Below are 56,838 nucleotides of genomic sequence, written 5' to 3' on the forward strand. Positions count from 1 at the left end.
GCCCGGTCACATTCCGAACCCGGAAGCTAAGCCTCTCAGCGCCGATGGTACTGCAAGGGGGACCTTGTGGGAGAGTAGGACGCCGCCGGACTCAATTTAGTAAGAAGATGTGGCCATCGGCCCTCCATCGAGAACTCGTAGGGGAGACCCTCGTTCTCGGGAGGCCGGTGGCTACTTCTGTTTCTGCCGCACCTCGCTCGACTCGTGCGCTCGTTCGTGATGGACTGGGTGCACGCGTACGGGCGGGACAGTGCGGCGCCGACACACACAACGACACAGCGGACGATGGCCTGGGCGAGTGCTCGGGCACGCAATGAGGAGCAACGGTGGCGAACGACGACGATCAGCGGCGGAACGACGGCGATCGTGGAGACCGACGAGGTCGCGATGGCGACCGGTCCCCTCGGCGTGACGGTGGGAACCGTTGGTCGTCCGGGCCGCGCGACTTCGAGCGGCGCGAGGGCGACCGGCGCGATGCTCCCCGGCGCGACGGGGATCGTCCTGCTCGGGATGCTGGTTCGTCCCGTGACGGAGCGCGCTCCTACCGGGACGGCGATCGTCCGTTCCGCGATGGTGGCCGGCGGCCCGCCTGGCGTGGTGACCGTGACGACTCGAGTCGTCCTCCTCGTGGTGACGGTCCGCGCAGCTCGGATCGTCCTGCTCGTGACGGGGATCGCCCGTTCCGTGGGGGTTCCGACCGTCCTCGTCGTGATGGCGACCGTCCGTTCCGTTCGGACCGTCCGGCTCGCGATGGGGATCGTCCCCGTCGTGACGGGGACCGTCCCTTCCGTGGTGGCGACGACCGTCCGCGTCGTGACGGTGACCGTCCGTTCCGGTCGGACCGTCCGGCTCGTGATGGCGACCGTCCGTTCCGGTCGGACCGTCCGGCTCGTGATGGCGACCGTCCGTTCCGGTCGGACCGTCCGGCTCGTGATGGCGACCGTCCGTTCCGTGGGGGTGCCGACCGTCCGGCTCGTGATGGCGACCGTCCGTTCCGGTCGGACCGTCCGGCTCGTGATGGCGACCGTCCGTTCCGTGGGGGTTCCGACCGTCCTCGTCGTGATGGCGACCGTCCGTTCCGGTCGGACCGTCCGGCTCGTGATGGCGACCGTCCGTTCCGGTCGGACCGTCCCGCCCGTGACGGCGATCGACCCCGTCGTGACGGTGACCGTCCGTTCCGCTCGGACCGTCCCGCGCGAGACGGCGACCGACCCCGTCGTGACGGGGACCGTCCGTCCCGCGGCGGCCAGGACCGTGACCGCGGTGGTCGCGACGACCGTCAGCGCTTCGGCGACGGCAGCCGTCACGCCGGTGCACGGTTCGGCGAGGCCTCGCGGGACGACTGGGAGGACCGCGACCCGTACGGCACCAAGTCGATCCGCCCCCGCCACGAGGACCCGGAGATCCCCGAGGACATCCAGGCACGCGATCTCGACAAGGTCGCCCGGGCGGAGCTCAAGACGCTCAGCAAGGACAACGCCGACTGGGTCGCCCGCCACCTCGTGGCCGCGGCACTCCTGGTCGACGAGGACCCCGAGACCGCGAACCAGCACGCACTGAGCGCGGCTCGTCGAGCCGGCCGGGTCGGCGTCGTCCGTGAGACAGCGGCCATCACGGCGTACCGCCTCGGTGACTTCGCGACGGCGCTGCGAGAGCTCCGGACCTACCGACGCATCTCCGGCCGGAACGACCAGCTGCCGATGATGGTCGACTGCGAGCGTGGTCTCGGCCGTCCCGAGCGGGCGCTCGAGCTCGGCCGGTCCGTCGACCGCGCGGCGCTGGACACGGCCGTGCAGGTCGAGCTCGCCATCGCCATGTCCGGTGCGCGCCTCGACCTCGGGAATCCCACAGCTGCACTCGGCGAGCTGGAGATTCCACAGCTCGACCCGTCCACTGCCTACAGCTGGTCCCCGGCGCTCTACAGTGCTTACGCGGCCACGCTCGAGGAGCTCGGCCGCCAGGACGAGGCCGACGAGTGGTGGGCCCGTGTCGATCGTGCGGCAGCGGCCCTGGCCGAGGTCGCCGACGAGAACGCTTGGGAGACAGTTGATGTGGTCGAGGAAACGCTCGAAGTCGAAGGACCCGCAGACGAGCTCGCCGGAGCCGTCGACGACGAGCCCCTCGGTGACGAGCCCGACGACGACGAACCGGCCGGAGACGAGCCCGGCGAGATCGACGACGACAACCCCTCCGACGTCGACGGGTCCGCAGCCGACTGACGTGCCGAAGCCGCCGACGGACGGTGTGGACGTCGTCCTCACCGACCTCGACGGCGTCGTGTACCGCGGCCGCAACGCGATCCCGCACGCGGTCGAGGCGCTGACCCGCGCCTCGCTGACCGCCCGCGTCGGCTACATCACGAACAACGCATCGCGCCGCCCAGTCGACGTCGCGGAGCACCTCGAGCGGTACGGGCTCGAGGTGTCCGAGGACGACGTGGTGACTTCGTCGCAGGCGGGCGTCCGGCTGCTCGAGACGCTCGTCCCCGCGGGTGCGACGGTGCTCGTCACGGGTGGTCTGGGGCTGACGAGCATCGTCGAGGCAGCGGGCTTCACCGTGACGTCCAGCGCCGAGGACTCGCCGGCCGCGGTCATCCAGGGGTTCTCCCCGGACCTCGGGTGGACGCACCTCGCCGAGGCGTCCTTCGCCCTGGCCGACCCGGACGTGCCGTGGGTCGCGACGAACATGGACTGGTCGATCCCGGTCGAGCGTGGCATCGCGCCCGGCAACGGCACGCTCGTGTCCGCCGTGCACCAGGCCGTCGGTCGGATGCCCGTGGTCGCCGGCAAGCCCGAGCGGCCGATCTTCGACGCAGCCCTCGCGCGCTTCGGTGGTGAGCACCCGTTGTTCATCGGCGACCGCCTCGACACGGACATCAAGGGCGCGAACGACGCCGGTATCCCCAGCGTCCTCGTCCTCACCGGGATCGACAAGGCCAAGCAGGTGCTCGCGGCCGACCAGCGGTCGCGTCCCACCTACATCCTCGGCGACCTCCGCGGCCTGTCCGAGCCCTACCCGGTGACGATCCGACGGGAAGACCCGGACGGTACCCGCTACGCCACGGTCGGTGCCGTCACGGTGGCGATGCGCGGCCACATCGTGCGGGTGCTCGACGACGGCGACGCGATCGACCTGCTCCGCGCCGGGACCGCCCTCATCTGGGAGTCCGGGCTCGCGATCTACGGACTCGACGTCGACCCGAAGCTGTACGGCGGCGAGTAGCGTGACCGAGGTGTCGAACGACGAGCGGGACCCCGAGCGCGACGCCCGCCCGGGCGATCCGGACCAGGTGCGGACGGACGACCACGCCGTGACGGATGACTTCGGGCGGCGCACCGCCGCGGCCGAATCGCTGCCGCTGGCCGAGCGCGCCGATGCGTTCTCCGCGCTGCACGACGAACTGCGGACCCGTCTCGAGAGCGGCGGCAGCACGAGTGCCTGACGAGCACGGCAACGGCGACGAGACACTGCAGGACGAACGGCCCGTCCGGCTCGATGCCCTCCTCGCTTCCCGCGGGCTCGCGAAGTCCCGCACGGCAGCGTCGAAACTGATCCAGGACGGCCGCGTGACCGTCGCCGGCACCGCGGTCGTCAAGCCGTCGGCGCCGGTGCGGCCATCGGCCCCGATCCACGTCGCCGGTGCGGACGAATGGGTGTCGCGTGCTGCGCTGAAGCTCCTCGGCGCGCTCGACACGTTCGGCGTCGATCCGTCGGACCGTGTCGCGCTCGACGTCGGTGCGAGCACCGGAGGGTTCACCCAGGTGCTCCTGAGCCGCGGTGCACGACGCGTGGTGGCGCTCGACGTCGGGCACGGGCAGCTCGACCCCCTGGTGGCGCTCGACTCCCGTGTCGCCGTCGTCGAGGGCACGAACGCGCGCAACCTCACGGCCGAGGCCTACCTCGCGCTCGACCCCGCCGCGGCCGAGACGAGCCTCGTGGTGGGGGACCTGTCGTTCATCTCGCTCCGGCTCGTCCTGCCGGCGCTGGTCGAGTCCGTCCCCGCCGACGACTTCGTCCTGCTCGTGAAGCCGCAGTTCGAGGTCGGCCGCGGTGGTGTCCGTGAGGGCATCGTCCGTGACCCGGCGCTCCGGAACGACGCGCTCATGAACGTCCTCTGGGCAGCGTGGGACCTCGGTCTGGGCACCTCGGGGCTCGCGGCGTCGCCGATCGTCGGCACGCACGGCAACCACGAGTACCTGGCGCGTTTCCAGCGGGATGTCGGTACCAATCCGACAGAATGGATCGTCCGGGCGACCGAACTGACGGAAGGGACGGCATGAGCGACGACCGGCACATCCTCCTGGTGTCCCACACGGGCCGCCGCGACTCGATCGACGCTGCGGTCGAGGTCTGCGACCTCCTGCACGCCGCTGGTCTCGTCCCGGTCATGCCGTTCGACGAGTACGCCGACATCCGCCGCGCCGAAGCCTCGGTCGGGCAGGTCGACATCCTCGGCGTCGACGTCCAGGCCGACCAGCTCGAGATCGTCATCGTGCTCGGTGGCGACGGCACGATCCTCCGCGCGGCCGAGCTCGTGCGCGGGACGGGCGCCCCGATCGTCGGCGTCAACCTCGGACACGTCGGGTTCCTCGCCGAGAGCGAGCGGGACGGGCTCCGGGCGACGGTCGAACGAGCCCTGTCCGGCGAGTACCACGTCGAGGAACGCGTCACCCTGCAGGTGGACGTCGTCGTCGGCAACGAGGTCGTCTACTCGTCCTGGGCGCTCAACGAGGCGACCATCGAGAAAGCCTCCCGGGAACGCATGCTCGAGGTCGTGACCGAGGTCGACGGCCGCCCGCTGTCGTCGTTCGGCTGCGACGGTGTGGTCGTGTCGACCCCGACCGGCTCCACGGCCTACTCGTTCTCCGGGGGCGGGCCGATCGTCTGGCCCGACGTCGACGCACTCCTCATGGTGCCGCTGAGCGCCCACGCCCTCTTCGCGCGGCCGATCGTGGTCGGCCCGGACTGCACCCTCGCGATCGAGGTGCTGCGTCGCACGAGCGGTGTCGGCGTCCTGTGGTGCGACGGTCGACGCACGCACGACCTCCCTCCGGGTGCCCGTGTCGAGGTCCGGCGCTCGCCGGACCCGGTACGTGTCGCCCGCCTCAAGGACGCCCCGTTCACCGATCGGCTCGTGGCCAAGTTCCAGCTCCCCGTCGCCGGGTGGCGCGGCCCGCAGCAGGACGACGAGGACACCCTGTGATCGAGGAGATCTCCATCTCCGACCTCGGGGTCATCGGCGAGACCACCCTCGAGCTCGGCCCCGGCTTCACCGTGGTGACCGGTGAGACCGGTGCGGGCAAGACGATGATCGTGACCGCGCTGGGCCTGCTCCTCGGTGCTCGCGCCGACGCGGGCTCGGTGCGTCGCGGCGCGTCGACGGCCGTGGTCGAGGGACGCTGGCACGTGCCCGAGCACGACGCCGTCGCCGAACGCGTCGAGGACGCCGGCGGCACGGTCGAGGACGGCGAGCTCATCCTGACGCGCACGGTCTCCGCCGAAGGCCGCAGCCGCGCGACCGTCGGTGGGCGCAGCGCCCCGGTCGCGGTGCTCGGCGAGCTCGCGGACCAGCTGGTCACCGTGCACGGACAGTCGGACCAGATCCGGCTGACCTCGGCGTCCGCGCAGCGTGCCGCACTCGACGGCTTCGGCGGTCCGGCGCTCGAGAAGGTCCTCGCGGCGTACGTGCGGGCCTACGACACCTGGCAGCAGCACACGGGCGAGCTCGAGACCCTCACCCGTGACCGTGACGACCGGGTGGCCGAGGCCGAACGCATCCGCGCGGCGTCCGACGAGATCGAAGCGGCGGATCCGCAGCCCGGCGAAGACGTCGAGCTGGCCGACCGTGCCGAGCGCTTGGGGAACCTCGAAGAACTCCGGCTGTCCGCGGGCCTCGCGCACGAAGCCCTCTCGAGCGAGTCGCTCGACGGCGTGCAGGACGTCGTGGGCCTCGTCGAGTCCGCTCGCCGGGCGATCGAGCGGGTCGCGGCGTCCGACGCCGAACTGCAGCCCGTGCTCGAGCAACTCACGGAGCTCGGCATCCAGGCGTCCGAGGCCTCCGCGAGCCTGTCGAGCTACCTCGGCTCGCTCGAACCCGACGCCGGCCACGACCTCGAACTCATCAACGAGCGGCGGGCCCTGCTCGCCGGCCTCACGCGCAAGTACGGCGAGACCGTCGACGACGTGATCGCCTACGGGCAGCGCGCGAGTGATCGGCTGCTCGAACTGGACGGCGACGACGACCGCATCGTGGCGCTGCAGCAGGCGGTCGAGCAGGACGAGCAGACGCTCGCCGGTGCCGCCGCGGCCCTGACGACGGCACGGACCAAGGCGGCGAAGGACCTCGCCGAGCGCGTCACCGCCGAGCTGAAGTCCCTCGCGATGGCCGGGGCGACCCTCGTGGTCGAGGTCTCGGACGCCAGCGACTACCGGCGCCACGGCCGCGACCAGGTGTCGATCCTGCTGCAGCCGCACTCCGGTACCGACCCGCGGCCGATCGGCAAGGGTGCGTCGGGTGGTGAGCTCTCCCGGGTCATGCTGGCCATCGAGGTGGTCATGGCGGGGAGCACGACGGTGCCGACGTTCGTCTTCGACGAGGTCGACGCCGGCGTCGGCGGTGCGGCGGCGATCGAGATCGGTCGTCGTCTGGCGAAGCTCGCGGAGCGCACGCAGGTCATCGTCGTGACGCACCTGGCGCAGGTGGCGGCGTTCGCGAACAACCACCTCAACGTCGTGAAGGACGCCAGCGGGGCGGTCACGTCGTCGAGCGTCCGTCGCCTCGAGGGCGAGGACCGCCTGCAGGAGATGGCGCGGCTGCTGTCCGGCCTCGGTGACAGTGCCAGCGGCATCGAGCACGCGCGCGAGCTGCTCGACGTCGCCGGCCAGAAGGCCTGATCGCGTCCCCGCCTGCCGGTCCAGGAGGCGCGGCTCGCGCCCGCCTCGCACCGTGCGTCGGGTGTCGGTCGGTGCGAGGCTCCCGACTCGGTGCGGGGTCGTAGCCGGGCACCGTGCGTGCAACCTCGCACCGGGCGAGAGAACGCGCACGGTGCGAACGCGGCGGCTCCCGGCCGCCGCCCCGACCGTCCGCCGGAGCGCCCGGAGACCCGGCCACACGCCCGACGCAACGCCCACGGCGAACCGAGGTCGCGCCTCCTGGCAGTTCTGACGTACGATGGAATCCCGTGGCGGACACTCTCAGCGGCGGAACCAATTCTTCGAACGCGACCCCGAAGGTGACGAAGCAGATCTTCGTGACCGGCGGGGTCGTCTCGTCCCTCGGCAAGGGCCTGACGGCGGCCAGCCTCGGCAACCTCCTCACGGCTCGTGGCCTCAAGGTCGTCATGCAGAAGCTCGACCCGTACCTCAACGTGGACCCGGGCACCATGAACCCGTTCCAGCACGGCGAGGTCTTCGTGACCGACGACGGCGCGGAGACGGACCTCGACATCGGGCACTACGAGCGCTTCCTCGACATCAACCTGTCGCAGTCCGCGAACGTCACGACCGGCCAGGTCTACTCGACGGTGATCGCGAAGGAGCGTCGGGGCGAGTACCTCGGCGACACCGTGCAGGTCATCCCGCACATCACCGACGAGATCAAGCGTCGGATGCGCGAGCAGGCGCAGAACGACCCGCAGCCCGACGTCATCATCACCGAGGTCGGCGGCACGGTCGGTGACATCGAGTCCCAGCCCTTCATCGAGTCCGCGCGGCAGGTCCGCCACGAGCTCGGCCGCAACAACGTGTTCTTCGTGCACGTGTCGCTCGTCCCGTTCATGAACGCCTCGGGTGAGCAGAAGACGAAGCCGACGCAGCACTCGGTGGCCGCACTCCGTTCGATCGGCATCCAGCCGGACGCGCTGGTCCTGCGGAGCGACCGTCCGGTGTCGGACTCGAACAAGAAGAAGATCGCGCTCATGTGCGACGTCGACGAGGACGCCGTGGTGAACGCGGTGGACGTGCCGTCGATCTACGACCTCCCGACGCTGCTGAACAACCAGGGCCTCGACCAGGTCATCGTCGACGCGCTCGGGCTCGCGGCGGGTCCGGTCGACTGGACCTCGTGGACCCCGGTCCTGCGTGCCGTGCACGAGCCGAAGAAGGACGTCACGATCGCCCTGGTCGGCAAGTACATCGACCTGCCGGACGCGTACCTGTCGGTCACCGAGGCGCTCCGTGCGGGTGGCTTCGCGCACGACGCGAAGGTCACGCTGAAGTGGGTCGTCTCCGACGACTGCACCACGCCCGAGGGTGCGGCGAAGCAGCTCGGCGACGTCGACGGCATCTGCATCCCCGGCGGGTTCGGCGTGCGCGGCATCGAGGGCAAGCTCGGCGCACTGCGGTTCGCGCGTGAGCAGGGCATCCCGACGCTCGGTCTGTGCCTCGGTCTGCAGTGCATGGTCATCGAGTACGCCCGGCACGAGGTCGGCTTGACCGACGCGTCGAGCACCGAGTTCGACCCGGAGACCTCGACGCCGGTCATCGCGACCATGGCGGAGCAGGTGGACATCATCGCCGGTGGCGACCTGGGTGGCACGATGCGCCTGGGCCTGTACCCGGCGTCGTTCACCGAGGGCTCGCTGGCGGCGGAGCTGTACGGCGCTCCCGAGGCGTCCGAGCGGCACCGTCACCGCTACGAGGTGAACAACAAGTACCGCGAGCAGATCGCGGACGCCGGACTGGTGTTCTCGGGCACGTCGCCCGACGGCACGCTGGTGGAGTACGTCGAGCTGCCGCGCGAGGTGCACCCGTTCTACATCGCGACGCAGGCGCACCCCGAGCTGCGCTCGCGTCCGACGGACGCGCACCCGCTGTTCGCGGGGCTCGTCGGTGCCGCGATCGAGCGGCACGAGGCGTCGAGTCTCTTCGACCCGCAGGAAGAGGAGCAGGTCGCGTAACGCGAGTGGTCTCTGACTGGAGGCGCGGTGCCAGCTGGCACCGTCCTCCCTCGCAGGCTCGGTCGGCGCGCCCCGCGCAACGCTTCGCGTTGCCGCCGAGCGGGGCGCGCCAGTGCCAGGATGGTCGCGTGACTGACGCACCCATCGCTGACGAACCCGCCTCGTTCGAGGTCACCGAGTCCACCGTCGTGTACGAGGGCGCCGTCTGGGACGTGCGCCGCGACAGCATCGCGTACCACGACGAGACGATGGTCCGGGAGTACATCGACCACACCGGTGCCGTCGCGGTCTACGCCGAGGACGACGAGGGCCGCGTGCTCGTCATCCAGCAGTACCGGCACCCGGTGCGGATGCGCGACTGGGAGCTGCCGGCGGGGCTGCTCGACATGGCGGGCGAAGATCACCTGACCGCGGCGCAGCGCGAGCTGGCGGAGGAGGCCGACCTCGAGGCCGACGACTGGGAGCCCCTCGTCACCTACAACACCTCGTCCGGCGGCAGCGACGAGTTCCTGCAGATCTACCGCGCCCGTGGGGTGCGCGCGACCGCGACGGCGTTCGACCGCGAAGCGGAAGAGGCCGACATCGTGAAGCGGTGGGTGCCCCGTGCCGAGCTGGTGGAGGCGATCCTCGACGGTCGGCTGCACAACTCCGGGCTCGTCGTGGCCGTGCTCGCGGTGGACGCGCTCGAGCGGCGCGCGGCGTGAGCCTCGCGGCGCTGCTCGACCAGGGGCGGTGGACGCACGAGCCCGTTGCGGCGACGCTCGACGGCGACGCCCTGCGGGTGACGGCCGTCGAGGGCAGTGACGCCTGGCGCACCACCTCGTACGGGTTCGTGCACGACTCCGAGCACGCGTTGCTCCGCCCGGTCGACGGGGCGTTCTCGGTCGAGGTGTCGTTCGTGCTCGACTACACGGAGCAGTTCGACCAGGCGGGGGTGTTCCTGCGGGTCGACGAGCGGAACTGGATCAAGGCCGGCGTCGAGTTCGCCGACGGGACGCCCCAGGTCGGAGCCGTCGTCACGCGCGATGCGTCGGACTGGTCGGTGGCCCCCGTGCCGGAGTGGACCGGTCGGGTCGTCACGGTCCGGGCCAGCCGCGACGGCGATGCCGTGACGATCCGGGCGTGGGCGGACGACGAGCCGCCGCGGCTCGTGCGGGTGGCGTACCTCGACCCCGACGCCCACGTGTCAGCGGGGCTGCTCTGTGCGGCACCGTCCTGCGCGGGACTGACCGTCGCCTTCACCGGGTTCCGCGTGGGGGAGCCGGACGGGTCGCTGCACTGACGCTCCCCGAGCGACGCTAGCCTCGTGGGGTGATCCCGTTCGAGCGTGCCACGGAGACGTACCTGCGGCACATCGCGATCGAGCGGGGGCTCTCGCAGCACACGCTGTCGGCCTACCGGCGGGACCTGCTGACGTTCGCGGATTGGCTCGCGTCCGCTCCGATCGTGGAGTCGGACGGCGCCGACCGTGCCGGGGGACCGGCCGTGCTCGACGACGTCGGGAGGATCGCGCGCGCGGACCTCGCGGGGTTCGTGGAGCACCTCGCGACCCGACCGTCCGGGCCGCTCGCGCCGAGGTCGGTGGCACGCATGCTCAGCTCGGTGCGGTCGTTCACCGCGTTCGCCGCCGGCGAGGGGTGGCTCCAGCTCGACCCCGGCGCATCCGTGCGGCCGCCGAAGGCCCCGATGCGGCTGCCGAAGGCCATCTCGGTGCACGACATGGAGCGGTTGCTCGGGGCCGCGTCCGACGGGTCGCCCGACGGTGCGGCCGACGACCTCGTGGGGCTGCGGGACCGGGCGTTGCTCGAACTCCTCTACGCCACGGGCGCGCGCATCTCGGAGGCCGTCGGGCTCTCGGTCGACGACGTGACGACGCTGTCGGACGGCTCCGGTGACCTCGACGACGGGCTGTCCGTCGTCAAGGTCACCGGCAAGGGCAACAAGCAGCGGGTGGTGCCGCTCGGCAGTTTCGCGCGGGCGGCGATCGACGCGTACCTCGTGCGGGCTCGCCCGGTGTTCGCGGCACGGGGAGCGTCGACGCCGGCGCTGTTCCTCGGCGCCCGGGGCGCACGGCTGTCACGGCAGAGTGCGTGGCTCGTGATCCAGGCGGCAGCGGAGCGTGCGGAGCTCTCCGAGCACGTGTCGCCGCACACGTTCCGGCACTCGTTCGCGACGCACCTGCTCGAGGGGGGAGCGGACGTGCGGGTCGTGCAGGAGCTGCTCGGGCACGCGAGCGTGGCGACGACGCAGATCTACACGATGGTGACGGCGGACATGCTGCGGGACGTGTACCAGACGGCGCACCCGCGGGCGCGGCGGTAGGGTTCGCACGCCAGCCGGGCGGAACCAGTCAGAACAGGTGGAACTGCGCGGACGCCGCCACGGCAGCCGTCGCCACCGCGAGGACCAGGGCGCTCGCCGAAGCACTCCGCGCCAGCACCCGCCAGCCCCCGGTCGCCCCGGGCCATGCGACGCCGAGCAGCCCCGCCACGATCGCCGCCGCACTGCTCGCTCCCCAGGGGTTCACCACCACGGAGGCCGCCGCGAGCAGCACCGCCAGGGTCGAGAACGCACTGAACCGGTGGACGCCGGAGCCCCCGGACGCCCAGGAGCGCGTCCGGATCGCCGCGGGCTGCACCGAGAACGACGGTCCGACGGGTGCGACGACCACCGGGACGATCGGCTCGGTCCGGCTCGGCAGCGCCCGTGTCGCCGCTCCCCAGGCGCGCCCGTCCCACCAGCGCAGGCGGCTCGCGTCCTGCGGATCGGGGAACCAGCCGGCGGCCGGCAGCGTCACGGGGTGCTCCTCGGGGTGCGGGGGAAGGTGCACGTCGACGCTACGGGAGTGCGGGAAGCGGCCACAGTCCCAGCCCGGGTGTCGGCAGGAAGGGGGACTACGCCGGGACGGGCGCCGCGTCCACCTCGCGCATGACGTCCTTCACCGAGGCGAGCAGCCGGGCGTTGAACTCGACGCCGAGCTGGTTCGGCACCGTGACGAGCACGGTGTCGGCAGCCCGCACGGCCTGGTCCGCCGCGAGTTCGGCCACCAGGTCCTCCGGGGATCCGATGTACGACCGGCCGAACCGTGCGAGCCCGCCGTCGAGGTGCCCGACCTGGTCCTGGCCCTCGACCTGTGCCCGGACACCGAAGTAGTGCCGCGACTCGTCGTCGATGATCGGGATGATGCTGCGGGACACCGAGACCCGAGGGGTCCGCTCCCAGCCGGACTCGGCCCAGACCCGACGGAAGCGTTCGATCTGCTCGGCCTGGAGTTCGTCGAACGGCACACCGGTGTCCTCGGTCAGCAGGGTCGACGACATGAGGTTCATGCCCTGCTCGGCCGTCCACTCCGCGGTGGCCCGGGTGCCGGCGCCCCACCAGATGCGGTCGCCGAGCGAGTCGGAGAGCGGCGAGATCGGCAGGGACCCGACCGAGCCGGTCATCTGCGGGTTCGCGTTCGCCATCGGTTCGCCGGCGATCGCCCGTCGGAACACCGACGTGTGCGCACGGGCCATGTCCCCGCCGTTCTCGTCGGAGGCGTCCGGCACGTAGCCGAACTGCTGGTAACCGGCGAGGGCGGTCTCGGGTGAGCCCCGGGATACGCCGAGCTGCAGCCGACCACCGGAGATGAGGTCGGTCGCAGCCGCCTCCTCCGCCATGTACAGCGGGTTCTCGTAGCGCATGTCGATGACGCCGGTGCCGATCTCGATGCGGCTGGTCTTCGCTGCGATCGCGGAGAGCAACGGGAAGGGCGCCGCCTGCTGGGGCGCGAAGTGGTGGACCCGGAAGTACGCGCCGTCGACGCCCGCCTCCTCGGCGGCGACCGCGAGGTCGATCGCCTGGACCAGGGCCTCACGACCGCTGCGCACCTTCGACCCCGGCACGTCGCGCCAGTGTCCGAACGACAGGAACCCGATCTTCGTCATGTGGATACGAACGCATCCGACAGCACGGTCATTCCGGGCCGACTACGGTGGCCGGCATGGACGATCCTCGCCAGGCACTGGTCGCGGAGCGGGCGCGCAACGAGCGGCTCCTCGCGGACGTCGAGCGGAGCATGCGGGACGTCAGCGACGCCCGGCAGGACGCCAACTCCGACGACGAGCACGACCCCGAGGGCGCGACCCTCGCCTGGGAGCGCGGCTCGCTCGGCGCCGTGCGGGACGACGCCCGCGAGCGGATCCGGTTGGTGGACGCCGCGCTCGCGCGGCTCGACGCCGGGACCTACGGCCGCTGTGCGGTCGGTGGGGAACCGATCCCGGAGGCGCGCCTCGCCGCCGTCCCGTGGGCCGCGACGTGCGTGGCGCACGCGTGACGCGCCTCCTGGCCCGCACCGTCTGACGGGAGGCGCGGGTCGGCCCCGCCACGCGCCTCCCGTCCCGGACGCACCGCACGTCCACCGCGCGCGCCGCGGTTTCCCAGCCGCGCGCCCTACATTGCGGCACATGGAAGGCGACCCGAACGACCGGACCGACGCGGTCGAACGTGCCGAGACGCCGCACCGGCGGTTCCAGTGGTTCCACGACGTCCGCGCCTGGATCCACGCGCGTCCCCACCTGCACCTCTTCTACAAGGTGCTCGTCGGGATCGTCGGCGGGCTCGTCGTCGTGATCGGGTTGATCCTCGTGCCGCTGCCCGGACCGGGGTGGCTGGTGGTCTTCATCGGGCTGACGATCCTCGCGAGCGAGTTCCACTTCTTCCACCGGATCATCACGTGGCTCCGTGCCCAGCTGCACCGCTTCTGGGACTGGGCGAAGGCGCACGGGCCGCAGTGGCTCCGGAACGCCGCCGATCGCGGCAAGGCGGACGTCGACGCGGCGCACACCGGTGCTGCCCGGACGGTCGGCGTGCGCGGGCGCGGCGCGAAGCGGGCGCGGCCCGGGCACTGAGCCGCGCGCCCGTCGCGCCTACTCGGCGGGGGACACCCGGACCGAGCCGGTGCAGGTGCGCTCGAGCACCTCGGCGGCCTGCTCCTCGACCGCGGCGGCGTCCCGCGACACGAGCTGCAGCACGAGGGCGACGACCGCGGCGAGGACGATGAACGCCCCGTACCCGGCGATGACCGGCACGAGCCCCACGGTCGGCTCGAGCAGCCCTCCGACGACGGCCGGCACGCCGAACGCCAGGTAGCTCACGACGTAGATCGTGGAGAGCAGCCCCGCACGGTGCGTCGGTGCCGCGGTGGCGAGCAGCATCCGCAGCGGTGCCTGGAACCCGGCGCCGAAGCCCACGCCCGCGATCGCACTGCCCACGACGAGGCCGGGCAGGGAGTGCGCCATCACGAACGCCACCGTGACGATCGGTCCGAGCACGAGGGCGACCAAGCCGATCAGGACCGCACGACGAGCGTCCATCCGCTGCGTCGCGAGGCCGGTCAGCGCGCCGACCCCGGTGACGACGGCGATCAGGGCACCGGCGGCGAAGTGGTTCGTGATACCGAAGACCGCGCCGAGCGCCGAGGGGACGAGCGACAGGAACATCCCGCCAAGGGCCCAGCTCGCGATGAGCGATCCGGCGACGCTGCGGAACAGTCGCCGCGAGGACCGGGGCACGCTGATCCGTGGGACTAGGGAGCGGAGGGCACCCGGTCGCGGGGTGACCCGCTCGGGGACGACGACGAGTGCGATCACCATGAGGACGAGCAGCGCCCCGAAGAGCAGGTACACGAGCTGCTCCGGCGCGGGACCCCACTGCACGAGGGCGCCGCTCGACATGGCACCGGTCGCGAGGGCGATCGGTGGGATGACGCCGTTCAGCACTCCGGCGAGGGTGGGGAAGCGCTCGAGCGAGTTGTCGATGAGCGCCGCTCCGAGGGCGCCGATGAGCAGTCCGACGGAGACGCCCTGCACGATGCGGTCCACGATCAGTGCGCCGACACCGTCCGCGACCGCGAAGAGCCCGAGGGACAGCGCGACGCCGAGGCCGCCGACGACGAGCACGGGCTTGCGGCCGACGTGGTCGGACAGGCGCCCGGCGACGAGCAGGCTGGCCAGCAGCCCCGCGACGTAGATGGCGAACACGCCGGTGAGCATGAGCGGGGTGAGGTGCCACTCCGCGGCGTACACGGGGTAGATCGGCGAGGGGACCGCCGACGAGGCGACGGACACGAGGAGCATCGCCGCGAGGATCCAGAACCCGGCGACCGAGCGAGCTGACTGCGCCATGTGCGCCACCTTCCGTTGCGAGCGGGACAGTACGAAGAGAGTCGTACAGTATCGAGTCGTGCTGTACGACGCAAGTCGTACTACGAGCGGAACGGTGGTAGCGTCCCGTCCATGCCCGCGACCGTGGATGCTCCCGAACACCTGCCGCAGCCGACCGTGGCCGAGATGGACCTGCCGGTCGTGATGGACGCCCTGAGCGACCCGATCCGGCTCGCGATCCTGCACCGCTACCTCGTCGACGCCGCCGGTGGCATCCGCAGCTGCGGCTGGGTCGGCATCGACCGGCCGAAGTCCACGCTGACCCACCACTTCCGCGTCCTGCGCGAGGCCGGGCTCCTCGAGCAGCACCAGGAGGGGCTCACCCGGTCGAGCCGCGTCCGCATCGAGGACGTCGAGCAGCGGTTCCCCGGGCTCCTCGACCTCGTGTTCGCGTGGGAGGTCCCCGCGGCCCTCATGCGCACGGACCTCGCCGAGGGCGCCGCGTGAACGCCCCCGCCTCCGCCGACTCCGCCGCGTCCGCCCGGACCCCGCACACGCTCCCGACGATCGGCGCCGACGCCGCCGTCACCGACGCACTGCGCCAGGACCTGACCGACGCGGGGTTCACGGTCGAGCGGGTGGACGCCCTGTGGGGCGCCGAGGCCGCCGCGTCGCTCCACCGCGGTTCGCGCGTCGCGGCGCTCCGGGCGCTCGCCGCTCGCGACACGACACCGCTCGGCACCCTCGCGACGCTCTTCGTGCTCGGGCTCCCGGTCCGTCGTGCCGACGCGGACGCCGCGTTCCCGTCCACCGGCGTGCAGTCCGTCGAAGCGAGCGGTCTGGTCCGCGTCGACGCCGACTCCGTCACTCCCGCCGTGGACCTCCGCCCCTACGCCTTCGTCGACGACCTCGGCGCCGGCAGCTGGTGGATCGTCTCGGACCTCGGCGAACTCGCACTCGGCACGGCCCTCGGTGAGGAGCACGTCCTCGGCATCGGCGGTGCCACCACGACGCTCTCCGGCCTGCAGGTCCCCGTGCCCGTCCGTCGCGTGCTCGACCTCGGCACCGGCTGCGGCATCCAGGCGATGCACGCCCGGCGCTTCGCCGACGAGGTCGTCGCCACCGACATCTCGCGCCGGGCCCTCGACATCGCCCGGTTCAACGCGCAGCTCAACGGCATCGACGGCATCGAGTTCCGCTTCGGCTCCCTGTTCGAACCGGTCGCGGGAGAGCGCTTCGACCGCATCGTCTCGAACCCGCCGTTCGTCATCACGCCCCGCAGCGAGGGCGTCCCCGCCTACGAGTACCGCGACGGCGGCATGGTCGGCGACGCCCTCGTCGAGACCGTCCTGACCGGGCTCGGCGACCACCTCGAACCCGGCGGGACCGCGCAGCTGCTCGGCAACTGGGAGTACCACTGGGGCACGGACGGCCTCGACCGCGTGCGGTCCTGGTTCGAGCGCGCAGACACCGACGGACTCGGGCTCGACGCCTGGGTCGTCGAGCGGGAACGGCAGGACCCGACGGCCTACGCCGAGACGTGGATCCGGGACGGCGGGACGAAGCCCGGGACGCCCGAGTTCGACCGGCTGGTCGGCGCGTGGCTCGACGACTTCGCGGACCGTCGGGTGACCGGCGTCGGCTTCGGGTACGTCGTGGTCCGGAAGCCCCGGCCGGGGCCCACGCGGGCCGGTTCCGGCGCGTCGCGGAGCCTGCGGAGCGACGGGGCGGCCGAGCCCGTGGGGAGAGGCGCGGCGCACCTCCGCCGCTTCGAGCGCGTCCCCGAGACGCTCGGCTCCAACCCCGCGGGTCTCGGCGCGACGGTCGCGCGGGTCCTCGACGCGGCCGCGTGGCTCGCCGCGCACGACGACGTCGCGCTCGCCGCCGCCCACCTCGTGGTCGCCGGCGACGTCACCGAGGAGCGCTTCTACTGGCCGGGCAACGACGACCCGACCGTGATGACGCTCGTGCAGGGCGGTGGACTCGGACGCCGCGTGGACGCCGACACCGCGCTCGCCGCGTTCGTCGGGGCCTGCGACGGGGAACTGTCGGTGGCGGCGATCGTCGGCGCCCTCGCGCAGATCACCGGGGTGGACGAGCAGGTGCTCGCCGCCGACCTGCTGCCGGCGGCGCGCGACCTGGTGCTCGACGGCCTGCTCGTCCCAGCCGCCTGACGATCAGGCGCGGTGGTCGCGCCAGCTGTGCTCGGGGGCGTAGCCCAGCAGCTCGCGGGCCTTCTCCGACGAGAGCAGCGAGCTGACGCCGTCGATGTCCGCGCGGCGCTCGATGTCCGGCACGTAGCGCTCGACGAGCTCGATCGTCGGGGTGTCCATGACGGTGTCCGGGCTCGCGATCACGAACGCCTCGAACCCGGTGAGCTCGGCCTCGAGGGCCTTGCGCACGGCCTGGGCGCCGTCGCGGGAGTCGATGTACGACCAGAGGTTGAACGTCTTCGCCTCGGGGGTGGCGTCCCAGGGGAACGCGGGGTAGTCGGTCTCGTCCATCACGTTCGAGAACCGCAGACCGATCATCTTCAGCTCCGGGTCCCAGCGGGTGAAGTGGCGGGCCATCTCCTCCTCCACGGCCTTGCCGAGCGAGTACGACGACTGCGGGCGCACCGCGAACTCCTCGTCGACGGGCAGGTACGGCGGGTGGTGCTCACCCATCGGGATGCCGAGCAGGGTCTCGCTCGACGCCCACACCAGGTTCTTGATCTTCGCGGCGCGTGCGGCGTGGAAGACGTTGATCGACGACGTCACGTTGTTCGTGATGAGCGCGACGTCCGGCACCTGCCCGGGAGCGGGGACCGCGGCGAGGTGCACCACGGCGTCGACGTGGTCGTACCGGTCGTCGACGCCGAGCAGGACGTTCAGCACCTGGCCGTGGTCGGTGAGGTCGGTGCGGACGAACTGCACCCGTTCGGGCTTGTCGGGGAAGGGCACGCGGTCGACCAGGACCACGTCGTACCCGTGCGCATCGAGGTCGCGCACCACCGCTCGCCCGAGCTTGCCACTGCCGCCGGTCACCACTACACGCGTCATCGCGTCACTCCACATCGTCGTCGGGTCGCCCTCGCGGGCAGGCTCCATCCTGCCCGGCGCGACCTGACCCGACCAGGCCCTGTCCGTACCCCGTTGCCCGGGGTCAGGCGGTGGGGGCGACCTGGGCGATCGCGAGCCGTGCGACGAGCTCGACGTGCTGCGCCATGTCGCGCGACGGGTCGAACAGCCACTGGATCTGCATGCCGTCCGAGACCGCGAGCAGCACGCTCGTCAGTTCCTCGACGTCGACGTCGACGCGGAGTCGTCCGTCCTCCTGCATGGCGCGGAAGTCGGAGGACAGGTCGCGGCGGCTGCGCTCGTAGCGCTCGCGGAAGTACTCGTGCGCCGGGTGCTCCGGGTCGGTCGCGGCCGCGGCGGAGAGGTTGACGAACATCTGCACGAGGCCGGGGACCTCGGCGTTGTGCCGCACGATCGCGGCGAGCAGCGCTGCCGGGTCCGGGGCGTGCCAGTCGTGCTGCAGGTCGATCTCGTCGCGGCGCCGCAGGATCTCGACCCAGAGCTCGTCCTTCGAGTCGAAGTAGTGCAGCAACCCGGCCTGCGTCAGCCCGACGGCATCGGCGATGTCCTTGATGCTCGTGCGACGGAAGCCCTGCGACGCGACGAGGTCGAGCGCCGTCGTGAGGATCTCCTCGCGCTTCGCGATGCCCTTCGCGTACGAACCCCGTCGTGCCATGGCAGGACTGTACCGCTCTCGGCGACCGCCCAGAAAACCTAGCCCCGGTTGGTTTTGGTGTTACGGTGGCACGAGCCGCCGACGAAGGCGTGCGAGTCGCCGACGCAGGCGGCGTCCCCGAGAAGAGGTTGCAGTGGCCAACGATGCCCTGACCGTCAACGACACCCCGACCGCCGTCGCGCCCACGCGCGGCCGGGGCAATCCGCTCATGTACACGCTCGGCATGCCGATCGCGATGCTCGGCCTGTACATCGCGCTGCTGCCGCCGGTGCTCGTCGCCATGGCGCTGAAGGTCGCCGAGATCGCGCCGGACGACCAGGCGGGCGTGCTCGGCCTGGCGCTCGGTGTGGGCGCGTTCGCCGCGATGGTCGCCAACCCCCTTGCCGGTCGCTTCAGCGATCGGACTGCCGGGAGGCTCGGCATGCGTCGTCCGTGGATCATCGGTGGCACCGTGGTCGGCTTCGCGGGCCTCGTGGTCGTCGCGACGACCACCTCGACCGTCGTGCTGGTCCTCGCGTGGGGCGTCACGCAGATCGCCTACAACGCCACGATCGCGGCGCTGACCGCCGTCATGCCGGACCACGTCACGCGGTCCCAGCGCGGCCGGGTCGCGGCGCTGCTCGGGCTCTCCCAGAACCTCGCGCTCGTCGGCGGCACGTTCCTCGTGCAGCTCTTCTCGACCTCGGCGACGCAGATGATCATCCCCGGCGCGATCGGGTCGATCGTCGTCGTGCTCTACGCGCTCGTGTTCCGCGACCGCGTGCTCACCAACCGGCCGACGTCGAAGCTCAGCGTCGGGCAGGTCTTCGGGTCGTTCGTGTTCAACCCGGTGAAGCACCCGGACCTCGGCTGGGCCTGGCTGACCCGCTTCCTCATGGTCGCCGCGCAGTACACCGCGGTGAGCTACCTGACCTACTTCCTGCGCGACGACATCGGCGTCGAGTCCGAGCACGTCGCGAACGCGGTGTTCCAGGGCACGCTGTGGAACGTCGTGGGGATCGTCCTCACGTCCCTCGTCGCCGGGTGGCTGTCCGACAGGCTCGGCCGCCGCAAGCTCTTCGTCGCCGTGGCCGGTGTCGTCGGCGTGGTGGGCCTCGTGCTCATCGCGCTCGCGCCGTCGCTCGGCATGGTGCTCGTCGGTGAGTTCGTGATGGGCGCCGGCATGGGTGTCTTCTACGCCGTCGACCTCGCCCTCATCACCGACGTGCTCCCCTCCGACGAGGACAACGCGAAGGACCTCGGCGTGGTGAACATCGCGCAGGCCCTGCCGCAGTCGATCGTCCCCGCCTCCGCCCCCGGTGTGATCGCCCTCACCGGCGGGTACAGCGGCTTCTTCATCACCGGCGCCGTCGTCGGACTGCTCGGCATCGCCTCGGTGTCCCGCATCCGCGGCGTGCGCTGACCACCTGTTCTGGCTCTGAACGAAAGGACCGACCACCGTGACTACCGTGGACGACGTGACCACCGCCTCCAGTACGGCCGAGCGCATCGAGGCGCTCGTCGGCCAGCTGACCACCGACGAGAAGGTGCAGCTCCTGACGGGGCGCGACTTCTGGACCACCTGGCCGATCGAGAAGATCGGGCTGCGCCGCATCCTCATGTCGGACGGCCCGTCCGGCGTCCGCGGTGAGGTCTGGGACGAGCGCGACCCGTCGCTGAACCTGCCGTCCGCGACGGCGCTGAGCGCTTCGTGGGACCGCGCGATCGCGAAGCGCTACGGCGCCGCAGCGGCCGTCGAGGCCCGCCGCAAGGGCGTCGACGTCGTCCTCGGCCCGACCATCAACCTGCACCGCTCGCCCCTCGGCGGCCGGCACTTCGAGGCGTTCAGCGAGGACCCGGTGCTCACCGGCGACCTGGCGGCGTCGTACGTCGAGGGCGTGCAGGAGAACGGCGTCGCCGCGACCCCGAAGCACTACATCGCGAACGACTACGAGACCGACCGCTTCACCGCGTCCACCGAGGTCTCCGACCGTGGCCTGCGGGAGCTCTACCTGCTCGCGTTCGAGAAGGCCGTGACCGAGGCGCACGCCTGGGCGATCATGTCGTCGTACAACTCGATCAACGGCGTGACCGCGTCCGAGAACGAGCTGCTCGAGACGCCGCTGAACTCCGAGTGGGGCTTCGACGGCATCGTCGTCTCCGACTGGACCGGCGTCCGCTCGGTCGACTCGGCGAAGGCGTCCCAGGACGTCGCGATGCCCGGGCCGAACCAGTGGTGGAGCGAGGGGCCGCTGCTCGCCGCCGTGCAGTCCGGCGACGTGCCGATCGAGGCGATCGACCGGAAGGTCCGCCGCATCCTCACCCTCGCCGCCCGCGTCGGCGCACTCGAGGGCTTCGAGCCCGTGGCCGCGCAGCCCGTGCACGTCGAGGACGGCGTCGCGTTCGTCCGCGAGGCCGAGGCCGAGGGCACCGTCCTCGTCCGCAACATGGGCGTGCTGCCGCTCGACGCGCCCGCCGTCTCACGCATCGCCGTGATCGGCCACAACGCCGACCAGGCCCGCACGCAGGGCGGTGGCTCGGCCACGGTCGTGCCGTCGCAGGTCGTCTCGCCGCTCGACGGGATCCGTTCGGCGTTCCCGGGCGCCACGGTGGACTACGCGATCGGTGCCGTCGTGCAGGAGGGCATCGCGGAGTTCCCGCTGTCCACCATCACCAACCCCGGCACCGGCGAGCCCGGCGCCCGCGTCGCGTTCGTCAAGGACGGCGAGGAGCTGTACGTCGAGGACCGCCGTGCCACCGCGCTGTTCTGGTTCGGCGGCGACGCCCCCACGCGCGAGGCCGACCGGCTCGACATCACCACGACCTACACCGCGCCGTCCACCGGCACGGTCCGGATCGGCATCGGCGCAGCGGGTCGCTCGCGCATGTGGATCGACGGCGAGCTCGTGCTCGACGAAGACGTCCCGTTCGAGGGCGACCAGCTCGGCGCAGCGTTCCTCAACCCGCCGGCACGGTCGGTGCCCGTGTCCGTGACGGCCGGCCAGCAGGTCGCGATCCGCATCGAGTACGACGTCGTCCAGGACGAGACCCTCGGCGGCGTGCTCGCGTACCAGTTCGGTACCGAGCCGAGCGACGAGGACCCGTCGGTGCTGATCGACGCGGCCGTGGCTGCCGCGACCGGGGCGGACATCGCCGTCGTCGTGGTCGGGACCAACTCGAAGGTCGAGTCCGAGGGCTACGACCGCTCCTCGCTCGCGCTCCCCGGTCACCAGGACGACCTGGTCCGCGCGGTCGCCGCGGCGAACCCGAACACCGTGGTCGTCGTGAACGCCGGCTCGCCGGTCGAGATGCCGTGGCGGAACGACGTCGCCGCGGTCCTGCTCACGTGGTTCGGCGGACAGGAGTACGGCAACGCGCTCGCCGACGTCCTCACCGGTGCTCGCGAGCCGGGCGGCCGGCTGCCCACCACCTGGCCGGTCGCGATGGCGGACGTGCCCGTGCTCGACGTCACCCCGGTCGACGGGAAGGTGTCCTACGACGAGGGCGTGCACATCGGCTACCGGGCCTGGCTCCGCGCGGGCACCGAGCCGGCGTACCCGTTCGGCCACGGACTCGGCTACACGACCTGGACGATCGACGGCGTCACCGCGACGCCGACCGTCCGCGAGGGCGACGCGGTCATCGTCACCGCGACCGTCGCGAACACGGGCGACCGGGCCGGCAAGCACGTCGTGCAGGTCTACGCCTCGCGGGAGTCCTCGGCGGTCGACCGTCCGGTCCGCTGGCTCGTCGGCTTCGCGCCCGTGCGGCTCGACGCGGGGGAGTCCACCGAGGTCTCGATCGAGGTCCCGGCCCGGGCGTTCGCGCACTGGGACGGTGCATGGGCCCACGAGTCCGGCACCTTCACGCTGCACGTCGGCGCATCGGTGTCGGACGAATCCGGCACCGTGACGGTCCAATCCGCGTGAAGTCGTCCGGTTTCCGCGCTGACGCCGTGATCATTCAGTAACATCGATCTGCGCCAGGCGGCTGGTTACCGTCGGCGTGCGCACCGAGAACGGGGTCGCCATGCGTGCGACACGGTCTCCTGATCCGGCCGATGGAGCCCTGGTGGCCCTGGTGCGTCCAGAATGCGTCCCCGCGTCCGCGCGGGGACGCATTCGTTCGTTCCGGCAGATGCCAACCGGTTGACTTCTTCCCGCCTGGGAGAAGCCAGTGAACGAACGTCACTTTTCCGGTCCACCAACCGCAATCCGGTGTGACAAACCACTCGGTAGGTGGAACGATGGGTGCACCATCCCGTGCGGATCAGGGACGAGATGGTCATCCGGTCGGGCTCCCGGGGGAACTCACCAACCCCCGGCGCGGGCCCGCCGGATGCCCCGCATCAATCCGCTCGGACGATGGGTGCCACGTCCTCGGCGACGATGCGCAGGATCCGCTCGTGCGACGCGGCGTCACCGTTCGCGGGCAGGGTGATCACGAGTTCGTCGGTCGACCGCACGGCCGGGTCGGCGAGCAGCGCGTCGACGATGGCCGACGGCTCGCCGGAGACGACCTTGCTGAAGCGGAACGGCGGGTTCCCCGAGAGCGGGCGCCCCTCGTCGTCCATGCCGCTCGCGTACCCGGTGAGGAACTCCTCGTGCACGGCGCGGTCGTGGTCGTCGAGCAGCGGGACCACGATCCGGCCGACGGCGACCTTCGGGGTGCGGTCGGGGTGCAGCTGGGCGAAGCGCTCGCGGTACGCGGCGATCTGGTCCGCCTGCGCCTCGGCGAACGGCGCACCGGTGTCCTCGGTGTTCAGGGTCGAACAGTGCAGCAGCAGGCCCTTCTCGGCCGTCCGCACCGCGGTGCCCATGCTGCCGCCGCCCCACCACACACGGTCGCGGAGTCCGGGACTGAGGGGCTGCAGCGTCAGCTCGGCACCGGCCGGGATGCTCTCGTAGCCCGTGCCGGCAGTGCCGAGCGGCTCGCCCTGCAGCACCTCGAGCAGGCGGGACGCGCGCGCCTCGGCCTCGTCGCGGAAGCTGCGGTCGGACGCGCCGAACACCGGGTCGAGGATCGGGCCGTAGCCCGCGATGCCGGTCGAGATGCCGAGCTGCACGCGGCCGTCGCTGAGGAGGTCGACGGTGCTGGTGTCCTCGGCGAGGCGGATCGGGTCCTCGTAGCGCATGCCGAGGACCGCGGTGCCGAAGCCGATCGAGCTGGTCCGCTGGGCGGCGGCCGCGAAGAAGGTCATCGGGCTGGTCAGGAATGGCTCGAAGTGGCGCCCGCGGACCCAGCCGGTGCCGTACCCGAGCGACTCAGCGGTCTCGAAGAGCCGCAGGCCGTCCTCGAGGGCAGCGGCGGCGCCGGCCGTGCCGCCGTGGTTCGGGACGAAGGAGAGGAAGCCGAGTTCGCGCACGACGTGAGTCTATGCGCGCGTATCGAGCCGCGCCTCCCGTCGCGTCTGACCGACGGGAGGCGCGGCTCGGCGCCGCCCCGCGCCTCCCGTCCGTCATCACCTACCTGGGAGGATGGTGCCATGACCGACGTCACCACCCAGCCCCCGCTCGTCGCCGCCCTGCCGGCGGCGGTCGACGGTGTCGTCGACCCGGACGCCGTGTACGAGGCGTTCGCGGCCTGGGCGGCCGAGGGCGGGCGCCCGCTGTACCCGGCGCAGGACGAAGCCGTGATCGAGCTCGTCTCCGGCGCCAACGTCGTGCTCTCGACGCCCACCGGCACCGGCAAGTCACTCGTGGCCGCGGGGGCGCACTTCGCCGCGCTCGCCGAGGGGAAGCGGAGCTACTACACGGCGCCGATCAAGGCACTCGTCTCCGAGAAGTTCTTCCAGCTCGTCGAGCTGTTCGGCGCCCAGAACGTCGGCATGGTCACGGGCGACTCGAGCGTCAACGCCGATGCCCCGATCGTGTGCTGCACGGCGGAGATCCTCGCGAACCTCGCGCTCCGGCAGGGACCGGACGCCGACGTCGACGTCGTCGTGATGGACGAGTTCCACTACTACGGCGACCCCGACCGCGGTTGGGCGTGGCAGGTGCCGCTGCTCGTCCTCGAACGGGCGCAGTTCCTGCTCATGTCCGCGACGCTCGGCGACGTCACGACCATCGCGGACGACCTCTCGCGCCGGACCGGACGGCCGACCGCGCGGGTCACCGGAGTCTCGCGTCCGGTGCCGCTCGAGTACGAGTACGTGATGACGCCCGTGCAGGAGACGGTCGAACGGCTGCTCGAGGAGGGCAAGGCGCCGATCTACATCGTCCACTTCGCCCAGGCCGCCGCACTCGAACGGGCGCAGGCGCTCATGTCGGCGCGCGTCGCGTCACGCGAACGCCGAGACCAGATCGCCGAGGCCATCGCCGGGTTCCGCTTCAGCGCCGGGTTCGGGCAGACCCTGTCCCGACTCATCCGGGCGGGCATCGGCGTCCACCACGCCGGCATGCTCCCGAAGTACCGGCGGCTCGTCGAGCAGCTCGCCCAGCGCGGGCTCTTGCCGGTGATCTGCGGCACCGACACCCTCGGCGTCGGCATCAACGTGCCGATCCGCTCGGTGCTGCTCACCGGGCTGACGAAGTTCGACGGCACGAAGATGCGGCAGCTGTCCGCTCGAGAGTTCCACCAGATCGCCGGTCGTGCCGGTCGTGCGGGGTACGACACCGAGGGCGACGTCGTGGCCGAGGCGCCGGAGCACGACATCGAGAACGCCCGGGCGGTCGCGAAGGCCGGCGACGACCCGAAGAAGAAGAACAAGATCAAGCGGAAGAAGGCGCCGGACGGCTTCGTGTCGTGGGGCCAGGCGTCGTTCGAGCGGCTCATGGCGGCCGAGCCCGAGCCGATGGTCTCGCGGATGCGGATCACGCACGCGATGGTGCTCTCCGTCGTCGCGCGCGGCGGTTCGGCGTTCGAGTCCGTCCGGTCGCTGGTCTTCGACAACCACGAACCCCGGTCACGGCAGCTCGCGATGGCCCGGCGGGCACTGACCATCGCGCGGACGCTCATCAACGCGCGGGTGATCGAGAAGGTCGACGGGGAGTACCGGCTGACCGTCGACATCGCGCCGAACTTCGCGCTCAACCAGCCGCTCTCGCCGTTCGCGCTCGCGGCGTTCGAGCTGCTCGATCCTTCGTCTCCCAGTTACGCGCTCGACATGGTCTCGATCGTCGAGGCCACCCTCGACGACCCGCGGGCGATCCTCTCGCAGCAGCAGTTCAAGGAGCGCGGCGAGGCCGTCGCCCGGATGAAGCAGGAGGGCATCGAGTACGACGAGCGGATGGAGCTGCTCGAGGAGGTCACGTGGCCCAAGCCGCTGGACGAGCTGCTGACGGCCGCCTACGAGGCCTACGCCGCCGAGCAGCCGTGGGTCCTCGACTTCGCGCTCTCGCCCAAGGCCGTCGTGCGCGACATGTACGAGCGGGCGATGACCTTCGGCGACTTCGTGCGGTTCTACCAGCTCACCCGCTCCGAGGGGCTCGTGCTCCGGTACCTGTCCGACGCGTACCGGACCATGCGGCAGACGATCGCCGACGAGCAGCGCACCCCGGAGCTCGACGACCTGGTCGAGTGGCTCGGCGAGGTCGTCAAGCAGACCGACTCCTCGCTCGTCGACGAGTGGGAGGCGCTGCTGAACGGTGACGTCCTGCTCGCGTCGGAGGAACACGAGGAGATCGCGCCGCCGCAGCTCTCGCGGCTCACCGGGAACCCGCGGGCGTTCCGGGTGCTCGTGCGCAACGCCCTGTTCCAGCGGGTGCTGCTCGCCGCCGCCGACGACGTCGCCGGACTCGCGGCGCTGGACGGTGCGGCGGGCTTCGGCGAGGACGCGTGGGACGCCGTGCTCGAGGAGTACTACGAGGCGCACGACGAGATCGGGACGGACGCCGACGCCCGGTCCATGCAGTACCTGGTGCTCGACGAGGCCGGGGCCACCGGGGTGTCCGGGGCGGCGGGCTCAGCGCGCGTCTGGCGTGCGCGGCAGATCTTCGCCGACCCCGCCGGCGACAAGGACTTCGGGTTCTCCGCCACGATCGACCTCGACGCCTCGGACGAGGCGGGTGAGGCCGTGGTGCGGGTCACCGAGATCGGTCGCTTCGACGGCTGGTCGGACGTGGACGTCGACTGATGCCCGTGGTGCGCGAGCTCGGAGGCTCCTCGGCCGACGGTGACGTCGCCACGCTGCAGGACCTGCTCGAGTCGGTGCCGGACTACGCGTTGCGGATCACCGGGTACCCGCCGGGGCCGTCCGACGGGCTGAGCGCGCTGCTGTCGGTGCCGGACGGGTTCGATCCGGCGGGGAAGGTCGGGCTCGGGCTGTGGGAGGGGGAGCGGCTCGTGGCGTTCGCGGACGTGCTGCTCGGGTACCCGTCGCCCTCCGTCGCGTACATCGGGCTGCTGGTCGTCCGAGGGGGCGAGCAGGGTCGGGGCCTCGGGCGGGCGATGCACGACGCGGTCGTCGAGCGGGTCCGGGCGGCGTCGGGGCGCTCGGGCATGGAGCGCTCGCGCCTGGAGTGTTTGCGTGTGGAGCGTTTGCGCCTCGGCATCGTCGCGTCGAACGCGGCGGTGGCGGAGCCGTTCTGGCGGGCGCTCGGCTACGAGCCGACGGGGGAGGAGAAGCCGTACCGGTACGACCACCTCGTCAGTACGGTCGCGCTCTGGGAACGGGCGCTCTGACGAACGGGTAGGTTCGACGCCAGTCCCGGGCCGATCGGTCCGCGACCAGGATCGAGAGGACCCCACCGTGCGCATCGGATCGAGCATCGCCCTGATCGTCGTCGGCGCCATCGTGGCGTTCGCCCTGAACATCCAGCTCGCGGGTGTCGACCTGCGCCTGATCGGCTACATCCTCATGGCAGCGGGCGTGGTCCTGCTCGTCATCAGCCTCGCAGTGGCGTTCGGCGGACGTCGTACGACGACCACGACGCGGAGCGGGGTCGACCCGGCGTCCGGGGAGCAGATCACGCGTCAGGATCGTCGCGACGGCACCTACTGAGCGTCGCGCGGCTGCATCAGAACAGGGTCGCGGGCGGGGTCGCCTCGGGCAGCGCGGCCGGCTCGGTGACCTCGACCCCGGGCCACCCCGGGCCGTGCGGCACCTCGGTGCCCTGCTGGTAGGCGGTCGCGGCACCGCGGGCGCGGACGTCCGCCGCCTCGTTCATCTCGTGCCCGACGTGGCCGCGGACCCACTCGAACGTGACCTTGCGGCCCTGCAGCTCGGCGTCGAGCTCCTTGATGATCTCGACGTTCAGCACGGGCTTGCCGTCGGCCTTCCGCCAGCCCTTCCGCTTCCAGCCCGCGAGCCACTCGGTGCACGCCTTGATCGCGTACTGGCTGTCGCAGAGGATGTGCAGCGGCTCGCCGGTGTCCTTCGTGGCGCGGAGCAGCTGGAGGACGGCGGTCAGCTCGCCCTGGTTGTTCGTGGCGTTCGGCCACCCACCGGCGGCCCAGCGGTCGTCATCGACGTACCAGGCCCAGCCGGCCGGGCCGGGGTTGCCGAGGGCTGAGCCGTCTGCTGCGGCGACGATCGTCACGGTGGGACCTCCTGCGTGTGGCGAGTGCTGGTCAACCGTAACGGACCGGACCGCCCCCCGGCGTCAGCGGTTCGCGGGGGAGATGTTGAGGGTGGCGTCCTCGTTGAGCCACTTGTCGCCGCGGAGCTCGAGGTAGGGGTTCATCCACTCGAACTGCGCCGGGGTGACGCCGAAGCGCTTCGACACCGTGGTGAGGTCGTCGCCGTGCGACACCATGTACCAGGTGGGCGTGCCGTCGACGTCCTGCACGTACCCGTACGCACCCGGGCGGGCCTTCCCCACGGTCACGCGCAGGTCCGGGTAGGGGTTCGGGATCTTCCACGTCAGCGTGCCGACCGCGAGCACCGAGCCGACCCACGGGCGGTCCGCGTCGCTGCTGCCGTCGCCGGACGACATCGGCACCAGGACGGCGCTCGCGAGGTAGTCGGGCCGTGCGCCGGCGTCGAGCGTGTACGAGTCGGGCGGCCCGGACGCGCGGTCCCACTGCACGAACCCACGGGCGACCGCGTCGTAGCCGTCCTGGAACCCGGCGACGCGGTGGCGGAACTGGATCGACATCGGCTGCGGGTTCGTCGTCCGGTAGTCCGAGAGGTGCACCGTGAACACGCCGTCGGCATCGGCCGTGACCCGCACGTGGATCGACGTGTCCCCGGTCTTCGACACGACGTCGGTCTCGGCGGCGACCGTCCCGGCAGGGAGGACCTGCTCGGGGGTCGGGGAGGCGGTGGGCGTCGGTCGCTCGGTGGCGTCCGGTCCCTGCACGGCCAACCGGGTCGGACTCGGCACCGGATCGGGTCCGCTGAACACCGAGCAGCCGGTCAGCCCGATGGCTGCGACCGCCGACAGCAGCGCCACCGCAGTCGTCCGTCCCCTCGTCACCGCTCGTCGCATGATCCCCCTCGTCCCCGGCCGGCGTCGGATCTCGCCTGGCTCGCGGCGATCGTAGCGTGGGGTCGAGGCGCGTTCCGGGCTCGTGACCGGATCGGTACCGATGCTGCGGGATCGAGCGGTCGCCCTCGGGCGGACCACCGGTCGGGTGCGTCGATCGGACTGCCGGGGACGTCGCTCGGGCAGCGAGGCCTACGGTCGGCGCCATGAGCGACAGCACCCCCGACGTCCCGGGCCCCGAGCACTCCGACGACCACGCACGCACCGACGCCCTGCGCGAGGCCGCACACCACGAGGGCGCGGACGGCGTCGGGGAGCGTGAGCAGCGCGCGGCCGACACCTCGTACAGCCCGTCGAGCGAGCGGGAGACCGAGGCGTCGCAGACGTCGCAGCGCGATCGTGCCGACCTCGAGGCGGACGGCATCGACCCCTCGCGGATCGTCGCCGCTCCGGGCACGGGTGGCGCCGACGACGCGGGCGACGTCGAGCCGGAGCCCGGCGACCTGCACCTGCCGTGGCAGTCGGAGGAGGACCGCCGGGGCTAGCTCGCCACCCGGTCGAGTTCGCGGACGAGCTCCTCACCGTCGCGGACGTCCCAGAACGCGAACGGCTGCGGGCCGAAGGCGAACGCGTCGAGACCCGTGTTCGCGTAGAGGCGTGCCGCTCCGGAACCACTGACGAACGCTTGGAGCCCGGATGGCTGGCCGGTGTTCCACTCCACCGAGCAGTGCTGCCGGTCCTTGCTCCACGTGATCGTCCGGTCGGTGCGGCCCACCGAGACCTCCCGCGAGCCTCGAGGCGTGATGACGAGCGCTCGGCGAGACGTCACCGCGTACACCGTCGTGCGCTTCCGGTGACCCTTCAGCAGGAACCGGCCGAAGACGAAGAACAGGCCGAGCAGGATGAAGACGCCCCCGAAGACGAGGAAGAACGCCGGTGCGCCGGACGTCGCGGCGGTGACCTCCCAGTACACGGCGAACCCGCACCAGAGCACCGAGAAGGGCACCAGGAACACGTCCTGTCCGGCGAAGAGCTTCGCCGGGTCGCTCGTCCCCGCCCAGTACAGGTGCTCGTCCGGCCGGAGGTGTTCACGCGCGGTCTGTTGAGGATCGTTCACCCCGAAGAACCTACGCGCGTCAGGACACCGAGTCCGGGTGGGACCCCGTGCGCTGCCCCGACTCGAGCGACGCGATCGCCGCCAGGTCGTCGTCGCTGAGCACGAACCCGTCGACGTCGAGGTTCGACCGGATCCGCGACGGCGTCACCGACTTCGGCAGCACCACCACCCCCTGCTGCACGTTCCACCGCACGAGCACCTGCGCCACGCTCACCCCGTGGGCGTCCGCGATGCCGGTGAGCACCGGCTCGTCGATGAGCCGCCCGCGTCCGAGCGGCGACCAGGCCTCGGTCACGATCCCGTGCTGGGCGTGGAATGCCATGAGCTCACGCTGCGGCAGCCATGGGTGCCGCTCGACCTGGTTCACCGCCGGGACCTCGCCCGTCTCGTCGATGAGCCGTTCGAGGTGCGGCACCTGGAAGTTCGACACCCCGACGCTGCGCGCGCGCCCCGACTCGCGCAGCTCGACGAGGGCGCGCCAGGTGTCGACGTAGCGGTCGTTCGCCGCGGCCGGCCAGTGGATCAGGTAGAGGTCGACGGTGTCGAGCCCGAGTCGCTCGAGGCTCGCGTCGAACGCCCGCAGGGTCGCGTCGCGCCCCTGGTGGTCGTTCCACACCTTGGTCGTCACGAAGACGTCGTCACGGTCGAGCCCGGAGGCGCGGATCGCCTTCCCGACGCCGGTCTCGTTGCCGTACATCTCGGCGGTGTCGACGTGCCGGTAGCCGGCGCCGAGCGCGAGACCGACCGCCGTCTCGGCCTCGGTGTCGTCGACCTTGTAGACGCCGAAGCCGATGGCGGGGATCGATGCGCCGTCGCGGAGGGGGACTGAGGTGACCATGCACCCATCCTGCCGATCGTGGCGGGGGTGCGCCGCGCCTCCAGGCTGGGCGTCGCACCACGTGATCGACGTGACACGCGTCGATCGACACGTGGGACGGCGAAACACGCGTGTTTGCGCCCTAGGTGGGGATGTTCACCGGCTCGGTGTCGGGGATGGGGCTCGCGTCGCGACCACGCAGGTCGGGCAGCCAGCGCCTCGTGACGAGCGGGAGGGCGACGCCCGCCGCGGCCATCACGGCACCGACCATCATCCCGCCGGTCGCGCCCTGGCTGTCGATGAGGAACCCGGCGACCGCGGAACCACCCGCTGCACCGATGAGCTGGCCGGTGCCCATCCAGCCGTACGCCTCGGCCGTGTCGGAGAACTTCACCGTCGCCGAGACCGAGCCGAACATGACCGCGAGGGCCGGAGCGATGCCCGCGCCGGCGATGACCAGGGCGAGGCAGAGCCACCAGAAGTCCGTGCCGCCCACGGCGAGGGCGAGTCCGACGAACACGATCGACATGCGCGTCCAGAGGGTGTTGCGCGAGATCGGCAGGTGGCCGAGCGTGAGGCCGCCGATGAGCGAGCCGATGGCGAACACGGCGAGGACGATGCCGGCGTTCGGGCTGCCCTCGCCGAAGACGCTCGTGACGCTCGCTTCGACCGCCGCGCAGGCCCCGATGAGGAGGAGGCCCGTGAGGGTGGCGACGACGACCGACGGCCGCTTCAGCACCACGCCGAACGCTCGCTTCGACCGCGGGATGCGGACCCGGCCGAGCTCGGGGGAGGCGATGAACCACGTGCCGCCGACGACGAGGAACACCATCGCGACGACGATCGCCTGGACCGTGCCGATCTGCGTCGCGACGAAGGTGGTGATGACCGGGCCGGCGACCCAGATGAGCTCCTGCGCGCTCGCGTCGAGGGAGAAGAGGGGCGTGAGCTGCGACGAGGTCACCATCTTGGGGTAGATGGTGCGCACCGCCGGCTGCACGGGCGGGACGGCGAGGCCGCCCAGGAACCCGACGACCACGTAGGCCCACAGCGGCATGACGAAGAACGCGATGACGGCCATGCTCACGAGCGCGACGAGGCTCGTCAGGATGAGCACCGGCCGCATGCCCCAGCTGCCCATCCAGCGGCTGGTGAGCGGACCCGCGATCGCCTGCCCGATGCTCGTCGTCGCGAGCACGAGTCCGGCGGCACCGTACGAGTCGAAGACGTGCTCGACGTGCAGCAGGTAGGCCAGCGACAGCATGCCGAAGGGGAACCGTGCGGTGAGCTGCGCGGCGATGACGCGACCCACGCCGGGAGTCTTGAGGAGGGGGCCGTACGTGCTCACGAGACGAGTGTACGGACCGGACGGACGGCCCTGTCACCCGTCCGGGGGAGGTGTGGACGGCGAGCTGCCCGCGACACGCCGACACGCTGATTCCACACATGTGGATCGACGCTGTCCACGGGTGTGGGGAAGTGTCGGTGGTCCGCTGGAGAATGGCGGAATCACGGGCCTCTCCGAGCTGTTCACACTGTGGAGGAGCTTGTGGAGAACTACACGGCTGTAACACTTCCTCTTGTGGTCGGTGACTCCGCCAGCCACTAGATGTAGTGTGGAGGCATCGCAGCGGCCCCTCCCGGAACCTGCTGCACACAGGCACCAGTACAACCACCACAGCAACAGCAGAACCAGGGGAGATCATGGCCGTCACCGTCTACACCAAGCCGTCCTGCGTCCAGTGCACCGCGACGTACCGGGCGCTCGACAACAAGGGCATCCAGTACGAAGTGCACGACGTCTCCACCGACGAAGCCGCGCTCGAGCACGTCAAGAGCCTCGGCTACCTGCAGGCGCCCGTCGTCGTCACGGACGACGACCACTGGTCGGGCTTCCGTCCCGACAAGATCGCGACGCTCAGCGCCGAACTCGCGTAGTTCGACCCACGTCCGCGGGTGGTGACCCGAGCTCGTTCAGGAGGCTCGGATCACCACCGCAGGACACCCACGGTCCGTCTGTCCGCACCTTCTCATCGGAGGGGCACCATGAGCCGACTGGTCTACTTCTCGAGCGTGTCCGGGTACACCGCACGCTTCGTCGAGAAGCTCGGCCGTGACGCGGACCGGATCCCGCTCTACCCGAACGACCCGTTCCTCCACGTGGACGAGCCGTACGTGTTGGTGCTGCCCACCTACGGTGGCGGCAACGGGCAGGGAGCGGTCCCCAAGCAGGTCATCAAGTTCCTGAACGACGAACGCAACCGCTCGCTCATCCGCGGTGTGATCGTCGGGGGCAACACGAACTTCGGCGAGGCCTACGGTCTCGCGGGGGACGTCATCGCACGCAAGTGCAACGTCCCCGTCCTCTACAGATTCGAACTCTTCGGGACTCCTGACGACGTGTCAGCGGTCAACACAGGATTGGATGCATTTTGGACGCAGCAGTTGCAGACGTCGATCTGACGTCGCCGCAGACGGGGATGGACTACCACTCCCTCAACGCGATGCTCAACCTCTACGACGCGGACGGGAACATCCAGTTCGACAAGGACCGTGAAGCCGCGAAGCAGTTCTTCCTGCAGCACGTCAACCAGAACACCGTCTTCTTCCACAACCTGAAGGAGCGGCTCGACTACCTGGTCGAGAACGAGTACTACGAGCGCGAGACGATCGACATGTACTCGCTGGACTTCATCCAGAAGCTCAACGACCTGGCGTACTCGAAGAAGTTCCGGTTCCAGACGTTCCTCGGTGCGTTCAAGTACTACACGAGCTACACGCTCAAGACGTTCGACGGCAAGCGCTACCTCGAGCGCTTCGAGGACCGCGTCGTGATGACCGCCCTCGGCCTCGCACAGGGCAACGAGCAGCTCGCGATCGACCTCGTGGAAGAGATCATCGCCGGCCGCTTCCAGCCCGCGACCCCGACGTTCCTCAACACCGCGAAGGCCCAGCGCGGCGAGCTCGTCTCCTGCTTCCTCCTCCGCATCGAGGACAACATGGAGTCGATCTCGCGCGGCATCAACTCCTCGCTGCAGCTCTCGAAGCGCGGCGGCGGCGTGGCCCTGCTCCTCTCCAACATCCGCGAGGCCGGCGCCCCGATCAAGCAGATCGAGAACCAGTCCTCGGGCATCATCCCCGTGATGAAGCTGCTGGAAGACTCCTTCTCCTACGCGAACCAGCTCGGTGCGCGTCAGGGTGCCGGCGCGGTCTACCTCAGCGCCCACCACCCGGACATCATGCGGTTCCTCGACACCAAGCGTGAGAACGCCGACGAGAAGATTCGTATCAAGACGCTGTCCCTCGGCGTCGTCGTGCCGGACATCACGTTCGAGCTCGCGAAGAACAACGAGGACATGTACCTCTTCTCGCCGTACGACGTCGAGAAGGTCTACGGCATCCCGTTCGGCGACGTCCCGATCTCCGAGAAGTACCGCGAGATGGTCGACGACTCGCGCATCAAGAAGACGAAGATCAAGGCGCGCGACTTCTTCACCACCATCGCCGAGATCCAGTTCGAGTCGGGCTACCCGTACATCGTGTTCGAGGACACGGTGAACAAGGCCAACCCGATCAAGGGTCGGATCAACATGTCCAACCTGTGCTCGGAGATCCTGCAGGTCAACACCCCGACGACGTTCAACGAGGACCTCTCGTACAACGAGATCGGCAAGGACATCTCCTGCAACCTCGGCTCGCTGAACATCGCGCTGACGATGGACTCGCCGGACTTCGGTCGCACCATCGAGACCGCCATCCGCGGCCTCACGTCGGTGTCGCAGATGTCGCACATCACGTCGGTCCGCTCCGTCGAGGACGGCAACGACAAGTCGCACGCCATCGGCCTCGGCCAGATGAACCTGCACGGCTACCTCGCTCGTGAGCGCGTGTACTACGGCTCCGAAGAGGGCATCGACTTCACGAACATCTACTTCTACACGGTGCTGTTCCACGCCCTTCGCGCGTCGAACAAGATCGCGATCGAGACCGGCGAGACCTTCGACGGGTTCCGCGACTCGAAGTACGCGTCGGGCGAGTTCTTCGACAAGTACACCGACCAGGCGTGGACCCCCGCCACGGCTCGCGTCGCCTCGCTCTTCGACAACGCGAACATCACGATCCCGACGCAGGACGACTGGAAGGCGCTGAAGGCGTCCATCCAGGAGCACGGCATCTACAACCAGAACCTGCAGGCCGTCCCGCCGACCGGTTCGATCTCGTACATCAACCACTCGACGTCGTCGATCCACCCGATCGCGTCGAAGATCGAGATCCGCAAGGAAGGCAAGCTCGGTCGCGTCTACTACCCGGCGCCGTTCATGACGAACGACAACCTGGACTACTACCAGGACGCGTACGAGATCGGCCCGGAGAAGATCATCGACACGTACGCCGCGGCGACGCAGCACGTGGACCAGGGCCTGTCCCTGACGCTGTTCTTCAAGGACACCGCCACCACGCGCGACATCAACAAGGCACAGATCTACGCATGGCGCAAGGGCATCAAGACGATCTACTACATCCGTCTGCGCCAGCTCGCCCTCGAGGGCACCGAGGTCGAGGGCTGCGTCAGCTGCATGCTGTAGAGCCCGCCGCTCTGCATTCTGGAGGCGCGGTGCCAGCCCGCACCGCGCCTCCAGTCCCGTAATCATCACCATCTCTTGAAGGAAACGTGCGTTGGTCGAGAAGCTGAAGCTCATTGATCGGGTCCAGGCCATCAACTGGAACCGCATCCAGGACGACAAGGACGTCGAGGTCTGGAACCGCCTCGTCAACAACTTCTGGCTGCCCGAGAAGGTGCCGCTGTCGAACGACGTGCAGTCGTGGAACACCCTGACGCCGGCCGAGCAGAAGCTGACCATGCGCGTCTTCACCGGCCTGACGCTCCTGGACACCATCCAGGGCACCGTCGGCGCCGTGTCGCTCATCCCCGACGCGATCACCCCGCACGAAGAAGCCGTCTACACGAACATCGCGTTCATGGAGTCGGTGCACGCCAAGAGCTATTCGTCGATCTTCTCGACCCTTGCGTCGACGCCAGAGATCGATGAAGCCTTCCGCTGGTCCGAGGAGAACCCGAACCTGCAGAAGAAGGCCCAGATCGTCATGGACTACTACCAGGGCGACCAGCCGCTGAAGCGCAAGGTCGCTTCGACGCTGCTCGAGTCGTTCCTGTTCTACTCCGGGTTCTACCTGCCGATGCACTGGTCGTCGCGGGCGAAGCTGACGAACACCGCCGACCTCATCCGCCTGATCATTCGTGACGAAGCCGTTCACGGGTACTACATCGGGTACAAGTACCAGAAGGGGCTCGAGCAGCTCACGCAGGCCGAGCGTGACGAGCTGAAGGACTACACGTTCTCGCTCCTGTTCGAGCTGTACGAGAACGAGGTGCAGTACACGCAGGACCTCTACGACGAGGTCGGGCTGACCGAGGACGTCAAGAAGTTCCTGCACTACAACGCCAACAAGGCGCTGATGAACCTGGGCTACGAGCCGATGTTCCCGAAGAACATCACGGACGTGAACCCGGCCATCCTGTCCGCCCTGTCGCCGAACGCCGACGAGAACCACGACTTCTTCTCGGGGTCGGGGTCGTCGTACGTGATCGGCAAGGCTGTGAACACTGAGGACGAGGACTGGGACTTCTGAGTCTGGTCTGATTCGTGGAGGCGCCCCGTTGGCTTTGACCCGACTGCCTCCTACTTGGCCGTTGAGCGTGTGAGTGAGGTTGGCCACTCGGAAGTGAAGTTGGCCATGGTCGCTTGGAGTTGGCCAATTTCTGCTGGTGCGGTGTTTTGCGGTGTGGCTGGGCTGAGTGGGGCTGCAGTCCGACTGTCGAGCGATCTCGGATCCACGTGTCGGGGAAGGTTGGATGTGATGCCTAGGACTACCCGTCCTCGTCCTGTGGATCTCGCGCCGGCTCCTTGGCCGGACCAGGCGAGTGAGGACCCGTTGGGCGAGTTTGCTCGTCGGTGGGTGCTTCGTCTCTTGGATGTGATCGGTGATCGGTCTATTCGGTCGGTCGCGGATGATGCGGGACCCGACCACCGTCGAGGAAGTGCTTCGCGACCTGCCAGGCCAAAGCAACCAGTGCGACGCAGAGGCTCACTAAGGCGACAAGTAGCGCCAGTGTTGCAACGGGGGTGTCGAACAGCTCAGGGGCAGCTGGAGCGGTAGGCATCTTCAGATCTTCCCATTCCGGGCTGCCTTCGGTGTTGCGTCGGTTTCGGCTTTCGCCGGCCGGCCCCGCCTGAGCCGTGGGTTCCGGAAGCAAGGACTACCGCCCGCCGCGGAGAGCCCGAGTCCCCTGGAGCTGGTACTCGTCCTACCAAGTCGCGGCGAGCCGACGATGCACTACCGCGTGGGAGTGCGGCGTACAGGATATGGCTTCGGGGCGGACCGAAGTCCCAGTCGATGCATCATTCGAGGGCTTCTCGGATGCCGTCGGAGAGGCGGCGCCAGAAAGTTCTGTTGGTGTCCACTTTGAGGCGCTCGAGCTCGTCAATGCGCCTCGCTGTCTGGTTCTTGTTGTATGACAGCGAGCTGCCTTCGAACGCGACGAGTGCTCCTCGAAGGGACCATGCCCAGCGTCCTGCCGACGGTTGCTTCGAGGCCCACCGTCTACGGAACCCCACGGGCGACAGGAGTCCGAAGATCAGGAAAGCCAATGTCGCTGGCTCGGCGTTTGGGACGATAGTGAGCAGATTGACAAACCCGAGGAGTAGCAACAGGACGTATAGCACGGTCGCGACAGTGCTGGTCCACCACTTACTGCGTTTGCTCTTGATTACTAGATTGCCGGATGTAATCCCCGCGAACATGATCAACCCGCCTGCGCTGAAGATTGTTGAGATCAGCGTTGCCGGGAGGAAGCCGTCCAGCGCCGGCGCCGGCGCCGTCGTGGTCGCGGTCGCGGTCAGGCCGACGACCAGTCCGATGACCGCCGCGCGAAGGACGATGCTGGTCAGAGCAATTGAGATGTCCGGGAGTGGGAGCCGCTCGAGGCGGTTCGACCCACGTCGGATGGGGGCGTGCCGTCCCAGTGCGGTTATTCGTGCCTCCACGGACTTGAGCTGCGCGCGGGCGTTCTCGAGTTGCTTACCGTGGGCTGATACAACGAAACGGCTCACCTCGATACCGAGCGTCCAGGTTGCCACTGTGGTCGGGACGATGACGACCAGGAGTGGGATCAGCTTGGAGTGGGCGGTTGTGCCAGCGATCGCGAAGATGCACAGCGCCATCGCGGACATGGCGAGCGCTGCGCCCATGACGCCAACACTTCGACGCACGCGAGCTCGTTCAGCGGTGTCCTTGAACGCGCTTTGTCCACCGAGCGAGATGCCGTAGAGGACGAGCGCGAGGGCGACATACGTCAGGAGCGTCTCCGGGGTTGCATCGCGGAGCGTCCATCCCCATGTTGCCATCCAATCGAGTCGTCCCGCCTGGGAGTCCTTTGCGGTCCATGGTCCCGTCGAGAACAATGCGATCTCGACGAACACGCCAAGAACGATGAGTCCGACAAGCGAGTGGGCATACAGCCGACGGATAGGCAGCGGATCGGGGTCGCTCGTTGTCACGACCAAAAAGTCTAATGGTGCGGCGGTCTGTGGGTTGGTACCGCAGGTTTGACGCTGCCACAGTACGAGAGAGCCGTCCGCGTGCCCGCAGCCGCCGCTCTCGTGCAAACAGCCATGGACGGGTTTGAGCACGGACAAGCGCTGACGGCGTGCGGAGATTTCGCCGCTGCGCGAGGTCGGCCGCTGGCCATGGCGAAATCGATCACCGTCGGTTCTCTCAGCGCCGTTCCCGTCGACCGGTTCGACGCCGGCGAAACGCGCGATTGAAGGTCAAGCGCCAAGCTCTCCCGTTCGGTGTATCACCGCAGTCACGGGAGCTCCAAGCGGCTCTTCGGTGCACGAACACGAGCGTGTCGTGAGGGCCGGGGTGTGGCGATGCCGACCCTGCGGCGGTCAACCGTCGATGCTCGGCCCGCCTGTGCGAAGCATTTCGAACAGTGCCGCGATCGCGACGTTTGAATTGTCACCGTCGTAGGAGTTCGGGAGGCGACGCACGTCGCTGTTCGGGTCGTCGACCTCTGGTTCCGGCATCTTCGCGATGCGTTCTCGCAACTCGTCGGCGTCGCTGCCGATGTCAATGCCGAGGTCGCTGGTGACGTTTTCGAGCTCCTCGAGCGCTTCCATCATGCTCGTCGGTGACCCCCACGCCCACGGAATCGCATTCAGTTCGTCTTGCACCGCATCGACGACCGCGGAAGTGATGTGAATAGAGTCGATGCGCCGTCGAAGCTGGAAGTCCAGGTACGAGAATTCACGGAGGTCGTCGGTGGTTGACACAGCTAAGGCACCGATTGTGGCGGCTACCTCGGCGCGTTCCTGCGACCACTCCTCGTCAATTCCGTCAAGCAGCGTGGCCAATTCGAACGCGGCCGCGGGTGTCGGGTTATCAAGCGGCTCGAGCTCGCCGTCGAGGAACTCCAACGCCTCCTTGAACGCGTCCGGTAGAGCAGATGAGACAGATGACGACAACAATTTCAGGATCCCCGCGACAGCAACCAGCGCGTCCAAGCGTTCCTCAACGGTCATACAGTCGATCCGCGGCCCAGGTCTGGTCCGCTCCGCCTGCTCCGCCGTCGTCGAGGCTTCACTGAGCAGCGCGACGGTCCTTTGCTCAACGGCCGTCGTTTCGTCCTCGTTGAGTCCGTTTCCGTCATCACGTGACCGTTGTCGGAGCATGTACTCGATCTGGCGAAGTGATGACGCGTGCTGGAGTGCCGAAGCGAACAGCGCCGGTTCCTTGAGACGATCGAGGAGGAAATCTCGGCGACTCGCATCAAACAAAGCAATATGCGTCTCGTTGCCGAGCGTCGCTATCCGGATCCACGTCCCCTCAAGCATACGGAGAGCAGGCGTGTAGTCCCGCGGATCGTCTTCAGCGGACATCAACCGTGACAGGGAGCGTTCCGGCAGCGACCGGCTTGGGTCGATGGCAAGATGCAACACAATCCGGAACGCCAATCCGGACAGCTGCTTGAAGCTCCCCGACCAGATGGAGTCCGGATGGTTCAGCGCATCAAGAAGCAACGTGTACAGATCGTCGACCGTCGAAGGACGTTGCAGCAGCACCGACTCCAGCAGCCGCGGGTTGAAGCCTGGGTGATCCACGACGTCGCGATAGCGGAGGTCGTCGGCGAAGCCAGGAAGCACGTCAGAGCCTTCATACGAGACATAGAGATGGTTGACGAGCATCTGCGCACGTTGGCTGCGGGTGATCTCCGACAGCCGCACACGCACAGGCGTCTGAGACTCGAGCGCGCGAGCCACACGGTCGTCCCCGCTATGCAGTGCCGTGTTGAGCACCTGCTCGCGCGTGGTCATCACCAGCAACGCGTTCCGTGATGGGGAGCGCTGCAGCGTTCGGATCAGCTGCCCGAGCTCGCTGCTTTCGTTCTTACCGAGTTCGACAGTGGCGTTCTGGCCGAGGAAGTCGTCGTAGTAGAACACGACCTTTTCCTCCGGATCGCGGAGGTGCCGCCATGCCTGCGCAACGTCCGAAGTGAGCTGGACGACCTTGTATCCAGCCGCCCAATGATTGATCAGCAGCATCTCCGCAAGAGTGCTCTTCCCAACGCCGGGTGGACCGGCGACCATGACCACGTGATGCTCGCGCAGCGCATCGTATGCCACGCCATACACGGGCGTATGCACCCAGACGCGGACATGCTCGCGCACACCTTGCATGAACGCTTCGTTGCGTTCCCATTCGCCGGAGCCGACGATGCGTTCGAACACCTCCGCGCTGTTGAGCCACAGTTTGAAGTGGTGGCGTTCAACCTGGGGAGCAGACACCAGCGCAGTGTTGATGCGACCTCGCGTCCACACATAGCTGCTGTCCGGAACGAGCTGTCCGAGAGCGGCAGCAACCTCGTCCACCCCGTCCGGGCTGAGATCAGCGGAGGTCGCGAAGTAGTAGCCCGTCAATTCCTGGCCCGGCTTAGTGAACCCCGGATTCTGCGCCTTCAGGAGCTCCTTTGCCGCCGCGGCCGCCATCGTCGCCCGGGATGCGTCAGGGCGATGTTTACACTGCGCGACGATGACGTCCGCTCCTAGGACGCTGCGACAGTCGATTCCGCCGTCGCGACCGACAGCGAACGTCGTGAACACGCGACCTGCCTCCGCGTTGAGCAGATCGCGGATGAGCGCCTCAAAGTCGATTGGAGACAGCCCCCGGAAGTCGTAATCCGCCACGAAGCGAATCTACCGGACCGGAGGAAAGGAAGCACTGCCGGAGGCAAGCGCACGCAGTGACGAACGGTCCAGGAAGCACGAGTCAAGTAGACCTGGCCTGCGTTCAGCATTCACCTGTGACGGTGGCGGGATTTCGCGTATGCCTGTGGGGTACGCCGCGGGGGGTGGCCGTGACAGCCGCGGTGAGTTGCGGTGAGCCGGCGTCGAAGACACGGGCTTCCCGGTCATGATGCAGGTGCAGTATTCATCAGCCTGTTCGTCCGTCCGCACCGACGCGTGGAAACCGCGGCGTCCTTCATTGTCAGCGAAGTGTTAGCGGACGCGTCAAAATACCCTGGCGCGTGCAGCCTCGCAGTCACCGCTGGGGATGCCGAGAGGGAGGTCTGGCTGGTGGTCATCGACGATGGTGTTGGCGGGGCGCTACGGATAACCGGTAGCGGCCCGGACGGCTCCGGGAGCGGGCGACGAATCTCGGCGGGTCGTTTCGCGTTGAGAGTCCGAGGGGCGGTCCAACTTTGCTGCTATTCACCGCGCCACTGGGCAGCGACCCGTGATTGCGGTCGCAGGTTCGACCGTCACGGTCGTGGTTGCTCCGTTCGCTCGCGGATGGCGCCCCGGACCGTCGCTGTGCCGGAACGGCGGTAGTGTTCAGCGGTGCGGATCGCCATCTACCCGGACAGCAACGCGTTCTTCGCCGACCGGTTTCTACGCCGGCCGTACAGTGCGGAGTTCCTCGAAGCACTCGACGGTGGGGACGTGCAACTGTTCCTCCCGCCGACGGTGCTCGCCGAAACGCTGCGGCAAGCGCGTGAGGCAGCAGCGGAACGGACCCGGCAGCTGAAGAGCGCATTCCGACGCTCCGACGCGCAGTCCAACGTGAACGGTGACGCTGTTCGCGCTGCCATCAACGAGTACACGGACGCGGTCATCGGTGAAGCGGAAACAGCGCTCGGGCTGCTGCTTGCCCATCCGGCGGTGACGGTCCTGGATCAAGCAACGGTTCTCGCCGAAGACCTCGTCGCCCGTGAGTTGGACCGTCGTCGGCCGTTCCTCGACAAGAGCGCGGGCAGTGTCGGGTTCCGGGACGCCATGATCTGGTTCAGCATGGTCGAGCATTTCGACGTGCTCTCGGAAGACCACATCGTCATCCTCACGAACGATGGCGGCTTCCTCGCCAACGACAAGCAGTCCCTACATCCTGATCTCCTCGACGATCTCGACGCGTGGGGAATTGAGCGCAGCCGTGTGCACACGCAGCCAGATCTGCAGCACGCGACGATTGAACTGCGCCGATTGCGGCACGTCATCAGTGAACGGGAGGCGGCGCTCACGTCCGCGGTGGTCTCCTTCACGCAGGCGCTCGCGCATGCTCCGTGGGGGACGTCTCAACCGTTCGGACCGTTTACGCGTTCCATCGCCGCACCACCCTCGTTGCTGCACAATCCAGTGGTGACCGCTATCGAGGACGTCGCCGTGCAGAGCATCGGAGACGGCGAGTGGGCTACGTGTGTCGCCCACGCAACAGTGGTGTTCCGCGGGCGAATTCGCGCGTCGGACCTCGGGGACATCGCCGGCGCGGAAGTGAGTGTCGGCGACGGCGGTGATGATGACGACTGGTGGTTGGAAGCCACCACCCGCTCGCGGGTTAGCGTCACCGTCGACGTCGAACTCGACCCGGATGACGGCACGACGACGGTGCAAGAATTCGGGGTCGCGTTCCTACCCGATGGCACGCCCTGAGCGCGGTCTGCGCTGCGCGGCGTTCAGCACGCAGGTGATGCGGCACCTGCGCTTGCGCCATCGCGCGGTCTCCGATTCAGTCCCGGTCGGTTAAGGGCTCGTCCGCTGGCTCTTCGGGGTCCTGGGACGGCTTCTTCGAGGTGCCGGGACGAAGCCGTCGCAGGCCAGGACATGCAGTGCCCACCCACCACTGCCGGATCCGCGGGGCGGCTGTGACGACACCGATCGCGGCTGCCGCGACGAGTAAGGCACCGACGGCGAGGATCAGTGCACGGTTCCGATCGTCGTCGGAGCCGGCTGAGGGCGTGTGCTCGTCGGAGGGTTCCGGCTCGTTGTCGTCGAGTTCATTCGCGGCTCGTTTCGAGGTGGCGATCGCGTCGCGGAGCTCACGCTTGCGCTCGTCGTCGATGACGAGCTCATCGGCGATGCGTTCGTCCCACTTCCGGGTCGTCCAATACCGGTTGTAGTGGCTATAGCCGCCGGTACCGCGGTGGTGGTCCTCCTCGGACGCGAACTCTGCACCCTTTTCCGTCACTCCGTACGCAGACGGTTCTCCGTAAAGGAACCCTTCCTCTTTGAGGATGAAGTTCATCTCCTGCGCAGACAGACCGAACTCACGTCCGAGGACGGTTGCTGACACGTGCATGTTCTAACCTGTTCGACGGGCTCGGATGGGGGGCGTTGCGGAGTACGTTCAGTGTAGGAGCGCCAGCACCCGAAGGCATGCCCCCGGACGGGGACATGCGGTTCAACGCAACGGCAACCACTGCCGGCCTACCCGGCGGACCGCCGGACCATGGGCGGGGAGGAAAACGCTGGTATGTGGCAGTGCTTCCGCTGAGCCCACGGCACCATCCTGATCCGCGGTGAAGTACGACGGGATCAAACGCGGCCGCGGCTCCTATCGACGCGCTTGCCTGTCGTAGTGCGTGACGATGGCGTCCCCGGTGACAAGGGCATCTGCCGCCCGAATCAGGGACCGGTGTATCCCGTGCTGCGGCCATTCGCTGGAAGAGTGCAACGTTGCGACACGTCCGATGGGATGACGTCAGGAGTCGACCTCAGGATTCGCGACATGCGATCCGCCGGCAACTGCCACCTGCGCACGGTTCAGCCGTCGAACGTCTCCGCACCTTCGGCGTTGGTCTTTCACGGCGGAACGGATTCCCCACAAGCTCGACGGCGATCGGCGTCGACATCTCGACGGGTGCCGGTGCCGCGGTCCTGAGCCACCAGTTCGCGGGTGTCACCGTCGCCGGAATCATGGCTGTTGGGTTGCCGTCCTCGCTGTCGTTGGCCACGCTGCGTTCTAAGGGCCAACAGTCGCAACGGGCCGTCCGCACCATCATCGATCATCACTACCGGTCGCAGCCCGAAACGTGACGCCGAATCGGTGGCAGGCTGCTGTTAGGGCCGAACCGGTTCATCCCCGCGGCCGTTACTGCGAACTGCGTCACCCTTGCGTACCGTCGACCGCTTGAGAAGGAGTGATGATTGCGATATCCACCCGAAGGTTCGGCGGCCGCCGCCACGATCGCGAGGAAAGCCGAGTCCCGCCCGGGCAGACAACGGTCGCGGATTCGCCAGTGCTCTCCGTCGGAGGGGCACCAGAGATGAGCCCGGATAACTGATCGTTCGATCGCGACTGCGGACAGCGGGGTCGGTCATGGTCCTGGGACGACCCTCGGCAGCCGAATCGAAGACGTCTCCGCCGATACTCACTTCGTCACCCACCGCTGGACGAACTCGACATGCCCTGGCGAGGAGCGCCGTTCGAGCGGTTCTTCGACCAGGTGGCGGCATCGTCATACAAGATGAGGACCGGCCAGGCGTCTGAATGAACGCCGGCTACAACATGCACGGCGACCCGTGGAAATGGAAAGAGAAACGCTACTGGTGATTGTCACTCCGCACCGCACGATGCCGAACACCGCGACCATCGAAATAGAGGAACTGATCCGATGACTGACGAACCCGCCTCTGAGAGGACTGTCGCGTCCGCCGTCCTGCACACCCTGTTCGCCGGTGAACCCACACCGTTCGATGAACGCGACAACGTCATCGCGGCAACCTCTCAACGGTGGCAGCAGATGGGGCCCAAGGCGAAGTTCTCGGAAGGGCATGGGCCAATCAACGGACTGCCAGACGGTCGTGTTCTTGAGGTGGTCGGCCATATGGCGGCTCTGGGTGAGCAACTAGGGCTTGCTCTCACCTGTAGCCGCGACGCGCACCGATGGCTCACCGAGAAAGCGACTTCCATCGGCCGGCCACTCGGAGCTCGCGCGCTCGCGGAGATGACCGGCTACTACGTCCTCAGCGCAAGCCACGGGCTGGCGAACATCACCCTCCGCGCGTTGCTGATCGGAAAGCCGATCAGACCACTTGTGGATGCTGCGTTCCCAGCGGCGAAGGGCTTCCCGCCGTTCTCGGAGGAACGGGACGCCTGGAAGAGCCTCAGCCCGTTCGTCGTCACGAAACTCTCCGACGTCGCCGATCAAGCAGGAGTGCCCGCAGCTGTGGACCTCGTGGCGGTCCTCAGCACGCTCAGCGGTGACAGCCGGTGGAAGGCACTCGACGCACGCCGCGGCGTGGACTTTCACCGATGGCGGCCGCAAAGCATCACTGGCGGGGTCGCGGCGAAGAACCCGTGGACGGCGCAGCCCGATGGTTCTCGGACGATGTCAGTCGGCATGCTCAGCGACTACGTCCCGCCGGAGCCTGGACTGCTCGTCGCCGAGGCAGACGATGCTCTCGACGCGTTGCACGAAGCGATGACGGTATGGGCGGATCAGTTCCCGACTGCGACGCGCGACCTTGGCGTTGCGTTGTTCAAGACGACGTAGCGGACCGGGGTATGGCGACGATGGACGCGGCGCTCCGTGCCTTCGTGCAGCGGTTCGGTGTGATCACCGGCTCACGGGTTGCCGCGTTCTGATTCCCGTCGCCGCCGAAGTCGAGCTGCCCGTAACGCGCCGGTCACGATCAAGAGCGTCATGACTATCCACCCGGTGATGGCGAGCGGCCCGACAAGGCGTTGGTCGAACGGCGGGAAGAGGATCGACTGGTACGTGGCGAAGCTGTTGAGCGCCGCGTGTGCGAGGACGCAGGGCAGAAGCGATCCGCTCGCAAGCCGGAGCCAGCCGATCAGCACGCCGGCACCGACGCAGCCGATCGTCATCATGACGATCCCGAGCGGGTCACGTTGTTCGTAGTTCAGGCCGAGCAGGATCGCGGGGGCGTGCCAGAGACCCCAGATCGCCCCGCTCAGGATGAGGGCCCATCCGGTGCCGAGCGGCAGCAGCTTCGGGAGGAGCCAGCCGCGCCAACCGATCTCCTCGCCCGTCGCAGCGATCGCTGTGATCGCTATCCCGATGGGGAGGTTCAGGAGTTGCAGCAGCGCAAGGAGCGCCATCGGCATCGGCGGCTCCTCACCCGTGAGCCGAACGATGAGGTCTCTTGCCACAGACCGTTCAGGGTCGAGGTGCACCCACCCGAACAGCAGGCCGAGGCCCCAGCTGCCCAGAACCAGCACTGCAGCTCCGGCGATGCCAGCGCCGGCGAAGTGCCAGCCCTGACGTGTGAAGAATCCAGTCAGTCCGAGCTCCACCAGGAGCGCTTTCCCGCGGTGACGCTGGAGGATGACCGCGACCAGCAGCGCTGCGAGGCCCGGTGTGAACATCATCGCCACGGTCGCGATGTACGCGCCGGGGCTTCCGACGGGATTCGAGAGATCCGCGCTCGCCCGGATCGCTGGCCAGAGCAGCACCCACGCTGCACCGTACGCCAGGCACACGAACACGATGACCGCACCCCGGGCCTGCCAGGAGTGCCCACCACGTTGCTGGTGCCACGGGCGAGTCCCCGACTGCTGCGATGAGCAAGGGGTTCCGTGTCCGCCCGGGCAGCTGCCGTCACTCCCGGGCACGACGCGCCTCGAGTCGTAGCAGGAGTGGATCGAGGCAGCGGTACCCACCGCACGCGATGGCCGCCGCTGTCAGCGCGCCGAGTGGGCTCTCGAGCGGAAGGAGAAGGGCGGCCATCAGCAGGAAGAACACCACCAGCTCCGCGATCGGACGCTGCAAGCGGGGACGGCCCGGCACCAAGACCGCTGTCCACCGGAGCGGCCGCTCACCGATGACCACCGCGAGGATGACGATCGCGATCAGCAACCCGAGCACCGCAATGGAGCTCAGGCCGGTACGGAGGCCGCCGAGGCCGGGCACCGCGCACGCGATGACGACGCCCACTGCAAGCGGAAGCGCCGCGAAGAGCAACGCTGCAAGCAGGAGGCCGAGGATCTGCAACCCGTCGAGAACGCCGAGCCGGGAGTCGTCGTCGCGTGGCGAGTGCATCAGAGGCCGACGAAGATGACGATCCACTGAGCGGCGGTGACTGCGACGTCGTAGGGCACACCCGCCTTCGTGAGCGCGAGCACGACTGCGCCCTGCTGGAACTGGTCGATCTCCTCAACAACGTTGATGATCCTGTTGACGTACGGACGGATCTTGGCCGGAAGCTTGTTCACCCCGTAGCGCAGCGCCTGGATGACGGCCTTCTTCGCGATCGTCGTCCAGATGTTCCGGGCACCGGATCCTGCGGTGGCGCCTCCGACATCGACGCGCTCAGCCATCCGGATCGACACGTCCGCACCTTCGAGGTCGCCAGCTGCACGGGCCCGCTCCGCGATCTCCCTCCAGTCTTCCGCGGACCAGCCGTTGATTCCCACGGTCTGCTGTGCAGAGGAGAGGCCGACCGGCGCAGCGGCGGCTGCTGCTGTGGTGGCGATCGGACCGCAGAGCAGTGCGGTGGTGACGAGCATCCCGGCGGCCATGGTGAAGGCGCGCTTGGTCATGTGGATTCCCCTTGTCTCGGCGTCGTTGCCGGATCTTCCAGAGCTGCGGGTCGCAGCGGCCCTATCTTGTCCGACGAAACGTAAAACGTCAATGTGAAGTACCGACGCATCGATGGGGCCGGAGATGCTAGGCGCACGCGGCGGACGCAACAACACGAACGGCGGCTCTCCTCCTTCCGGAAGAGAGCCGCCGTGGTGTCTCGAAGCGGTCAGCGAGCCGACGGGACCGCCGTGCCGACGAGCTCCGCCCGCACGATGTCCGCACCAGCGGACAGCGCACTGAGCTTCCCGAGCGCCGCACCCCGCGCCAGCGGCGCCATCCCGCAGTTCGAGCTGGGGATGAGCTTGTCCGCATCCACGAACTCGAGCGCCCGCCGCAGCACCTCCGCGACCTCGTCCGGGGTCTCGACGACCTCGGTCGCGACGTCGACCGCCCCGAGCATGACCTTCTTCCCCCGGATGAGCTCCACGAGGTCGAGCGGCACGTGGGAGTGGATGCACTCGAGCGACACGATGTCGATCGACGACTGCTGCAGGAGCGGGAACGACTGCTCGTACTGCCGCCACTCCGCCCCGAGCGTCTCCTTCCACTTGTTGTTCGCCTCGATGCCGTACCCGTAGCAGATGTGCACGGCGGTCTCGGCACGGAGGCCCTCGGTGGCGCGTTCGAGCGCGGCGACGCCCCAGTCCTGCACCTCGTCGTGGAACACGGTGAAGGCGGGCTCGTCGAACTGGATGATGTCGACGCCGGCGGCTTCGAGCTCCCGCGCTTCCTGGTTGAGGATGGTGGCGAACTCCCACGCCAGCTTCTCGCGAGACTTGTAGTGCTGGTCGGAGAGCGTGTCGATCATGGTCATCGGGCCGGGCAGCGCCCACTTGATCGGCCGGTCGGTCTGCGCGCGGAGGAACTTGGCGTCGTCGACGAACACCGGGGCGGGGCGACTCACGGCGCCGACGACCGTGGGGACGGCAGCGTCGTAGCGGTCGCGGATCCGGACGGTCTCCTTGCGCTCCTGGTCGATGCCCTCGAGGTGCTCGACGAACGTCGTGACGAAGTGCTGGCGGGTCTGCTCGCCATCGCTGACGATGTCGATCCCGCGGTGCTCCTGCTCGTGCACGGCGGATCGGAGTGCGTCCTGCTTGCCCTCGGTCAGGGCGGCGCCGTCGAGCTGCCAGGGGGACCAGAGGCGCTCGGGCTCGGCGAGCCAGGACGGCTTCGGCAGGCTGCCGACGATCGCGGTGGGGAGGAGAGAACTCATGGAGGTGACGGTCCAGACGGTCAGCGGGCGGGGACGGGCTCGGCAGCGAACTGCGAGAGGAGTGCGCGGTGTGGCGTCACGAGGTGCTCCTCGGTCCACCGGCCCTGGGTGATCCCGAGGCGGCTGCGCTCCCCGCGGTCGTAGGTGACCGGGGTGGGCGTGAAGTCGGTGTGGTCGAGGGTGGGGCGGTACGTGCTGCCGGCCGGGGTGTTCGCGGCGTAGATCTCCGGGCGGTAGATCTTCTGGAACGTCTCCATGGTGGCGATCGTCCCGATGAGCTGCAGGTCCGTGTAGTCACCGGTCAGGTCGCCGCGCGTGTAGAACGCGAGCGGGGCCGACGCTCCGGCGGGCTGGAAGTACCGGACCCGCATGCCCATCCGGCCGAAGTAGTCGTCGGTGAGCGAGGAGTGCTCGTGCTCGTACTCGGCGCCGAGGACGGGGTGGACGTACCCGGTCCGGCGGTAGGTCTGGCTCGTCGAGACGCTGATGCAGACGACGGGCTCGGCGGCGAACCCGTCGTGGAATGCCGACGACGAAAGGAACCGCTGGAAGAGCGCCCCGTGCAGCACACCGAAGTCGGACGGCAGGCCCTCGGACGACGGCAGCAGCACCGAGAAGTCGTAGTCGCGCAGGTACGACGAGAAGTTGTTGCCGAGGATGCCGTGGTGGTGCTCGCCGGTGTGCTGGTCGACGATCGTGACGTCGAGCATCTCGAGCAGCGGGAACTCGGCGTCCGATCCACCGTCGGAGAACTGCAGTGCGGCCGAGACGATGTCGAGCTGCAGGCGGTAGCGATCACCGGCAGCTGAGAGCTCGTTCGCGCGCTCGTCGATCATCGCCAGCGCAGCACGGAGGTTCTCCTGCCGGCGCTCGCCGCGCGCCAGGTTGGCGAAGTTCGTGGTCAGCCGGGAGCTGTCCGACGGGGAGTAGTCCTCGTCGAACCGGGTCCGGGTGATGCTGAAGGTGATCTCGCTCGCCATGATGCATCGATCATGGCGGGATCCCGAGGCCATCAGGTAATACCGAGACACTATGCGGTCGTATAGCCTCTGCCTATGACCCGGGTCTCGAACGACATCACCCTGCAGCAGCTCCGGTACTTCATCGAGGTCGCGACCGAGGGCTCGATGAGCGCCGCGGCCGATCTGCTCTACGTGTCGCAGCCGACCATGTCCGCGGCGATGAAGGACCTCGAGACACGGATCGGTCGCCCGCTCTTCACCCGTTCGGCCCGAGGCGTCGTGCTCACCGTCGACGGCGTCGAGTTCCTCGGGTACGCCCGGCAGGTCGTCGAGCAGGTCTCCCTGCTCGAGCAGCGGTACGTCGGGCGGCAGGCGTCGCGTCGGTTGCTCGGGGTGTCGGCGCAGCACTACTCGTTCGCCGTCGAGGCCTTCGTCCGGATGGTCGAGGCGGCGGCCGCGGACGAGTACGAGTTCTCGCTCCGCGAGACCCGCACCTGGGACATCATCGAGGACGTCCGCACCCTGCGGAGCGAGGTCGGCATCCTCTACCGCAACGACTTCAACAAGCAGGTCCTCGGCAAACTGCTGCGGGACGCCGGCGTCGTGTTCACCTCGCTGTTCGTCGCCCAGCCGCACATCTTCGTGTCCCGGCGGAACCCGATCGCGTCGCGGGAGCGGGCGACCCTCGCCGACCTCGCCGACCTGCCCCGACTCACGTTCGACCAGGGTGCGAACAACTCCTTCTACCTGGCGGAGGAGATCCTGTCGACGATGTCGAGCAAGCGCGAGATCCGGGTCTCGGACCGGGCGACGATCTTCAACCTCATGATCGGCCTCGGCGGGTACACGATCTCGACCGGGCTCATCAGCGACGACCTCGACCCCGAGATCGTCGCCATCCCGCTCGACGTCGACGAGCGCATCGAGATCGGGTGGATCGCGCACGCCTCGGTTCCCCTCACCGTGCAGGCGCAGGCGTACCTGGACGAGTTGCGGACGGTGGTCACGAGCTACGGCGTCGAGCCGCTCAGCTGACCACGCGACGGACGGGAGGCGCGGTGCCGGATGGAGCCGCGCCTCCCGTCAATCCCTGGTCACGTTGCCAGGTCGGCGCTGCGTGCGCCGAGCCGATTGCGTCGTGAACTCAGTGAGGACGAGGTGCTGGTGTCCGTCGATCAACTCGCGGTCGATGTCGAGGTGGCCGGCGTGCGTGGCGGTCTCGGTGATCACGTGCACCATCGTGGCCATGAGGTTCCGGTTCGGCGCCCCCGGGTAGGTCGCCCGTGCCTGGTCTGAGGGGAGCGCATCGAGCGGCGTGGACTCGATGACGGCGTCCGAACGTGCGCCCGCCGCTTCGTACGCCTCGACGACGGCGCGAGCATCAGGCCAGACGTCCGGATGCCAGACCTCGTCGTCCGTCGGCAGGTCGATCGCGACGTCAGCGACGACGCACTGGAACCAGAAGTGCTCCACGTCGTAGGTGAGGTGGCGGACCATCCCGAGCGGCGACCAACCTGACGGGAGCCTGGATCGCACCAATGTCTCGTCCGGCAGTCCGGAGAGCGTCGCAATCACGCGACGCCGCTGTCCACGCAGTTCCGTCAGCAGGATCTCCCGCACGTCGGTCATCGACCCGGGCTCCGGCGGAGTCGGTCGAGCGCGGGCCCGACCCCGTTCGACTCATTGCTGAGCACTGCGACGTCGACGTCCCACGTCGGCACGTGGGCGAGCACCGACTGGAACCCGGGATTGTCGCCGGGTACGAACCACCCGTCGACACCGAGGACCCGACCCGTGAACGTTCCGTACCCGTAGGCGGTCGCGGAGAGTTCCACACCGGACGGATCAGGCCGATCGAGCTGGACCTGCGGTGACGTCATCGCTGTCGTCAGTTCCGGGCTGAGGAGCGCGCCGGTCCGGAGCGCGTGACCGAATCGCGCCAGGTCGTCCGTCGTCGTCCACAGGTCCCCGGTGCCGGGCAGATCCGTGAACGCAGGTTCGACCGTGATGGGTACCCCGTCGGAGTGGCCCACCGCTGCGCCGGGCACCGCGAACAGCCCCGAGGTCGTGTGGCGCATCCCGACAGGGTCCAGGACCGCTTCGTCGACGGCATCGGCGTAGGGGGCGTCCGTCACGGCTTCGATGACCCGGGCGACCAAGAGGAACCCGGGCCCGCTGTAGCGCCAACGGCGTCCGGGCGGATCCTCCGGCCGGCTGCGAACGGTCAGGCGGAGGAGCTCGTCGCGCGTCGGCGGCACTTCGAGCACAGGTGGCAACCCCTCGAGGTCGCCCCAGTGACCGAGACCGGACGTGTGGCTGAGAAGGTGGTGCAGGGTGACGTTCCGCAAGTCGCGCGGGAGGTGCGGGAGGTGCGCGGCGATCGGTTCGTGGAGTCCGATGCGTCCCGTGTCGACGAGCCTCAGCGCGACCACCGACATCACTTGCTTGCTGATCGACCCGGCTTGGAACCGAGTCCCCGGCGTGCACGGAGGCGAGCCCGGGCCGGCGGTCCGCCCGACAGCGTGCCGCTCGATCGGTCTCCCACCTCGAGTGACGAGCATCGTCCCGGACCACACGTCCGGCGACGCGACCTCGCTGTCCATCCCTGCACGCTACCGCGGGCGGCGCGGGGCGCACCGGACCGCCGTATCCTGGCTGCCGGCCCGCGTCGACTCCGCGGTGCGGAGGGAACTGCCATGAGCATGGAAGGCGCGGCCTGGAGCTCGCTCTACAAGATCTCCACCGCCAAGGACGGCAGGAACGGGATCTCCCGCGAGTCGCTCCGGCGCATCATGACGTTCGCGACGCCGTACCGCGCCAAGCTCGTGGTCTTCATCGCGCTCTCGATCGTCGGCGCGTTCCTCGCGGTCGCGACTCCGGTGCTCGCCGGCCAGGTGGTCGACGTCATCGCCGCTCGTGGCGCGGTCGGCACGATCGTCTGGCTCGCGGTGGTCATCGCCGTCGTCGCCGTGGCCGACGCTGCCTCGTCGCTCGCGACCCGGTGGTACTCCGCCCGCATCGGTGAAGGGGTGATCCTCGACCTGCGTACCGCGGTGTTCGACCACGTGCAGAAGATGCCGATCGCCTTCTTCACCCGGACCCGCACGGGCGCGCTCGTCAGCCGCCTCAACAACGACGTGATCGGGGCGCAGCAGGCGTTCAGCGGCACGCTGTCCGGCGTGGTCACGAACCTCGTTGCCCTCGTCCTCACGCTCGCCGTGATGCTCAGCACGTCCTGGCTCGTGACGGTGATCGCGGTGCTCATGCTGCCGGTGTTCCTCGTGCCCGCCCGCCGCATGGGCGGTCGACTCGCGGCCCTGCGTCGCGAGGCCGCCGACCACAACTCGGCGATGAGCACGCAGATGACCGAGCGCTTCTCCGCACCCGGAGCCACCCTCGTGAAGCTCTTCGGTCGGCCGGAGGAGGAGTCCGAGGAGTTCCGCGTCCGTGCGGCGCGCGTCCGGGACATCGGTGTGCGCACCGCGATGCTGCAGTTCGTCTTCGTCACCGCCCTGACGCTCGTCGCGGCCCTCGCCCTCGCCCTCGTGTACGGCCTCGGCGGGGTCCTCGCGCTCGGCGGCCAGCTGAACACCGGTGACGTGGTCACGCTCGCGCTCCTGCTCACCCGGTTGTACGTGCCGCTGACCAGCCTCGCGAACGCCCGCGTCGAGATCATGAGCGCGGTCGTCAGCTTCGAGCGGGTGTTCGAGGTGCTCGACCTCGAACCGCTCATCCAGGAGAAGCCCGGTGCCGTGACCGTGCCGGACGGTCCGGTCGCGGTGGAGTTCGACGACGTCCGGTTCGCCTACCCCTCCGCCGACCGGGTGTCGCTGGCCTCGCTCGAGGAGGTCTCCACGCTCGACACCCGCGGCGGGGACGAGGTCCTGCACGGCATCTCGTTCCGGATCGAGCCCGGCCAGACCGTGGCGCTCGTCGGGACCTCGGGCGCGGGCAAGTCCACGATCGCGCAGTTGCTCTCGCGGCTCTACGACGTCGACCAGGGCGCCGTCCGGCTCGCCGGCGAGGACGTCCGTGACGTGACCTTCGAGTCCCTGCGCCACACGATGGGCATGGTGACGCAGGACGGGCACCTGTTCCACGAGACCATCCGCTCGAACCTGCGACTCGCGCGGCCCGACGCCTCCGACGACGAGGTGTGGGACGCGGTCCGCCGCGCGCGCCTCGAGACGCTGATCCGGTCCCTGCCGGACCAGCTCGACACGATGGTGGGGGAGCGCGGCTACCGGCTGTCCGGCGGCGAGCGGCAGCGGATGACGATCGCGAGGCTCCTGCTCGCCCAGCCACGGGTGGTCATCCTCGACGAGGCCACGGCGGCACTCGACTCCACGTCGGAGGCTGCCGTCCAGGCTGCGCTGAGCGAGGCGCTCGAGGGACGGACGGCGATGGTGATCGCGCACCGCTTGTCGACCATCCGGAGCGCGGACCAGATCCTCGTCGTCGAGGACGGCTCGATCGTGGAGCGCGGGACGCACGAGGAGCTGCTCGCGGCGGGCGGGCGCTACGAGGAACTGCACCGGACGCAGTTCGCGGTGCAGCAGGACGTCGCTCCGGACGAAGCGGTTCGGTCGCGCGCCGAGGTGTGACCAGGACCTGAGCCATCCGTCATGCCGTGGTTCGCGGCGGTCACCGCCGTGCTGCACTACGGTCGGCACGGGGGCTGACGCTCCCGTCGAACTCCGAGGAGCGCACCGTGTCGTCACCGACGCCGCCAGGCTGGTACCCCGATCCGTCAGGTCAGCACGCCACCCGGTGGTGGGACGGCACCCAGTGGACCGCGCAGGTCGGCCCACCGATCTCGCAGCTGCCGCGTCCGCGGCTCCCCGACCAGGTGCCGACGGACACCTGGTTCGTCTGGGTCCTCGCGCTGCTCCCGCTGCTCTCCCTCCCCGTCACCTTCCTCTACGAGCCGCAGGTCCGGTACGGCGTCGGTCCGGGAGGCGTCCGGACGGTGGACCCGACCTCGATCTACACCGCCGGGTACTTCCTGCTGCAGGCGTTCTCCGTGCTCCTGTACGCCGCGAACGTCGTGCTCGCGTTCTTCGACCACCGGGTCCTCGGCCGCCGGGGTGTCATCCGGCCGTTCTCGTGGCCGTGGGCGTTCCTGTCGCCGATCGTCTACGTCATCGGCCGGTACGTGGTCGTCCGCAAGGTCGCACCCGGACGGCCCATGTGGCCGCTGTGGATCAGCATCGCCGTGTACGTCATCGGCATCATCGTCGGGATCGGTCGGGCCGTCGCGGTGTTCCAGCAGGTGCTCCCGTAGTCGTCCGGTCTCGAGCTCCGCGAGCGGGGCGCGTAGCATTGCCCGACCCGGCGCTCGGTCGCGGTCCACACCCCAACGCACGGGAGGCAACGTGAACGGCCCACTGGGGAGCACTGTTCGTGGACGGCGTCGAGGGGGAGCCCGGGTCGTGGCCGGCGTGGCCGTCGCCCTCCTGGCGATCGTCGTGTCGGGGTGCTCCACGCAGACGGCCCCGAAGGCCGCCGATCCCCTCGCCACCTGGAACGCGGCCGTGGCCGACCGGGCCGATGAACCCGCGAACTGGGTCGCCCTGGGAGACTCGATCACCGAGGGGCAGGGTGCCTCCGCCCGCTCCACCCGGTGGATGGACCTCACGCTCGACGGGCTCCGCACGCAGCACCCGACGGACGGTGTCACCGGTGGCGCCGGGTACCTCCCGGCACAGTTCGCCGTGTACGGCCCGGACTCGACATGGGGTGACTGGGCGACGGCGAGCACGGGCTCGAGCCAGTTCGACGCCACCGCACCCGACCTCGGCTACCGATCGGTCGCGATGCAGGCAGGCGCTTCGCGCACCTATGCCTTCACGGGCACCGGGATCGACATCTGGTGGGCGCGCTACCCCGGGTCCGGCGACTTCACCTACAGCGTCGACGGATCCGCACCGGAGACCGTCACCACGACGGGGAATGCCAGCACCGGCACGACGACGACGGTGGACGGGTTGTCGAGCGGCGAGCACACGGTGACCGTCACCGCTGTCTCGCCGTTCTCCCTGCTGGGGTTCACGATCTTCGACGGCGACCGGGCCAAGGGCATCCACCGCTACGACTCCGCCCACTCCGGAGCGACGATCGCGACGTTCACCGAGGACCAGAAGGGCTTCCTGACAGCGATGCGTCGTGCTGCCCCGGACCTCATCACGATCACGCTGGGTGGCAACGACGCGTCGAAGCTCACCCCCGAGGAACTCGGGACGCAGTACGTGGCGTTCCTGAAGGCGCTCGCGGCACTCCCCACGAAACCCTCGCTGCTCGTGATCGGTGAATTCGACCCGGCCTCGAGCATGACGGACGGCATGGGGAGCCCGTGGTCGACCTACCTCGCCGAGATCGAGAACGCCGCAGCGAAGGGTGGCGCTGCCTTCGTCGGCCTGGCGGACGCTCTCCCGCAGGCCGACCACTCCGGCACGGGGATCTACTCGACGGACGGCATCCACCCGAACGACTCCGGTCAACGGCGGATCGCGAAGCTCGTGCTCGCCACCCTGGCTGCGCACGAGGACGACTGACGGACTGGAGGCGGGGGGGCCCCGGGGCCCCCCCCCCCCCGGGGGGGGGGGGGGGGGGGGGGGGGGGGGCCCGCCGGGGCCCCCCCGCCCCCGGGCGCAAGCGGGGCCGGGACCCCCATTGGGGTGTTATGCGGGAGCCGCCCGGACA

At 69.2% G+C, this 56,838-nt stretch carries 53 protein-coding genes and 1 rRNA gene; 33 read left to right on the plus strand and 21 right to left on the minus strand.

The genetic code is table 11. From position 1 onward, the window contains the following. The 12 genes from rrf to J2X60_RS16975 form a co-directional block, all read left to right on the plus strand. A 5S ribosomal RNA gene (gene rrf, locus J2X60_RS16920) occupies positions 1–91 on the plus strand; the annotation flags it as partial. 512 nt (positions 92–603) lie between these two features. After that, positions 604–1,560 (plus strand): hypothetical protein, encoded by a 957-nt coding sequence (locus tag J2X60_RS16925; RefSeq protein ID WP_309889140.1) that lies wholly within the window; start codon positions 604–606, stop codon positions 1,558–1,560. Next, positions 1,503–2,219, plus strand: coding sequence for a hypothetical protein (locus tag J2X60_RS16930; RefSeq protein ID WP_309889142.1), 717 nt, complete (start codon positions 1,503–1,505; stop codon positions 2,217–2,219). Before J2X60_RS16925 ends, J2X60_RS16930 begins: the two co-directional genes overlap by 58 nt. A gap of 1 nt (position 2,220) precedes the next feature. Continuing rightward, positions 2,221–3,222, plus strand: coding sequence for an HAD-IIA family hydrolase (locus J2X60_RS16935; protein WP_309889144.1), 1,002 nt, complete (start codon positions 2,221–2,223; stop codon positions 3,220–3,222). A 10-nt stretch (positions 3,223–3,232) separates the two neighbouring features. Continuing rightward, the gene (locus J2X60_RS16940; protein WP_309889146.1) at positions 3,233–3,442 is read left to right on the plus strand and encodes a hypothetical protein; all 210 of its coding nucleotides are present in this window, start codon (positions 3,233–3,235) and stop codon (positions 3,440–3,442) included. After that, the gene (locus J2X60_RS16945) at positions 3,435–4,280 is read left to right on the plus strand and encodes a TlyA family RNA methyltransferase (RefSeq protein ID WP_309889148.1); all 846 of its coding nucleotides are present in this window, start codon (positions 3,435–3,437) and stop codon (positions 4,278–4,280) included. The genes J2X60_RS16940 and J2X60_RS16945 overlap by 8 nt, the downstream gene beginning before the upstream one ends. Further along, positions 4,277–5,203 carry an NAD kinase gene (locus tag J2X60_RS16950; protein WP_070417894.1) on the plus strand — a complete coding sequence of 309 codons (927 nt, stop codon included), beginning with the start codon at positions 4,277–4,279 and terminating at the stop codon, positions 5,201–5,203. The genes J2X60_RS16945 and J2X60_RS16950 overlap by 4 nt, the downstream gene beginning before the upstream one ends. Then, entirely contained in the window at positions 5,200–6,894 is a 1,695-nt protein-coding gene (recN, locus tag J2X60_RS16955; protein ID WP_309889151.1) for a DNA repair protein RecN, read from the plus strand. The genes J2X60_RS16950 and recN overlap by 4 nt, the downstream gene beginning before the upstream one ends. A 287-nt stretch (positions 6,895–7,181) precedes the next feature. After that, positions 7,182–8,897, plus strand: a complete 1,716-nt coding sequence (locus J2X60_RS16960) for a CTP synthase (RefSeq protein ID WP_309776947.1) — start codon at positions 7,182–7,184, stop codon at positions 8,895–8,897. 128 nt (positions 8,898–9,025) lie between these two features. After that, positions 9,026–9,601: an NUDIX hydrolase gene (locus J2X60_RS16965; RefSeq protein WP_229085520.1), complete on the plus strand. Its 576-nt coding sequence runs from the start codon at positions 9,026–9,028 to the stop codon at positions 9,599–9,601. Continuing rightward, the gene (locus J2X60_RS16970; protein WP_309889154.1) at positions 9,598–10,179 is read left to right on the plus strand and encodes a DUF1349 domain-containing protein; all 582 of its coding nucleotides are present in this window, start codon (positions 9,598–9,600) and stop codon (positions 10,177–10,179) included. The genes J2X60_RS16965 and J2X60_RS16970 overlap by 4 nt, the downstream gene beginning before the upstream one ends. Before the next feature lie 32 nt (positions 10,180–10,211). Next, positions 10,212–11,219, plus strand: coding sequence for a site-specific tyrosine recombinase XerD (locus J2X60_RS16975; RefSeq protein ID WP_309889222.1), 1,008 nt, complete (start codon positions 10,212–10,214; stop codon positions 11,217–11,219). Positions 11,220–11,247: 28 nt separating this feature from the next. Here J2X60_RS16975 and J2X60_RS16980 read toward each other — a convergent pair whose 3' ends face one another. Both J2X60_RS16980 and J2X60_RS16985 read right to left on the minus strand, forming a co-directional pair. After that, positions 11,248–11,694: a DUF2510 domain-containing protein gene (locus J2X60_RS16980; protein WP_309889156.1), complete on the minus strand. Its 447-nt coding sequence runs from the start codon at positions 11,692–11,694 to the stop codon at positions 11,248–11,250. A gap of 97 nt (positions 11,695–11,791) precedes the next feature. Then, positions 11,792–12,823 carry an LLM class flavin-dependent oxidoreductase gene (locus J2X60_RS16985; protein WP_267484136.1) on the minus strand — a complete coding sequence of 344 codons (1,032 nt, stop codon included), beginning with the start codon at positions 12,821–12,823 and terminating at the stop codon, positions 11,792–11,794. A gap of 56 nt (positions 12,824–12,879) precedes the next feature. Here J2X60_RS16985 and J2X60_RS16990 point away from each other — a divergent pair, with 56 nt between their 5' ends. Together J2X60_RS16990 and J2X60_RS16995 are read left to right on the plus strand one after the other, a co-directional pair. After that, positions 12,880–13,212 carry a TraR/DksA C4-type zinc finger protein gene (locus tag J2X60_RS16990; RefSeq protein ID WP_071295664.1) on the plus strand — a complete coding sequence of 111 codons (333 nt, stop codon included), beginning with the start codon at positions 12,880–12,882 and terminating at the stop codon, positions 13,210–13,212. Positions 13,213–13,342: 130 nt separating this feature from the next. Beyond that, positions 13,343–13,786: a TIGR02611 family protein gene (locus J2X60_RS16995; RefSeq protein WP_070417903.1), complete on the plus strand. Its 444-nt coding sequence runs from the start codon at positions 13,343–13,345 to the stop codon at positions 13,784–13,786. An 18-nt stretch (positions 13,787–13,804) separates the two neighbouring features. Here J2X60_RS16995 and J2X60_RS17000 read toward each other — a convergent pair whose 3' ends face one another. Continuing rightward, entirely contained in the window at positions 13,805–15,061 is a 1,257-nt protein-coding gene (locus J2X60_RS17000; RefSeq protein WP_309776937.1) for an MFS transporter, read from the minus strand. Positions 15,062–15,172: 111 nt separating this feature from the next. Here J2X60_RS17000 and J2X60_RS17005 point away from each other — a divergent pair, with 111 nt between their 5' ends. Further along, positions 15,173–15,547, plus strand: coding sequence for a helix-turn-helix transcriptional regulator (locus J2X60_RS17005; RefSeq protein ID WP_070417905.1), 375 nt, complete (start codon positions 15,173–15,175; stop codon positions 15,545–15,547). Beyond that, a complete protein-coding gene (locus J2X60_RS17010; protein ID WP_396127810.1) occupies positions 15,544–17,214 on the plus strand; it encodes a methyltransferase in 1,671 nt (556 codons plus the stop codon). The genes J2X60_RS17005 and J2X60_RS17010 overlap by 4 nt, the downstream gene beginning before the upstream one ends. A gap of 3 nt (positions 17,215–17,217) precedes the next feature. On the opposite strand, the gene J2X60_RS17015 is transcribed toward J2X60_RS17010, so the two are convergent. Then, a complete protein-coding gene (locus tag J2X60_RS17015; protein WP_070419385.1) occupies positions 17,218–18,081 on the minus strand; it encodes an NAD(P)-dependent oxidoreductase in 864 nt (287 codons plus the stop codon). Positions 18,082–18,184: 103 nt separating this feature from the next. Beyond that, positions 18,185–18,775, minus strand: a complete 591-nt coding sequence (locus J2X60_RS17020) for a TetR/AcrR family transcriptional regulator (protein WP_083295193.1) — start codon at positions 18,773–18,775, stop codon at positions 18,185–18,187. 133 nt (positions 18,776–18,908) lie between these two features. Between J2X60_RS17020 and J2X60_RS17025 the strand changes: the two genes are divergently transcribed. Both J2X60_RS17025 and J2X60_RS17030 read left to right on the plus strand, forming a co-directional pair. Further along, positions 18,909–20,177: an MFS transporter gene (locus J2X60_RS17025; protein WP_309889159.1), complete on the plus strand. Its 1,269-nt coding sequence runs from the start codon at positions 18,909–18,911 to the stop codon at positions 20,175–20,177. 46 nt (positions 20,178–20,223) lie between these two features. Next, entirely contained in the window at positions 20,224–22,683 is a 2,460-nt protein-coding gene (locus J2X60_RS17030) for a glycoside hydrolase family 3 C-terminal domain-containing protein (protein ID WP_309889162.1), read from the plus strand. 419 nt (positions 22,684–23,102) lie between these two features. Here the strand turns inward: J2X60_RS17030 and J2X60_RS17035 are convergent, their stop codons facing one another. Beyond that, a complete protein-coding gene (locus tag J2X60_RS17035; protein ID WP_309889164.1) occupies positions 23,103–24,119 on the minus strand; it encodes an LLM class flavin-dependent oxidoreductase in 1,017 nt (338 codons plus the stop codon). A gap of 120 nt (positions 24,120–24,239) precedes the next feature. Here J2X60_RS17035 and J2X60_RS17040 point away from each other — a divergent pair, with 120 nt between their 5' ends. From J2X60_RS17040 to J2X60_RS17050, 3 genes are all read left to right on the plus strand, one after another. Continuing rightward, entirely contained in the window at positions 24,240–26,828 is a 2,589-nt protein-coding gene (locus J2X60_RS17040) for a DUF3516 domain-containing protein (RefSeq protein WP_309889166.1), read from the plus strand. Continuing rightward, positions 26,828–27,376, plus strand: a complete 549-nt coding sequence (locus J2X60_RS17045; protein ID WP_309889168.1) for a GNAT family N-acetyltransferase — start codon at positions 26,828–26,830, stop codon at positions 27,374–27,376. The genes J2X60_RS17040 and J2X60_RS17045 overlap by 1 nt, the downstream gene beginning before the upstream one ends. A 67-nt stretch (positions 27,377–27,443) precedes the next feature. After that, the gene (locus J2X60_RS17050; RefSeq protein ID WP_079237130.1) at positions 27,444–27,695 is read left to right on the plus strand and encodes a DUF6458 family protein; all 252 of its coding nucleotides are present in this window, start codon (positions 27,444–27,446) and stop codon (positions 27,693–27,695) included. 16 nt (positions 27,696–27,711) lie between these two features. On the opposite strand, the gene J2X60_RS17055 is transcribed toward J2X60_RS17050, so the two are convergent. Next, entirely contained in the window at positions 27,712–28,233 is a 522-nt protein-coding gene (locus J2X60_RS17055) for a ribonuclease H (protein ID WP_070417909.1), read from the minus strand. A 63-nt stretch (positions 28,234–28,296) separates the two neighbouring features. Continuing rightward, on the minus strand, positions 28,297–29,124 hold the full coding sequence (locus J2X60_RS17060; RefSeq protein ID WP_309889170.1) for a hypothetical protein: 828 nt from the start codon (positions 29,122–29,124) through the stop codon (positions 28,297–28,299). A gap of 203 nt (positions 29,125–29,327) precedes the next feature. Between J2X60_RS17060 and J2X60_RS17065 the strand changes: the two genes are divergently transcribed. Beyond that, positions 29,328–29,666, plus strand: coding sequence for a hypothetical protein (locus tag J2X60_RS17065; RefSeq protein WP_309889172.1), 339 nt, complete (start codon positions 29,328–29,330; stop codon positions 29,664–29,666). Here J2X60_RS17065 and J2X60_RS17070 read toward each other — a convergent pair. The 3 genes from J2X60_RS17070 to J2X60_RS17080 form a co-directional block, all read right to left on the minus strand. Further along, entirely contained in the window at positions 29,663–30,238 is a 576-nt protein-coding gene (locus tag J2X60_RS17070) for a hypothetical protein (protein ID WP_309889174.1), read from the minus strand. The genes J2X60_RS17065 and J2X60_RS17070 overlap by 4 nt on opposite strands. 19 nt (positions 30,239–30,257) lie before the next feature. Then, positions 30,258–31,076 carry an aldo/keto reductase gene (locus J2X60_RS17075; protein ID WP_309889176.1) on the minus strand — a complete coding sequence of 273 codons (819 nt, stop codon included), beginning with the start codon at positions 31,074–31,076 and terminating at the stop codon, positions 30,258–30,260. Between the two features lie 121 nt (positions 31,077–31,197). Then, positions 31,198–32,403: an MFS transporter gene (locus tag J2X60_RS17080; protein ID WP_309889178.1), complete on the minus strand. Its 1,206-nt coding sequence runs from the start codon at positions 32,401–32,403 to the stop codon at positions 31,198–31,200. Positions 32,404–32,759: 356 nt separating this feature from the next. Between J2X60_RS17080 and nrdH the strand changes: the two genes are divergently transcribed. From nrdH to nrdF, 4 genes are all read left to right on the plus strand, one after another. After that, positions 32,760–32,993 (plus strand): glutaredoxin-like protein NrdH, encoded by a 234-nt coding sequence (gene nrdH / locus J2X60_RS17085; protein ID WP_022904483.1) that lies wholly within the window; start codon positions 32,760–32,762, stop codon positions 32,991–32,993. A gap of 108 nt (positions 32,994–33,101) precedes the next feature. Further along, positions 33,102–33,518 (plus strand): class Ib ribonucleoside-diphosphate reductase assembly flavoprotein NrdI, encoded by a 417-nt coding sequence (gene nrdI / locus J2X60_RS17090; RefSeq protein ID WP_022906556.1) that lies wholly within the window; start codon positions 33,102–33,104, stop codon positions 33,516–33,518. A gap of 17 nt (positions 33,519–33,535) precedes the next feature. Continuing rightward, the gene (nrdE, locus tag J2X60_RS17095; protein WP_309889180.1) at positions 33,536–35,641 is read left to right on the plus strand and encodes a class 1b ribonucleoside-diphosphate reductase subunit alpha; all 2,106 of its coding nucleotides are present in this window, start codon (positions 33,536–33,538) and stop codon (positions 35,639–35,641) included. A 91-nt stretch (positions 35,642–35,732) separates the two neighbouring features. Continuing rightward, positions 35,733–36,707 carry a class 1b ribonucleoside-diphosphate reductase subunit beta gene (gene nrdF / locus J2X60_RS17100; RefSeq protein ID WP_071303048.1) on the plus strand — a complete coding sequence of 325 codons (975 nt, stop codon included), beginning with the start codon at positions 35,733–35,735 and terminating at the stop codon, positions 36,705–36,707. Between the two features lie 770 nt (positions 36,708–37,477). On the opposite strand, the gene J2X60_RS17105 is transcribed toward nrdF, so the two are convergent. Then, positions 37,478–38,635, minus strand: coding sequence for a hypothetical protein (locus J2X60_RS17105; RefSeq protein WP_309889182.1), 1,158 nt, complete (start codon positions 38,633–38,635; stop codon positions 37,478–37,480). Positions 38,636–38,716: 81 nt separating this feature from the next. Here J2X60_RS17105 and J2X60_RS17110 point away from each other — a divergent pair, with 81 nt between their 5' ends. Then, positions 38,717–38,902 (plus strand): hypothetical protein, encoded by a 186-nt coding sequence (locus tag J2X60_RS17110; protein ID WP_309889184.1) that lies wholly within the window; start codon positions 38,717–38,719, stop codon positions 38,900–38,902. Positions 38,903–39,028: 126 nt separating this feature from the next. Here J2X60_RS17110 and J2X60_RS17115 read toward each other — a convergent pair whose 3' ends face one another. Next, entirely contained in the window at positions 39,029–41,323 is a 2,295-nt protein-coding gene (locus J2X60_RS17115; protein WP_309889186.1) for a hypothetical protein, read from the minus strand. A 654-nt stretch (positions 41,324–41,977) separates the two neighbouring features. On the opposite strand from J2X60_RS17115, the gene J2X60_RS17120 reads away from it, so the two are divergent. Beyond that, the gene (locus tag J2X60_RS17120; protein ID WP_309889188.1) at positions 41,978–43,063 is read left to right on the plus strand and encodes a PIN domain-containing protein; all 1,086 of its coding nucleotides are present in this window, start codon (positions 41,978–41,980) and stop codon (positions 43,061–43,063) included. A gap of 76 nt (positions 43,064–43,139) precedes the next feature. On the opposite strand, the gene J2X60_RS17125 is transcribed toward J2X60_RS17120, so the two are convergent. Next, positions 43,140–43,703, minus strand: a complete 564-nt coding sequence (locus J2X60_RS17125; RefSeq protein ID WP_309889190.1) for a hypothetical protein — start codon at positions 43,701–43,703, stop codon at positions 43,140–43,142. A 1,321-nt stretch (positions 43,704–45,024) separates the two neighbouring features. Here J2X60_RS17125 and J2X60_RS17130 point away from each other — a divergent pair. Then, a complete protein-coding gene (locus tag J2X60_RS17130) occupies positions 45,025–45,906 on the plus strand; it encodes a hypothetical protein (RefSeq protein WP_309889192.1) in 882 nt (293 codons plus the stop codon). A gap of 71 nt (positions 45,907–45,977) precedes the next feature. On the opposite strand, the gene J2X60_RS17135 is transcribed toward J2X60_RS17130, so the two are convergent. The 5 genes from J2X60_RS17135 to J2X60_RS17155 all read right to left on the minus strand — a co-directional run bounded on the left by J2X60_RS17135 (position 45,978) and on the right by J2X60_RS17155 (position 50,154). Beyond that, complete coding sequence (locus tag J2X60_RS17135; RefSeq protein ID WP_309889194.1) at positions 45,978–46,829, minus strand: CPBP family intramembrane glutamic endopeptidase; 852 nt, start codon at positions 46,827–46,829, stop codon at positions 45,978–45,980. 145 nt (positions 46,830–46,974) lie between these two features. Then, a complete protein-coding gene (locus J2X60_RS17140; RefSeq protein WP_309889200.1) occupies positions 46,975–47,415 on the minus strand; it encodes a hypothetical protein in 441 nt (146 codons plus the stop codon). Next, positions 47,415–47,915, minus strand: coding sequence for a hypothetical protein (locus J2X60_RS17145; RefSeq protein WP_309889202.1), 501 nt, complete (start codon positions 47,913–47,915; stop codon positions 47,415–47,417). The genes J2X60_RS17140 and J2X60_RS17145 overlap by 1 nt, the downstream gene beginning before the upstream one ends. A 209-nt stretch (positions 47,916–48,124) precedes the next feature. Continuing rightward, positions 48,125–49,174, minus strand: a complete 1,050-nt coding sequence (locus tag J2X60_RS17150; protein ID WP_309889204.1) for a methionine synthase — start codon at positions 49,172–49,174, stop codon at positions 48,125–48,127. 20 nt (positions 49,175–49,194) lie between these two features. Next, positions 49,195–50,154, minus strand: a complete 960-nt coding sequence (locus J2X60_RS17155) for a putative oxygenase MesX (RefSeq protein WP_309889207.1) — start codon at positions 50,152–50,154, stop codon at positions 49,195–49,197. A gap of 75 nt (positions 50,155–50,229) precedes the next feature. On the opposite strand from J2X60_RS17155, the gene J2X60_RS17160 reads away from it, so the two are divergent. Then, positions 50,230–51,171, plus strand: a complete 942-nt coding sequence (locus J2X60_RS17160) for a LysR family transcriptional regulator (RefSeq protein ID WP_309889209.1) — start codon at positions 50,230–50,232, stop codon at positions 51,169–51,171. Positions 51,172–51,219: 48 nt separating this feature from the next. Here J2X60_RS17160 and J2X60_RS17165 read toward each other — a convergent pair whose 3' ends face one another. Both J2X60_RS17165 and J2X60_RS17170 read right to left on the minus strand, forming a co-directional pair. After that, positions 51,220–51,765 (minus strand): DUF664 domain-containing protein, encoded by a 546-nt coding sequence (locus J2X60_RS17165; protein ID WP_309889212.1) that lies wholly within the window; start codon positions 51,763–51,765, stop codon positions 51,220–51,222. Continuing rightward, a complete protein-coding gene (locus J2X60_RS17170) occupies positions 51,762–52,739 on the minus strand; it encodes a serine hydrolase domain-containing protein (RefSeq protein ID WP_309889214.1) in 978 nt (325 codons plus the stop codon). Before J2X60_RS17170 ends, J2X60_RS17165 begins: the two co-directional genes overlap by 4 nt. Before the next feature lie 93 nt (positions 52,740–52,832). Between J2X60_RS17170 and J2X60_RS17175 the strand changes: the two genes are divergently transcribed. The 3 genes from J2X60_RS17175 to J2X60_RS17185 all read left to right on the plus strand — a co-directional run bounded on the left by J2X60_RS17175 (position 52,833) and on the right by J2X60_RS17185 (position 56,690). Further along, positions 52,833–54,740 (plus strand): ABC transporter ATP-binding protein, encoded by a 1,908-nt coding sequence (locus tag J2X60_RS17175; protein ID WP_309889216.1) that lies wholly within the window; start codon positions 52,833–52,835, stop codon positions 54,738–54,740. 107 nt (positions 54,741–54,847) lie between these two features. Then, positions 54,848–55,420, plus strand: a complete 573-nt coding sequence (locus tag J2X60_RS17180) for a DUF2510 domain-containing protein (protein WP_309889218.1) — start codon at positions 54,848–54,850, stop codon at positions 55,418–55,420. A gap of 148 nt (positions 55,421–55,568) precedes the next feature. Further along, positions 55,569–56,690, plus strand: coding sequence for a GDSL-type esterase/lipase family protein (locus J2X60_RS17185; RefSeq protein WP_309889220.1), 1,122 nt, complete (start codon positions 55,569–55,571; stop codon positions 56,688–56,690). The last annotated feature ends 148 nt before the right edge of the window (positions 56,691–56,838 follow it).

The organism is Curtobacterium sp. 320 (genome assembly GCF_031455235.1).
Lineage (GTDB): Bacteria > Actinomycetota > Actinomycetes > Actinomycetales > Microbacteriaceae > Curtobacterium.

Bases quoted from the DNA above. Each gene is read 5' to 3' on its own strand.
- J2X60_RS17060 (WP_309889170.1), bottom strand. From the start codon at position 29,124: ATGCGACGAGCGGTGACGAGGGGACGGACGACTGCGGTGGCGCTGCTG.
- J2X60_RS17140 (WP_309889200.1), bottom strand. From the start codon at position 47,415: ATGCACTCGCCACGCGACGACGACTCCCGGCTCGGCGTTCTCGACGGG.
- J2X60_RS17065 (WP_309889172.1), top strand. From the start codon at position 29,328: ATGAGCGACAGCACCCCCGACGTCCCGGGCCCCGAGCACTCCGACGAC.
- J2X60_RS17170 (WP_309889214.1), bottom strand. From the start codon at position 52,739: ATGGACAGCGAGGTCGCGTCGCCGGACGTGTGGTCCGGGACGATGCTC.
- J2X60_RS17175 (WP_309889216.1), top strand. From the start codon at position 52,833: ATGAGCATGGAAGGCGCGGCCTGGAGCTCGCTCTACAAGATCTCCACC.
- J2X60_RS17165 (WP_309889212.1), bottom strand. From the start codon at position 51,765: ATGACCGACGTGCGGGAGATCCTGCTGACGGAACTGCGTGGACAGCGG.
- J2X60_RS17160 (WP_309889209.1), top strand. From the start codon at position 50,230: ATGACCCGGGTCTCGAACGACATCACCCTGCAGCAGCTCCGGTACTTC.
- nrdH (WP_022904483.1), top strand. From the start codon at position 32,760: ATGGCCGTCACCGTCTACACCAAGCCGTCCTGCGTCCAGTGCACCGCG.
- J2X60_RS16985 (WP_267484136.1), bottom strand. From the start codon at position 12,823: ATGACGAAGATCGGGTTCCTGTCGTTCGGACACTGGCGCGACGTGCCG.
- J2X60_RS17075 (WP_309889176.1), bottom strand. From the start codon at position 31,076: ATGGTCACCTCAGTCCCCCTCCGCGACGGCGCATCGATCCCCGCCATC.
- nrdI (WP_022906556.1), top strand. From the start codon at position 33,102: ATGAGCCGACTGGTCTACTTCTCGAGCGTGTCCGGGTACACCGCACGC.
- J2X60_RS16950 (WP_070417894.1), top strand. From the start codon at position 4,277: ATGAGCGACGACCGGCACATCCTCCTGGTGTCCCACACGGGCCGCCGC.
- nrdE (WP_309889180.1), top strand. From the start codon at position 33,536: ATGGACTACCACTCCCTCAACGCGATGCTCAACCTCTACGACGCGGAC.
- J2X60_RS17040 (WP_309889166.1), top strand. From the start codon at position 24,240: ATGACCGACGTCACCACCCAGCCCCCGCTCGTCGCCGCCCTGCCGGCG.
- J2X60_RS17020 (WP_083295193.1), bottom strand. From the start codon at position 18,775: ATGGCACGACGGGGTTCGTACGCGAAGGGCATCGCGAAGCGCGAGGAG.
- J2X60_RS17015 (WP_070419385.1), bottom strand. From the start codon at position 18,081: ATGACGCGTGTAGTGGTGACCGGCGGCAGTGGCAAGCTCGGGCGAGCG.
- J2X60_RS17005 (WP_070417905.1), top strand. From the start codon at position 15,173: ATGCCCGCGACCGTGGATGCTCCCGAACACCTGCCGCAGCCGACCGTG.
- J2X60_RS17150 (WP_309889204.1), bottom strand. From the start codon at position 49,174: ATGAGTTCTCTCCTCCCCACCGCGATCGTCGGCAGCCTGCCGAAGCCG.
- J2X60_RS16990 (WP_071295664.1), top strand. From the start codon at position 12,880: ATGGACGATCCTCGCCAGGCACTGGTCGCGGAGCGGGCGCGCAACGAG.
- J2X60_RS16995 (WP_070417903.1), top strand. From the start codon at position 13,343: ATGGAAGGCGACCCGAACGACCGGACCGACGCGGTCGAACGTGCCGAG.
- J2X60_RS17155 (WP_309889207.1), bottom strand. From the start codon at position 50,154: ATGGCGAGCGAGATCACCTTCAGCATCACCCGGACCCGGTTCGACGAG.
- J2X60_RS17130 (WP_309889192.1), top strand. From the start codon at position 45,025: ATGACTGACGAACCCGCCTCTGAGAGGACTGTCGCGTCCGCCGTCCTG.
- J2X60_RS17045 (WP_309889168.1), top strand. From the start codon at position 26,828: ATGCCCGTGGTGCGCGAGCTCGGAGGCTCCTCGGCCGACGGTGACGTC.
- J2X60_RS17000 (WP_309776937.1), bottom strand. From the start codon at position 15,061: ATGGCGCAGTCAGCTCGCTCGGTCGCCGGGTTCTGGATCCTCGCGGCG.
- J2X60_RS17145 (WP_309889202.1), bottom strand. From the start codon at position 47,915: ATGACCAAGCGCGCCTTCACCATGGCCGCCGGGATGCTCGTCACCACC.